The 57,671-nt window shown below is 70.0% G+C and carries 43 protein-coding genes (2 of these 43 cut by a window edge); 22 read left to right on the top strand and 21 right to left on the bottom strand.

Annotated elements, in window-relative coordinates; all coding sequences use genetic code 11:
- Together lnt and QC765_RS01055 are read left to right on the top strand one after the other, a co-directional pair.
- Window positions 1-652: the end of an apolipoprotein N-acyltransferase gene (lnt, locus tag QC765_RS01060; protein WP_278312772.1), read on the top strand. It extends 890 nt beyond the left edge of the window; the window shows 652 of its 1,542 coding nt (coding positions 891-1,542); its start codon lies off the left edge, out of view; its stop codon occupies window positions 650-652.
- A 117-nt stretch (window positions 653-769) separates the two neighbouring features.
- Complete coding sequence (locus QC765_RS01055; RefSeq protein WP_278312562.1) at window positions 770-1,585, top strand: polyprenol monophosphomannose synthase; 816 nt, start codon at window positions 770-772, stop codon at window positions 1,583-1,585.
- 72 nt (window positions 1,586-1,657) lie between these two features.
- Here the strand turns inward: QC765_RS01055 and QC765_RS01050 are convergent, their stop codons facing one another.
- Complete coding sequence (locus QC765_RS01050) at window positions 1,658-2,002, bottom strand: RNA polymerase-binding protein RbpA (RefSeq protein ID WP_278312561.1); 345 nt, start codon at window positions 2,000-2,002, stop codon at window positions 1,658-1,660.
- Between the two features lie 225 nt (window positions 2,003-2,227).
- On the opposite strand from QC765_RS01050, the gene QC765_RS01045 reads away from it, so the two are divergent.
- Window positions 2,228-2,590 carry a hypothetical protein gene (locus QC765_RS01045; RefSeq protein ID WP_278312560.1) on the top strand — a complete coding sequence of 121 codons (363 nt, stop codon included), beginning with the start codon at window positions 2,228-2,230 and terminating at the stop codon, window positions 2,588-2,590.
- Between the two features lie 28 nt (window positions 2,591-2,618).
- Here QC765_RS01045 and QC765_RS01040 read toward each other — a convergent pair whose 3' ends face one another.
- Window positions 2,619-3,953, bottom strand: coding sequence for a lysine N(6)-hydroxylase/L-ornithine N(5)-oxygenase family protein (locus QC765_RS01040; protein WP_278312559.1), 1,335 nt, complete (start codon window positions 3,951-3,953; stop codon window positions 2,619-2,621).
- Between the two features lie 327 nt (window positions 3,954-4,280).
- Window positions 4,281-21,002, bottom strand: a complete 16,722-nt coding sequence (locus QC765_RS01035; protein WP_278312558.1) for a non-ribosomal peptide synthetase — start codon at window positions 21,000-21,002, stop codon at window positions 4,281-4,283.
- A gap of 248 nt (window positions 21,003-21,250) precedes the next feature.
- Here QC765_RS01035 and QC765_RS01030 point away from each other — a divergent pair, with 248 nt between their 5' ends.
- Complete coding sequence (locus QC765_RS01030; protein WP_278312557.1) at window positions 21,251-22,195, top strand: methionyl-tRNA formyltransferase; 945 nt, start codon at window positions 21,251-21,253, stop codon at window positions 22,193-22,195.
- An 80-nt stretch (window positions 22,196-22,275) separates the two neighbouring features.
- Window positions 22,276-22,953, top strand: a complete 678-nt coding sequence (locus QC765_RS01025; protein WP_278312556.1) for a GAP family protein — start codon at window positions 22,276-22,278, stop codon at window positions 22,951-22,953.
- Window positions 22,954-22,964: 11 nt separating this feature from the next.
- On the opposite strand, the gene QC765_RS01020 is transcribed toward QC765_RS01025, so the two are convergent.
- Window positions 22,965-24,212 (bottom strand): amidohydrolase, encoded by a 1,248-nt coding sequence (locus QC765_RS01020; protein ID WP_278312555.1) that lies wholly within the window; start codon window positions 24,210-24,212, stop codon window positions 22,965-22,967.
- Between the two features lie 143 nt (window positions 24,213-24,355).
- Here QC765_RS01020 and QC765_RS01015 point away from each other — a divergent pair, with 143 nt between their 5' ends.
- Window positions 24,356-25,132 carry an SDR family oxidoreductase gene (locus QC765_RS01015; protein WP_278312554.1) on the top strand — a complete coding sequence of 259 codons (777 nt, stop codon included), beginning with the start codon at window positions 24,356-24,358 and terminating at the stop codon, window positions 25,130-25,132.
- A 21-nt stretch (window positions 25,133-25,153) separates the two neighbouring features.
- Here the strand turns inward: QC765_RS01015 and QC765_RS01010 are convergent, their stop codons facing one another.
- The 5 genes from QC765_RS01010 to QC765_RS00990 all read right to left on the bottom strand — a co-directional run bounded on the left by QC765_RS01010 (window position 25,154) and on the right by QC765_RS00990 (window position 29,142).
- The gene (locus tag QC765_RS01010; RefSeq protein ID WP_278312553.1) at window positions 25,154-25,603 is read right to left on the bottom strand and encodes an SRPBCC family protein; all 450 of its coding nucleotides are present in this window, start codon (window positions 25,601-25,603) and stop codon (window positions 25,154-25,156) included.
- 52 nt (window positions 25,604-25,655) lie between these two features.
- Window positions 25,656-27,632 (bottom strand): M48 family metallopeptidase, encoded by a 1,977-nt coding sequence (locus tag QC765_RS01005; protein ID WP_278312552.1) that lies wholly within the window; start codon window positions 27,630-27,632, stop codon window positions 25,656-25,658.
- Window positions 27,633-27,734: 102 nt separating this feature from the next.
- Window positions 27,735-28,349, bottom strand: coding sequence for a LemA family protein (locus tag QC765_RS01000; protein ID WP_278312551.1), 615 nt, complete (start codon window positions 28,347-28,349; stop codon window positions 27,735-27,737).
- 27 nt (window positions 28,350-28,376) lie between these two features.
- Window positions 28,377-28,694, bottom strand: coding sequence for a winged helix-turn-helix domain-containing protein (locus QC765_RS00995; protein WP_278312550.1), 318 nt, complete (start codon window positions 28,692-28,694; stop codon window positions 28,377-28,379).
- Window positions 28,687-29,142 (bottom strand): hypothetical protein, encoded by a 456-nt coding sequence (locus QC765_RS00990; protein ID WP_278312549.1) that lies wholly within the window; start codon window positions 29,140-29,142, stop codon window positions 28,687-28,689. Before QC765_RS00990 ends, QC765_RS00995 begins: the two co-directional genes overlap by 8 nt.
- Window positions 29,143-29,338: 196 nt before the next feature.
- On the opposite strand from QC765_RS00990, the gene QC765_RS00985 reads away from it, so the two are divergent.
- From QC765_RS00985 to thpD, 7 genes are all read left to right on the top strand, one after another.
- Entirely contained in the window at window positions 29,339-29,641 is a 303-nt protein-coding gene (locus tag QC765_RS00985) for an urease subunit gamma (RefSeq protein WP_278312548.1), read from the top strand.
- Window positions 29,642-29,651: 10 nt separating this feature from the next.
- Window positions 29,652-29,966 carry an urease subunit beta gene (locus QC765_RS00980; protein WP_278312547.1) on the top strand — a complete coding sequence of 105 codons (315 nt, stop codon included), beginning with the start codon at window positions 29,652-29,654 and terminating at the stop codon, window positions 29,964-29,966.
- Window positions 29,963-31,696 carry an urease subunit alpha gene (locus QC765_RS00975; RefSeq protein WP_278312546.1) on the top strand — a complete coding sequence of 578 codons (1,734 nt, stop codon included), beginning with the start codon at window positions 29,963-29,965 and terminating at the stop codon, window positions 31,694-31,696. Before QC765_RS00980 ends, QC765_RS00975 begins: the two co-directional genes overlap by 4 nt.
- Before the next feature lie 9 nt (window positions 31,697-31,705).
- Window positions 31,706-32,332 (top strand): urease accessory protein UreF, encoded by a 627-nt coding sequence (locus QC765_RS00970; RefSeq protein ID WP_278312545.1) that lies wholly within the window; start codon window positions 31,706-31,708, stop codon window positions 32,330-32,332.
- A gap of 68 nt (window positions 32,333-32,400) precedes the next feature.
- Window positions 32,401-33,093 carry an urease accessory protein UreG gene (gene ureG, locus QC765_RS00965; RefSeq protein WP_278312544.1) on the top strand — a complete coding sequence of 231 codons (693 nt, stop codon included), beginning with the start codon at window positions 32,401-32,403 and terminating at the stop codon, window positions 33,091-33,093.
- Window positions 33,083-33,772, top strand: a complete 690-nt coding sequence (locus QC765_RS00960; protein ID WP_278312543.1) for an urease accessory protein UreD — start codon at window positions 33,083-33,085, stop codon at window positions 33,770-33,772. Before ureG ends, QC765_RS00960 begins: the two co-directional genes overlap by 11 nt.
- 220 nt (window positions 33,773-33,992) lie before the next feature.
- Window positions 33,993-34,916: an ectoine hydroxylase gene (gene thpD, locus QC765_RS00955; protein WP_278312542.1), complete on the top strand. Its 924-nt coding sequence runs from the start codon at window positions 33,993-33,995 to the stop codon at window positions 34,914-34,916.
- Between the two features lie 91 nt (window positions 34,917-35,007).
- On the opposite strand, the gene QC765_RS00950 is transcribed toward thpD, so the two are convergent.
- The 5 genes from QC765_RS00950 to QC765_RS00930 form a co-directional block, all read right to left on the bottom strand.
- Window positions 35,008-35,745, bottom strand: a complete 738-nt coding sequence (locus QC765_RS00950) for an ABC transporter permease (protein WP_278312541.1) — start codon at window positions 35,743-35,745, stop codon at window positions 35,008-35,010.
- Window positions 35,667-36,356, bottom strand: coding sequence for an ABC transporter permease (locus tag QC765_RS00945; protein ID WP_278312540.1), 690 nt, complete (start codon window positions 36,354-36,356; stop codon window positions 35,667-35,669). The genes QC765_RS00950 and QC765_RS00945 overlap by 79 nt, the downstream gene beginning before the upstream one ends.
- Window positions 36,353-37,423 carry an ABC transporter ATP-binding protein gene (locus tag QC765_RS00940; protein ID WP_278312539.1) on the bottom strand — a complete coding sequence of 357 codons (1,071 nt, stop codon included), beginning with the start codon at window positions 37,421-37,423 and terminating at the stop codon, window positions 36,353-36,355. Before QC765_RS00940 ends, QC765_RS00945 begins: the two co-directional genes overlap by 4 nt.
- Window positions 37,420-38,355 carry an ABC transporter substrate-binding protein gene (locus tag QC765_RS00935; RefSeq protein ID WP_278312538.1) on the bottom strand — a complete coding sequence of 312 codons (936 nt, stop codon included), beginning with the start codon at window positions 38,353-38,355 and terminating at the stop codon, window positions 37,420-37,422. The genes QC765_RS00940 and QC765_RS00935 overlap by 4 nt, the downstream gene beginning before the upstream one ends.
- Before the next feature lie 128 nt (window positions 38,356-38,483).
- Window positions 38,484-39,698, bottom strand: coding sequence for an alpha/beta hydrolase family protein (locus QC765_RS00930; RefSeq protein WP_278312537.1), 1,215 nt, complete (start codon window positions 39,696-39,698; stop codon window positions 38,484-38,486).
- Window positions 39,699-39,921: 223 nt separating this feature from the next.
- Here QC765_RS00930 and QC765_RS00925 point away from each other — a divergent pair, with 223 nt between their 5' ends.
- Entirely contained in the window at window positions 39,922-40,548 is a 627-nt protein-coding gene (locus tag QC765_RS00925) for a hypothetical protein (protein WP_278312536.1), read from the top strand.
- Window positions 40,549-40,759: 211 nt separating this feature from the next.
- Here QC765_RS00925 and QC765_RS00920 read toward each other — a convergent pair whose 3' ends face one another.
- The 6 genes from QC765_RS00920 to QC765_RS00895 all read right to left on the bottom strand — a co-directional run bounded on the left by QC765_RS00920 (window position 40,760) and on the right by QC765_RS00895 (window position 46,574).
- Window positions 40,760-41,749: an alpha/beta hydrolase gene (locus QC765_RS00920; protein ID WP_278312535.1), complete on the bottom strand. Its 990-nt coding sequence runs from the start codon at window positions 41,747-41,749 to the stop codon at window positions 40,760-40,762.
- Window positions 41,750-41,864: 115 nt separating this feature from the next.
- Complete coding sequence (ehuA, locus tag QC765_RS00915) at window positions 41,865-42,626, bottom strand: ectoine/hydroxyectoine ABC transporter ATP-binding protein EhuA (protein WP_278312771.1); 762 nt, start codon at window positions 42,624-42,626, stop codon at window positions 41,865-41,867.
- Window positions 42,627-42,672: 46 nt separating this feature from the next.
- Window positions 42,673-43,320: an ectoine/hydroxyectoine ABC transporter permease subunit EhuD gene (gene ehuD / locus QC765_RS00910; protein ID WP_278312534.1), complete on the bottom strand. Its 648-nt coding sequence runs from the start codon at window positions 43,318-43,320 to the stop codon at window positions 42,673-42,675.
- Between the two features lie 9 nt (window positions 43,321-43,329).
- Window positions 43,330-44,052 carry an ectoine/hydroxyectoine ABC transporter permease subunit EhuC gene (ehuC, locus tag QC765_RS00905; protein WP_278312533.1) on the bottom strand — a complete coding sequence of 241 codons (723 nt, stop codon included), beginning with the start codon at window positions 44,050-44,052 and terminating at the stop codon, window positions 43,330-43,332.
- A 6-nt stretch (window positions 44,053-44,058) separates the two neighbouring features.
- Window positions 44,059-44,967, bottom strand: a complete 909-nt coding sequence (gene ehuB / locus QC765_RS00900) for an ectoine/hydroxyectoine ABC transporter substrate-binding protein EhuB (protein WP_373876625.1) — start codon at window positions 44,965-44,967, stop codon at window positions 44,059-44,061.
- Between the two features lie 158 nt (window positions 44,968-45,125).
- Entirely contained in the window at window positions 45,126-46,574 is a 1,449-nt protein-coding gene (locus QC765_RS00895; RefSeq protein WP_278312532.1) for a DHA2 family efflux MFS transporter permease subunit, read from the bottom strand.
- Window positions 46,575-46,633: 59 nt separating this feature from the next.
- Between QC765_RS00895 and QC765_RS00890 the strand changes: the two genes are divergently transcribed.
- Window positions 46,634-46,903, top strand: a complete 270-nt coding sequence (locus tag QC765_RS00890) for a hypothetical protein (RefSeq protein WP_278312531.1) — start codon at window positions 46,634-46,636, stop codon at window positions 46,901-46,903.
- Window positions 46,881-47,453 carry a hypothetical protein gene (locus QC765_RS00885; protein ID WP_278312530.1) on the top strand — a complete coding sequence of 191 codons (573 nt, stop codon included), beginning with the start codon at window positions 46,881-46,883 and terminating at the stop codon, window positions 47,451-47,453. Before QC765_RS00890 ends, QC765_RS00885 begins: the two co-directional genes overlap by 23 nt.
- Window positions 47,454-47,550: 97 nt before the next feature.
- On the opposite strand, the gene QC765_RS00880 is transcribed toward QC765_RS00885, so the two are convergent.
- On the bottom strand, window positions 47,551-48,195 hold the full coding sequence (locus tag QC765_RS00880) for a class I SAM-dependent methyltransferase (protein ID WP_278312529.1): 645 nt from the start codon (window positions 48,193-48,195) through the stop codon (window positions 47,551-47,553).
- Window positions 48,196-48,723: 528 nt separating this feature from the next.
- On the opposite strand from QC765_RS00880, the gene QC765_RS00875 reads away from it, so the two are divergent.
- From QC765_RS00875 to QC765_RS00850, 6 genes are all read left to right on the top strand, one after another.
- A complete protein-coding gene (locus QC765_RS00875; protein ID WP_278312769.1) occupies window positions 48,724-52,365 on the top strand; it encodes a nitrate reductase subunit alpha in 3,642 nt (1,213 codons plus the stop codon).
- 55 nt (window positions 52,366-52,420) lie between these two features.
- The gene (narH, locus tag QC765_RS00870) at window positions 52,421-54,040 is read left to right on the top strand and encodes a nitrate reductase subunit beta (protein WP_278312528.1); all 1,620 of its coding nucleotides are present in this window, start codon (window positions 52,421-52,423) and stop codon (window positions 54,038-54,040) included.
- Window positions 54,037-54,819 carry a nitrate reductase molybdenum cofactor assembly chaperone gene (gene narJ, locus QC765_RS00865; RefSeq protein WP_278312527.1) on the top strand — a complete coding sequence of 261 codons (783 nt, stop codon included), beginning with the start codon at window positions 54,037-54,039 and terminating at the stop codon, window positions 54,817-54,819. Before narH ends, narJ begins: the two co-directional genes overlap by 4 nt.
- A complete protein-coding gene (gene narI, locus QC765_RS00860; RefSeq protein ID WP_278312526.1) occupies window positions 54,816-55,547 on the top strand; it encodes a respiratory nitrate reductase subunit gamma in 732 nt (243 codons plus the stop codon). Before narJ ends, narI begins: the two co-directional genes overlap by 4 nt.
- 60 nt (window positions 55,548-55,607) lie before the next feature.
- Entirely contained in the window at window positions 55,608-57,065 is a 1,458-nt protein-coding gene (locus tag QC765_RS00855; protein WP_278312525.1) for a wax ester/triacylglycerol synthase domain-containing protein, read from the top strand.
- A gap of 62 nt (window positions 57,066-57,127) precedes the next feature.
- On the top strand, window positions 57,128-57,671 hold the 5' portion of the coding sequence (locus tag QC765_RS00850) for an SDR family oxidoreductase (RefSeq protein ID WP_278312524.1). The gene runs 248 nt beyond the window's last position; the window shows 544 of its 792 coding nt (coding positions 1-544); its start codon is at window positions 57,128-57,130; the stop codon falls past the right edge of the window.

Genomic DNA, 57,671 nt, shown 5'->3' with positions numbered 1-57,671 from the left:
GCTCTACAACGGGGATGGCACGTTCACCAATAGCGTCATCACGTGGGATCCGGTCGCGGGCCCGGTGGATCGGCATGACAAGTCGATCATCCAGCCGTTCGGCGAGTACATGCCGATGCGCGGCTTCTTCCGCCTGTTCTCCGACTACGTCGACCTCGCCGGCAATTTCGTGCCCGGGGACAGCGACTGGGTGATCAATGCCGGAGGCGTGCCGCTGGGCATCGCCACCTGCTACGAGGTGGCATTCGATCGCGCTCTCGCCACCGCGGTGCGCTCGGGCGCGCAGCTCCTCGCCGTGCCAACGAACAACGCGACGTTCACCACCCCCGATGAGCCAGACATGACCTACCAGCAGCTCGCCATGTCCCGGGTGCGGGCGGTCGAGCATGGCCGCGCGGTCGTTGTCGCCGCTACGAGCGGGGTGAGCGCCCTAGTGCTTCCCGACGGGTCAGTGATCGCCGAATCGGGGATCTTCGAGCGCGACGTGCTCATCGCGGAGCTGCCGCTGAGCACGGAGCTGACCGTGGCGACCCGCCTCGGCGCATGGACGGAGCGCGGGCTCGTCGCTGCTGCGGTCCTCGCGCTGCTCCTCGCGCTCGCCCGCGGCCGTGAGCAGGAACGACCGATGACCAGGGAGCCGGCCTCCACCTGATGCGTACACGCTAGGGGGCGTGGCGTTTTGGCCCAGCCGACCCCGTGCGGGACCCTTACGGGATAGATTCAGCGGGGAACACTCCACGCAAGGACCATGGCGGCAGGAAGGACGACAATGACGCCGGGCACATCCGGGGACAGCCCCGACACGAGGCCAAGCGCGCGCACGCTGGTGATCATTCCCACCTACAACGAGCGCGACAACCTCGGCATCATCATCGAGCGGCTGCACAATTCGCTTCCGCACGTGCACGCGCTCATCGTTGATGACGGCAGCCCCGACGGCACGGGCCAGCTCGCGGACGAGCTCGCCGCGGCGGACGAGCGGGGCCGCATCCACGTGATGCACCGCACGGAGAAGAACGGCCTCGGTGCCGCCTACATCGCTGGCTTCGGCTGGGGCCTCGAACGCGACTACGAGGTGCTCGTCGAGATGGATGCCGATGGCAGCCACGCGCCCGAGCAGCTGCATCGCCTGCTCGATCAGATCGACGGCGGCTACGACCTCGTTCTCGGCTCCCGCTACGTGCCCGGCGGCACCGTGGTGAACTGGCCCAAGCGTCGCGAATGGCTCTCGCGCGGCGGCAATATCTACTCGCGCCTCGCGCTCGGAGCGCCGCTGAAGGACATCACTGGTGGCTATCGCGCGTTCCGGCGCAGGGTCCTCGAGACGCTCAGCCTCGATGCGGTGGAGTCGCATGGCTACTGCTTCCAGGTCGATCTCGCGTGGCGGTCCATCCAGTCCGGTTTCAACGTCACGGAAGTGCCGATCACCTTCACCGAGCGCGAGCGCGGCGAGTCGAAGATGAGCGGAAACATCGTTCGCGAGGCGCTGATGAAGGTGACCCAGTGGGGGATCCGGTATCGCATCGAGAAGATCAAGCGGCTGCGCAAGTCCTATCAGGCCGACTCCGCGCGCGTGTCGCGCTAGCGAGGACGCGGAGACGACAGCGCCCCCTGCCGGCGCTCATCCGGCAGGGGGCGCTGTCACTGTGGCGCTGGATCAGGTGGTGATGCCGCGGCGCCGCTTCTTGAGCAGCTCGAGGCGCTCCTGGAGCAGCTCCTCGAGGTCCTTCTCGCTGCGCCGCTCGAGCAGCATGTCCCAGTGGGTGCGCGGCGGCTTGACCTTCTTGGCCTCGGCCGCGGTGCCCTCCATCAGCTCGCCCTCTTCGCCGTTCTTGCAGATCCACACTCCGGGGATCTCGGCCTCATCGGCGAACGGGATGTCGAACTCCTCGCCGCTGGGCGTGCGGTAGCGGGCGTAGCGGCGGGGAGCGAGGTCGTGGTCGCGGTCGGTCTCGTAGCTCACCGCACCGAGGCGGCTTCCTCGAAGTACGCGATCTGCCATGGCAATACCCTCTCCTCGTCGGACACAAAAGCTTGCTGGTCCGGTGGGTCCGCGATACGCGCCGCGGACCGTACACAATACTCAACGCCGTGGGCGGCGCAGAAGTTCCCGCGGCCCGGTCGCAATATCCTACTCCCTGGCCCGTGCTGGCGGTGGCCCGCCTGGGCCCGTTGCCATGCCGGCGCTGGGCTCCCGGTATGGGGCGCCCGGTGTGGGGCTGCCAGTATGGGCCGGTTGCCGCTAGTGTGTGCTCTCGTGGCAGCAGCAACTCGGCGACCGCACCCGTGCGCCTGGTGCGGTAGGGAAGTCATCGACACCGGCATGGGGCGACGGCGCCAGTACTGCCGGCAATCCTGTCGGCAACGCGCGTACGAGCATCGCAGCAGCCTGCGCGGGACCAGCATCCCGGAGAACGCTGTCGTGCTGTCCGCGGAAGAGGCCGCCGCCCTCTCGGACCGGGCTTTCGCGGTGCGCTGCGCCGCCGAGGACGTCGCGACCGCGCTCGACGAGGACGCGCCCCGGGCGGAGCTGCGCGAGCTCGTGTCCCGGCTCACCGATGTCGCGCGCGACGCCGAGCGCCTGCGGTAGCTCTGCAGGAAGGCCGTCGCGGTGAGCCTCAGGCGCTCGCGCGCTCGGGGGCCTGCTGCATCCATCCGGGCACGGTCACCGCGCGGTTGCGGACGATCGAGCGCAGGATGTCGCCGCTGCGCACCGCGACGTTCGACAACAGCGACGACGTCAGGCCGTGGCTGTGCTCGACACCGCCCTGGAAGTAGATGCCGCCCTGGATCGTGGGGGCGGTGACGGCGCGGTAATCGCGCGAGATCTGTCGGTCGCGCGGATCCGCGGGCACGATGTCGCCGAGGATGGGCGCGAGGGGAGCCGGGGCGAATCCGGTCGCGAGGACCACCGCATCGCACGCCAGGCGCTCCTCCTCGCCGGTGAGCTCGGAGCGGACCTGCACGTCGATGCCCGAGGCGTGCTCCTCGATGCCGGTGACGTGGCTGCCGCGGCGCATGAACAGCCTGCGCGGGCCGCGGACGCGCTCCTGGTACTCGGCGGCGTAGAGCTTATTGATCAGCTCGAGATCGACAACGGCATAGTTGGTGCTGCGGTGGATCTCGAGGAGCCGCTGCCGTGCCTCGGCGGGGGCACCGTGGAACTCGTCGACAGCGCTGGGGTCGAAGATGCGGTTGGCGTAGGGGGAGTCGTCGGCGGGGCTGTACCCGAAGCGGGAGAACACGTTATGCACCTCGGCGCCGGGAAAGTTGGCGTGGAGGTAATCGACGATCTCCGCGGCGCTCTGTCCGGCTCCGATCACCGCGAACCGCTGGTTGGTGGGCTCGGGCATGGCAGCGACGTGCTCGAGGAAGCGATGGTTATGGAAGCACCGTGATGATGCGGTGGCCCATTCGGGGTGCTTCTCGCGCAAGCCGACCGCGACGACGACGTTGTGGGCGCGGAACGTCGCGCCCGTGCTGGTGGTGACGATGAACCGGCGAGCGATGCCGTCGGTATCGGGATCGGGCTCGATGCTCGTGACGGTGGTGGAGTAGCGCACGTCGGCGGAGACGTTGTCGGCGGCCCACTCGAGGTAGTCGTGGAACTCGTGGCGGGTGGGGAAGAACGTCTGGTGATTGACGAAGTCGACGAGGCGTCCCTGTGCGTGCAGGTAGGACAGGAACGTGTAGGGGCTGCGCGGGTTGCGGAAGGTGACGAGATCCTTGGGGAACGCGATCTGCATGGTCGTGCCGTCGAGCAGCATGCCGCGATGCCAGCCGAAGCGGTCCTGCTTCTCGAGGAAAACCGCGGAGAGGGGCGCGGACTCGGCGTCAGCGTTGTGCTCCTCGAGCGCGATGGCGAGCGCGAGGTTTGAGGGGCCGAAACCGATGCCGATGACGTCGTGGACGTGTTCCGCCCCGTGGCCGATGGTGCTCGCCGACGCTGTCATGTTCTCCCCGTTCCGAAGTGGCGTTCAATGCGGTCGTGATAAGGATTGCCTCACCGACTCGCTTACTTTAGCTGAGGCTCGCCTTATTAGGAAAGGCGGGGATTGGTTAGGGTGCGGAAAAGGGGGTGGTCGGCGGCTGAGCTCGCGGTGGCGCTGGTGGCTGGCGCGGGTGGCGGAGCTGGACGCAGGGCTGGTGGGCGGCCGGGCCCGCAAGCGCGATAGAAGCTGCGAGAATCCCAGGTCGGCTTCTATCGCGTTTGACGGTTTCCGGTGCTTCTGCCGCCCACGCCCGTCTGCCGCCCACGCTAGCCCACGCCCGGCTACCGCCTACCGCGCGAGCCCGCCCGCGCCCAGCTGCCGGACCACGCCATCAACGAGCGCTCCGGCCCGGTCCTCGTCGGCCATCGCCCGATCAGCAGCCAGGATCAGCGTGATCGGCTCCCCAGGAGGGGTCTCGTAGATGCTGGCGACGAGGTCGCTGCGAGGCTCGCCCACCGGGATCGGCAGGAACTGCCCCAGCGCCTCCACCTCGGCATCGAGCGCGGCGCGCTGATGGTGCATGAGCAACACCGACGGCCAGCGCGACCCGTCCTGGCCCAGGGCATCCATCTGGTCGGCATACCCGAGCGTGGCGTGGGCAACGCGATCGAGCACGCTCGCCCCGTGCGCCCCGTCGAGGCGGATGACGTTGAACACGCAGCCCACGAGCGGCTCGAGGCTGGGCTCCTCGCGGCCCGCCACGATAGCGCCCATCGCCGCGCCGGCCGGAAGCTCCGTGGCCAGAACGTCGTGCACGAGCCCGAACACGCTGCTGCCGCTCGCCCGTACCCGCTCATCGAGCGCGCGCCGGTCGGCATCGGCGATCGTGCGGGCCACCACCACCGATCGCTCGCCGGTGCCAGTGCTGGGTAGCGGCATCGCGGGACCCAGCGCGGACCTCCAGAAGCCTTCCTCGCGCTCCCGCGTGCCCTCGGCGAGCCGTTGCTCGGTCCAGGCCACGAAGTCGGGATAGGCGACCGGCAACGGCTCCCAGCCCGCTTCGGAGCCCGCGAGGCGCGCCGTGTAGGCGATGAGCAGATCCCGGACGAGAGGCACCACGGACCATTCATCGATGCCCGTGTAGTGCATCACCAGCAGCAGGGCCTGCCGCCCGTCCGGCTGGTCGAGCAGGTGCACCCGCAGAGGTGGCTCGCGGTGCAGGTCGAACGGCTGCTGCGACAGCTCGAACGCGCGACGCCCTGCATCGGCGGCCTGCTCCGTGGTCACCGTTGGGTAGGTGCCGGGCAGCCATGATCCAGCCGAGGCGTCGAGAATGCTGCGCAGGGGCACATGCCGGTCCGCCACATCCCGCACCGCCTGCTCGAGCGCCGTCGTGTCGAGCGGCTCGGTCGGCCAGAACGACAACGCGTGACGGCTCGTGTCCCGGCCCGCGGCCTGCCCGCGCTGCCACTGCCGCACGTGCAGGCGCTGCACGCCAGCAACGGGATACGGCTCCCCCTTGCGGTAGGTAGCGACGAGGGGCACGGAATCATCCGGCGTGGCCGCGCCAGCACGGTCGGCGAGCGCAGCGACAGTGCCACCCTCGAGCACGTCGCGCACCTGCAGCCGCGTCCCGAGCACGGTGCGCAATCGTCCCACGAGCTGCATCGCGGCCATCGAGTGACCGCCAAGGTCGAGGAAGCGATCCGTTCGCCCGACCCTCGGCAGGCCCAGCACGTCGGCCATCTCGGTGGCGATGAGCTGCTCCACCTCGCCCTCGGGCTCGGCGCCGGTGGCGAGCTGCTCCCAGTCCGGAGCAGGCAGGGCAGCCCGGTCGAGCTTGCCGTTGGGCGTCAGCGGCAGTGGCCCGTCGAGCAGCATGATCACCGCGGGCACCATGTAGTCGGGCACCAGGCGCGCGACGGTGGACCGGACGTCCGCGGGATCAGGACGTGCCGCCAGGCCAGGCTCGGCAGCCACATAGCCCACCAGGCGCGTAGCTGCACCGGTGCCGTCCGCGATCACCGCGGCCTGGGCGATGCCCGGGTGCGTGGCGAGCGCGGCCACGATCTCGCCGGGCTCGATGCGGAACCCGCGCACCTTGATCTGATCATCGGAGCGTCCGAGGAAGTCGATGGTGCCATCGCGCAGCCAGCGGGCGCGGTCGCCACTGCGATACATGCGCGCCCCGGCCTCGTCCCACGGGCATGCCACGAACCGGCCGGCCGTCACCCCGGGCTTGCCGAGGTAGCCCTGGGCGAGCCCGCGGCCAGCGATGTAGAGATCCCCGGCCACCCCGATCGGCACCGGGCGCAGCAGGCCATCGAGGATGAGGATTGATTCGTTCGGATCGGGAATGCCGATGGGCAAGCGTTGCTGCCCGGTGGCGCGCGGATCGAAACCTGGCTCCACCTGCCACAGCGTGTTGTTGACCGTCGCCTCGGTCACCCCGTAGGCGACGAGGAGGTTGGCGCTGCGGGCGCTGCGCTCGATGACCTTCGGCGGCACCACCTCGGTGCCCACGAGCACGGTGCACCCCTCGGGAAGGTCGCATCCTGCGGGCAGCGCCGCGACAAGCGACGGCGGCAGGATCGCATGGGTGATGCGATGCGCGGCCAGGAAATCGGTGAGCTCCGGTCCCGCGGTGCGCGCCTCGTCGGGGCAGATCACCAGCTCGGAAGCGCTGCCCAGGGCCATGCACGCCTCGAAGACAGCCACATCGAAGCCGGGCGAGGCGAATGCCAGGACGCGCGACCCGGGCTCGAGGCGCATCCGTTCGGTGGCGGTGGCCAGCAGGCTCGCCAGCCCCTCATGTGTGGACACCACGCCCTTGGGCTTGCCGGTGGACCCGGAGGTGTAGATGACATAGGCGGGCGCATCGCGGTGCTGCGGGGCGAGCATCGCGGGCAGCGTGCATTCCTCGGCTGTGCCGGTGGGGGCGATCCGTGTCCAATCGACCAGCTGGGTCGCAGTACCACCAGCGTGATGCACCACTTCGGCGACGGTGGCGCCATCCTCGGGCTGGTGCACGACGAGGACGGGGCGCGCGTCGGCGATCATGTGACCGAGCCGCTCGGTGGGATGCGCGAGGTCCATCGGCATGTAGGCAGCGCCGAGCGCATGCACCGCGACGATCGAGGTGATCAGTGCTGCCGAGCGGCCCATTGCCAGGCCCACCACATCGCCGGGCCGAACTCCGAGCGCGGCCAGGTCGGCAGCGACGCGCGCGGCATCCAGCACCAGCCGCGCATGCGTCAGCACGGTGCTGCCATCGCGCACCGCGATGCCTCCGGGGTTGGCGCGGGCAGCGTCCCACGCCATCTCGGCGAGGGTGCGGTCAGCCACCTCGATCGCGGTGTCGTTGAATCCATGGAGCACGCGCGAGCGCTCACCGATGACCAGTACGTCGAGATCCGCGATGGTCGTTCCCGGGTGCCGTACCGCCTGGTCGATAAGGTGCGTCATCCGGTCAGCGAGCATGCTGGCGGTGTCGGTGTCGAACAGGTCGGCCGAGTACTCCAGCCGCAGCTCGAGGCCCTCGGGGGTGTCGGTGAAGTTGAAGACGAGGTCGAACTTCGCGGCAGTCTCGGTGGCCCGGACCGGCTCGATCCCCGGCACCGTCCACGTTGGCGGCTGCGCGTGATAGGCCACCATCACCTGGAACAGCGGATTGAGGGCGAGTGACCGCGCGGGCGCGATGCGCTCGACCACCCAGTCGAACGGCACATCCGCATGGGCGAAGGCCGCCACATCGGTTTTCCGCGCGAGGTCGATCAGTTCCGCGACGGTAGTGGCGCCGTCGACCTCGGTGCGCAGCACCACGGTGTTGACGAAGAACCCGATCAGATCAGCCATGGCTTCCTCGTCGCGCCCGGCGATCGGCGCGCCGAGCACGATGTCCCGGCCCGCGCCCAGCCGGTGCAGCAATGCCGCGGTGAGGGCGTGCACGACCATGAAGACACTGGCCTGCTGGTCCCGCGCGAGGCGTCGCAGCGCTGCATCGGAGCCCGGGTCGAGCGCGCGGTCGATGATGCCGCCGGTGAAGCTCGGAACCGCGGGCCGGGCGCGATCGGCGGGCAGCACTAGCTCGTCAGGAATGCCGTCGAGGGTGGTGGCCCAGTGGTCGAGCTGGGTCGCGGCGAGGCTGCCCGGGCTCGTGCGATCGCCGAGAAGCTCGGCCTGCCACAGCGTCACATCGGCATGCTGCACGGGTAGCGGTTCCCACTCCGGAGCACTGCCGCCGAGACGGGCCGCGTAGGCCGTCAGCAGATCGCGCAGGAACGGCCGGTCGGACCATTCGTCGGTCGCGATGTGATGCAGCACGATCACGAGCAGCGACTCGCTCCCGCAATGCACCACGCTGCCGCGAACGGGCAGGTCCCGCGCAAGGTCGAAAGGCGTCTCGATGGCCGAGCGCGCATGGCCCATGGCTTCCTCGGCCGTGGCGCAGGTAGCCATCCCGACCGCGCTGGCCCGCGACCGGGCCTCCTCCACGGGCAGCAGGCGCTGCACGATGGTGCCGCTTGCCTCGTCGATGACTGTTCGCAGGATCTCGTGGCGCTCGGCCACATCGGCCAGCGCGCTGCCAAGGACCGCTGCGTCGAGGAGGCTATCGGTGGCGCGCAGCACCAGCGGATAGTTGTAGGCCGCGGATCCCGGGTCGATCTGCTGGAGCAGCCAGAGCCGCCGCTGCGCTGCCGAGGCAGGCACGGACTCGGGCCGTTCCCGCGCCACGAGCGCAGGCCGGGACGCGCCGTGCCCGGGCTGGTCGTCCTGGGCCTCGAGGCGTGCGGCGAGCGCCGCGATGGTGGGAGCGTCGAAGACGTCGCGCAGCGAGAGCGTCGCGCCGCCCGAGCGCAGGCGGCTGACGAGCGTGGTGGCGAGCAGCGAATGCCCGCCGAGGTCGAAGAAGTCCGCCTCGATGCCGGGCGCCGATTCGAGACCAAGGATGTCGGCGAACAGGTCCGCGAGGCGTCGTTGCCACGGGCTGCTTGCCGGGGCGCCGGTGGCCGCCGCGCCCAGGTCAGGGCGGGGCAGCGCTCGCGCATCGAGCTTGCCATTGACGGTCATGGGCAGGTCATCGACCAGCATGATCGCGGCGGGGACCATGTAGCCGGGCAGGATGGCGCGCAGGTGCTCGCGTGCCGCCACGGGATCGACAGCCGAACCTTCCTCGGCAATCGCATAGCCGACGAGCTGCCGCGACCCCGCCACGTCCATCGGCACGACCGCGGCGCGATGCACGCCGGGCACACCGAGCAGGGCGGTGGCGATCTCCTGCGGCTCGACGCGATGGCCCCGGATCTTCACCTGGTCATCGGTGCGTCCGAGGTAGTCGAGCAACCCGTCCTCGCGCTGCCGCACCAGGTCGCCGGTGCGATACATGCGCGCCCCCGTGTCGCCCCACGGGCAGGCGACGAAACGGTCCGCGGTCTGCGCGGCACGGCCGAGGTAGCCGCGCGCGAGGCCCACTCCCTCGATGTACAGCTCGCCGGGGGTGCCGGGCGGCACGGTGCGCAGCCAGGGGTCGAGGATCCACGCGGTCGTGCTGCGGATGGGCGCGCCCACCGTCGGCGTGGCCGAGCCATTGGTGCCGCCGCCGAGGGTGTTGATCGTGTACTCGGTGGGCCCGTACAGGTTGTAGCCGAGCGTGCCAGGATGCTCGCGCAGACGGTCCCACACGGTGGCGGAGACGGCCTCTCCGCCGAGCAGCACGAGGCCCGGCACGTGGTCGCCCTCGAGCAGCCCGGCATCGAGCAGGTGCTCGGCATAGGTGGGGGTGACGTTGATGACGTCGATGCGCTCGCTGGCGATGTAGCCGGTCAGCGCGTGGGCATCGCGACGCAGTTCCTCGTCGCACACATGCACCTCGTGGCCCTCGACGAGCCACAGCAGCTCCTCCCACGACATATCGAACGCGAACGACACGGTGTGCGCGATGCGCAGGACGCCGGGATGGGCTGCCATGACCGGCTCGAAGATCTCCGTGCGGTGGTTGAGCTGCATGTTGGTCAGTCCCGCGTGCGGGGTGATGACGCCCTTGGGCTTGCCCGTGGATCCCGAGGTGTAGATCAGGTAGGCGGGGTGCCGCAGTCGGCCGGGCGTGCCAGGCGCGAACCGGCCCAGCTCCACGTCGGTGAGCGGGACATCGGGCAGGCCAGCGATGGCGGCGCGCTCGGCGGGCTCATCGAGCAGCACAGTCGTGCCGCTGGGGCAGCGCAGCGCGGTCGCGGAAGTGGTGAGCAGCACCGCGGGGCGGGCATCGTCGAGGATCGCCTCGAGCCGCGCGGCGGGCTGGTCGAGCTCGAGCGGCACATACGCCGCCCCGGTCCGCAGCACCGCGAACAGCGCGATCACCATCTCCGGCGTGCGGGGCAGGCCGAGCGCGATGGTGCGCTCGGGCCCGGCGCCGAGCTCCAGCAGGCGGCGGGCGAGCTGGTTGATGCGGGCATCGAGCGTGGCGTAATCGAGCACGACGTCGTCGCCGCCGGAGATGCCATTGCCGTTGCGGGCGACGAGGGCGGTGCGGCGGGGGTGCTGCCGCGCGGTCTCGGTGAGCATCTCCGCGATCGTCGTATCGGGTACCGCCCCGGCCTCGCCTTGCACCGGCTGCGGCTCGGGAGGCGCTAGCCGGGCGAGCACAACGTCGCCTGCCGTGCCCTCCAGCGCGCCAAGCACCGCATCAAGCCGGGCTAGGAGATCCCGTGCGGTCGAGGCGGCGACCAGCGCGGGGTGATGCTCCGCCTTGATGCGCAGCCGCGCGCCCGGGGTCGCTACCACGGTGATGGGGTAGTGGGTGTGGTCGATGCTGTCCTCGCCGGTGATGCCGTGCGCCTCGTGCAGCGCGGCACGGGAGCGGTCATCGACGAAGTTCTGCAGCACCAGTAGCACATCGAACAGGGCTCGGTGCGTGCTCTCGCGCTGGATCGCGGCGAGCCCGACGTGCTCGTGCTCGGACATCGCGAGGCGCTCGGCCTGCAGCTGCCCGAGGACATCGCCGATCGCCATCCCTGGGGCCAGCTGAGCGCGCACCGGCACGGTGTTGAGGAACATGCCGACCACGCCGTCGAGTCCATCGACCTCGGGCGGGCGGCCCGCGGTGGTGGCGCCGAGCACCACATCGGAGCTTCCCAGGATCTCGCTGAGCGCCAGCGAGAGCGCCGCGGTGAGCATGGTGTTCAGCGTGACCCCGAGGCTCGCAGCGCGACCGGTCAGCGCCCGGGTGCGGTGCTCGTCGAGCTCGAGGTCGCAGCGCTCGGGCAGGCCAAGCTCCTGTTGCGCCCCGTCGCGCCGCGTACCCGCGATCAGGGAGGGCTCGTCGATACCGTCGAGATAGTCGCGCCAGAAGCGCAGCGCGGCAGCCTCGTCGCGGTCAGCGACCCACGCGAGGTAGTCCACGAAGCGTCCAGCTCGCGGCGGCAGGGACGCGAAGCCCTGCCCAGCGACCGCGGCCTGGTAGAGCGCGAGCAGATCGGTGACAACGATGCCGTTGGACCAGCCATCCCACAGCAGGAACTCCCGATTGACCACGAGCCGGTCGATCTCGGGCAGCCGCACCAGGGTCAATCGCCACAGCGGCGGTGTGGTCAGGTCGAAGGGCGTGGCCCGGTCATCCGCAGCGATGTGCTCGGCCCGGGCGCGCGCCTCCTCGGCGGGAGAATCGCGAAGATCATGCACGGCGATGGGCACGCGCGGGTCCGCGGAGACCAGCTGGATCACCTGATCGCCGTCGCGGACGAACCCGGCTCGCAGCGTGGGGTGGCGGCGCTGCAGCTCGGCGACCGCGCTGGTGAGCGCATCGAGGTCGAGGCGCTGGCCGAAGTCGAGATGGAACTGCGCGGTGTAGATGTCCTGCTCGGCGATCTCGGCCTGGAAGTGCAGGCCCTCCTGCAGCGGGGAGAGCGGCCACAGTGCCTCCACGCCCCGGCCATGCTGGCGCTCGATTGCCGTGATGCGCTGCTGGTCGAGGTCGAGCAGCGGAACGTCGACGGGCGCGAGCAGCGGTGCGCCATCATGCGCGGCCCCGGTATCGGCAATCTCGACCAGGGCGTCGCGCAAAGCATCGGCGAGACCATCGGCGGCCTCGGCATCAAGGACGGTAGTGGGCCAGGACAGGTGCGCGACGAGCGTCGAGCCGCCGTCCGCGTCCTGCTCGGTCCAGGCGTTGATGATCACCGCGTACGGGCCCGAGAGGTCAGCATCGGGGGTGTTGCGCAGCGCGGCCGTCTCGGGGGCAGGCTGCCACGGTACGGTCGACGGCGCGGGCAGCGTGCCCAGGTAGTTGAGCAGCACCTGCGCGTTCTCGCCCTCGGCCAGGAGGGGCGCGGTGCGGGCGTCGAGGTAGCGCAGCACGCCATGCCCGGCGCCACCCGCGCGCGGACGGCGCATCGTGTCCTTCGCCGCGAGCAGGATCCCGGTCGCGGTGGTGGCGGGCGCAACCCGGACGGGTGTGACGGCGGTGAACCATCCGACCGTGCGGGAGGCATCCACGCCGGGGACGAGGTGATCGAGGATGTCGCGGCCGTGCCGCTCGAGGTCGATCAGCACATCGCGCGAGGATCCGGGCTCGGTGGTGGCGCGCCAGCGGTGCGCGGCGAGGGCGACGGCGGCCAGCAGCGTCTCGGTGATCGAGGTGCCGGCGATGCGCGAGGCGTGCTGGTGCAGCCGGGAGGCGTGCTCGTCAGCCAGCCGGATCATCGTGCTGGCACTGTCCCCGGCCCGGCCCCGTGGCTGGTGCGGCAGGAGTCCAGCGCCCGGCGCGGTGGTCGCGCGCCAATGGTCGAGCTCGTCGATCCAGGGGGAACTGTGCGCGGCGAGCAGGCTGGCGAATGGCTTGAGGCGGGTCGTGGCCGTGGGCAGCGTGGTGTGCCCGTGGAGGACGGCAGCGAGGTCCTCGAGCAGGATCGGCCAGGACACCCCGTCGACGGCGAGATGGTGGGCGACGATGAGCAGGCGCCCCGTGCCAGCATCAGGGCCAGGGTTGCCGGGATCGGCTGCCTGGAGCACGACGGACTCGATCATGCCGCCCTGCTCGGGGTCGAGCCGCCCGGTGGCCGCATCGGACTCGGCAGCAACCACGGCGTCGCGCTCGTCCGGCAGACCGGGCCAGGAGGCGGTGCGCACATGATCGGCGGCCTGCACGGAACCTGGCTCCTCGATGAGGAGGTCCCACACTCCGGGCGCGTGGATGGTGAGCCGCTGGCGCAGCGCGTCATGGTGGTCGATCACGATTTGCAGCGCATCCGTGACTGCCTCGGCCGTGATCCCGGCGGGCAGGTTGACGAGCGCGGCCTGGCTGAAGCGGCGGGTGCTGCCACCCCACTGCGCGAGGTGCTGCGCGACGGGCAGAGCTGGATACGCGCCGGTGTTGTCCGTCGGCTGCTCGGGGGCGTGTGGTGCTTGCTCGCGGGACGGCAGGGCAGTCGCCACGATGCGCGCGGCAGTCCGATGGTCGAACACCTGCGCGGGCGTGATCGCCCAGCCCGACCGGCGGGCGGCGTTGACGAGCCGGATCGCGAGGATGCTGTCGCCGCCGAGGGAGAAGAAGTCCTCGTCGACCCCGACCGTGCCCGTGCCCAGCACGGTGGCCATCAGCGCGGCGAGAGTGCTGGCGTCACCTGCCGGGACTGTTGCGGAGGATGATCGACCCTGCTCCTCGCCCGATGCGCGGTCGGGCAGGGGGAGGGCGCGCTCGTCGAGCTTGCCGCTCGGTGAGACCGGCAGCGCGTCGAGCACGATGACCGCAGCGGGACGCATCGCCTCGGTGAGACGGCCAGCGAGGACGTCGCGGACCGCGGCGGCCAGGTCATCGCGAGAAGCAGTGCCGTCGGTGGCCACGAGGTAGAGCAGGACGCGGGCGGCGGAGGCATCCACGATCGCAGCGGCCTGGGCGACGCCGGGAACCTCGCGCGCGGCGGCGGCGATCTCGCCGAGCTCGATGCGCTGCCCACGGATCTTCACCTGGCCATCCGCGCGGCCACGGTAGTGCAGCACGCCCCCGCGCCACACGGCGCGATCACCGGTGCGGTACATGCGCGCGCCCCCGGCGGAGGCGGGATCGGCGACGAAGCGCTCCGCGGACAGCCCGGGCCGCTGGTGGTAGCCGCGTGCTAGCTGGATCCCCGTGAGATACAGGTCGCCCTCCACGCCCTCGGGGACGGGCCGCAGGAAGCAATCAAGCACATGCAGCCCGGTATTCCACACCGCGCCGCCGAGCGGGATATCCGCGGGCAGCGAGGCGGCAGCGGAAGCAATCTCGACGCGCGGCGCGAACGTCACGTCCACTGCCGCCTCGGTGGGGCCGTAGAGGTTGTCGAGCCGCACGCCCGGCAGGCGCGAGCCGACGCTGGCAGCGACCGCGGGCGGCAGGGCTTCGCCGCTGCACACCAGCACGCGCAGCGAGCGCGCCACCGCGGCTGAACCCCCCGGACTGGTGGTGCCGAGGTAGCCGAGGAACGCATCAAGCATGGTGGGCACAAAATGCGCGACGGTGACGTGCTCATCGGCGATGAGGCGGGCGAGGTAGTCCGGGTCGCGGTGGCCGCCGGGGCGCGCCATCACCAGGCGTGCGCCGGCGATCAGGGGCAGGAAGAACTCCCACACCGACACATCGAAGCTCGCCGGGGTCTTCTGCACCACGGTGTCCGCCGCGGTGAGCTGGTACTCGTGCTGCATCCAGTGCAGGCGGTTAGCGATGGCCTCGTGGGGCACCAGCACGCCCTTGGGGCGCCCGGTGGAGCCGGAGGTGTAGAGCAGGTAGGCCGCGTCCATCGGCCGGGGAGCGGGAAGATCCATGGCAGCTGGCGGGCTCACGCACTCCGAGGAGGTGTCCACGACGGGAATGCCCAGCTCGGCGGCCTCGGCAGCGAGCACGCTCTCATTGGCTACGCTGCCGTCGGCCGCGTCACCGGTGGCCACGAGCAGCGCGGCGGGCCGGGCGTCGTCGAGCATCATCGACAGCCGCTGCGCCGGGTAGTCAGTATCGAGCGGCAGGTAGGCGGCGCCACAACGGATCACGGCCACGAGCGCGACCAGCAGCTCCACTGATCGGGGCACGTGGATCGCGACGATCGCGCCGGGCCCCGCGCCCTGCTCGCCGAGGCGGCGCGCGAGGTCGGCGGTGCGTGCATCGAGCTCGGCGAAGATCAGGCTCGCGCTGGCATCGAGCACCGCGACCCGCGAGGGATAGGCCCGCAGTGCTTCCTCGATCATCCCGGCCAGCGTGCGGGGCGCGAACCCGACCGGATCGGCTTGCCCACCCCGGTCCTCGGCGAGCGGGACCGCGGCGACTGGCGTGCGGGGCGCGCGAGCAAGCGCCTCAAGGACGCAAGCAAGACCGGTGGCGGTGGCGTCACGCACCATCGGATCGACCCCGGCCTGAGACTTGACCTCGAGCGACAGCGCCTCGCCGGGCATCGCGATCAGCGTCAGTGGGTAGGCAGGCTCCTCGTCGACACGGATGCCGGTGATGCGCATCGACCCCGTCGGATCAGTGATGGGGCCGTCGCCGAGCGGATAGTTCTCCACCACCACGAGGGACAGCGGCCCGGATTCCGGCATGATGCCGCGCAACCCCGTGACGCCCACATGATGGTGATCGAGCAGTGCTGATTGCTCCTGCTGCACGCGCGCCGCGAGCTCGATGAGCGGCTCGCCGGGGGCCACGGTGATGCGCGCGGGAACAGTATTGATGAACAGCCCCGCAACGGTGCCGAGCCCGGGCAGCTCGGGTATCGCGCGCCCGGACACGGTGGTGGCGAGTAGCAGGTCCGGGTTGCTGGTGGTCCGCGCCAGCACGACGCCCCAGGCGGCATGCACCAGCGTGCTCAGCGTCAACCCGTGCTGCCGCGCGGTGGCGTGCAGGTCCGCAGTGAGCTCGGCGCCGAGGTCGATGGTGCGGGATCCGGCGGGGGCCGCGGCGTCGGCGGGAAGCGCGGGCTGGTCGGGCAATCCGCCCAGTGCGTCGGCCCACGCCTCGCGCGCTGCCCCGGCATCCCGCTCCGCCAGCCAGTGCTGGTGGTCGCGCAGGATCGTAAGCTCCCGCGTGGCGTGCTCGGCGGGATCCTCATCGCGCGCGGTATCGAGGCCCTCGAGGATGTCCTGGATCATCAGCGGGATCGACCAGCCATCGGCGATCAGGTGATGGATTGATTGCACCAGTACGCTCGTGCCATCGGATCGGCGCGCGAGGGTGAAGCGCACCAGCGGCGCCTCGTGCAGATCGAGCGGCAACCGGTCGGCCGCGCACGCGCCTTCCAGGGCCGCGTCGTCCTGCACATCGATGACACGCACCGCGACCGGGCGCGGTGTGGTGATGGCCTGCACGGCCCGGCCATCGTCCAGCTCGGCGATGACGGCGCGCAGGGCGGGGCGGCGAGCGACCATGCGCTCCAGGCTGGCGCGCAGGCGCTCGACGTCGACAGTGCCGTCGAGGAAGAGTCGCTGCTGCACGACGTAGGGGTCCGAGCCGAGCTGCTCCTGCGCGAGCCGCGACTGGGCGTGGATGCCCTCTTGCAGCGGTGCGAGCGGCAGCAGGTCCTCGATCCCGCGCGCGCGGGCGATGATGCGTTCGAGCTCGCTGCCCGAGACCCCAGCGACGGTGATATCGGCGGGGTCGAGCGGGCGTGGCTCGGCGGCGAGCCCAGCGATCCGGGTTGCGGCGTCGGCGAGGGATGCGGCGAGGGCGTCGGCGTCCGTGGTCGCGACGAGCCGGGAGGCAGTCGTCAGGTGCAGGTCGAGGACCGGCCCCTCCGGGGTGGCGCGCTGCGCGATGTCGATCTCGATCGCGTGCAGCAGTGGCATGCCCGGTCCACGATCGGCATGGAACCCGGCCAGCGTCCACGGGCCTGCCTCGTCGCTCACGCCGCTGCTGCCGAGGTAGTTGACCAGCACCGGCGAGACCGGGGTGGCATCGAGGGCGGGGGAGAGGTGCCGCAGCGCGGCATACCCGACGGCGCTGCCCGGCGGGCGGCGGGTCGCGAGCTTGGCGCTAGTCAGTGCCTCGGCCGGGGAGCTGGCGCGGTCGGCGAGGATGGGGGCGATCGCGGTGAACCAGCCGACGCTGCGACTGAGATCGACGTTCTCACTGGCCCGCGCGAGGGCGGTCTCGTCGCGGCCATGGCTCTCGATGTTGATCAGGAACCGGCTGGAGCGGGGCCGCCACTGGCCGAGCGCGTCGATGACGATCGCGATCATGGCCTCGTGCGCGGTGCAGCGCAGCGCGGCGGGACCCTGCTCGAGCACCTCGCGCGCGGTGGCGGCGGGGATGGTGACGGTGCGGGTGGTGGCAGTGGCGAGGGTGTCGCGGACCGGATCGGGCGGCCCGCTGGTCACGCTCGTGCCGTCGAGGTCGGCCAGCGCACCCAGCCAGGCGTTGGCGTCGTCGCCAAACCCGTTGCCGCGCACAGTGTCCTGCATCAGCGTGGCCCAGCGGCGGAACGTGGTGGTTGGCATTGGCACTGGCTGGCCATGGAGGGCGGCCGCGAGATCCTCGAGGACGATGCGCCACGACACCGCGTCGATGACGAGGTGGTGGATGCACAGCAGCAGGTCCGGCCCGGACAGCAGTCCCGCGACCATCGCGCCGGAATCGGCATCCACGCGTGCCCGGACCGCTGCGAGGTCAGTGACGGAATCGCCCGTGCCACTGGTGATGAACGGTTTCCCAGGAAGTCCGGCGCCGGGAGGGGGAACCTCCAGGGACCAGGTGCCGGTGTCGCGCAGGAGCTGAGCGGTGAGGATCGGGTGCCGGGCAAGGACCTGGCGCAGGGCACCGTCGAGGTCAGCCGCGGTGGTCGACTCGGGCATGCGGACCCGCGCGGTATGGGTGAAACCGTCGATGTTCCCGCCGGAGCGGCGCAGCCATGCCATCAGTGGCGTCTCCGGGACGCGGCCAGCGGGCTCGTCCACCTCGAGCGTGACGGCGCCCGGTGCCTGCTCGACGGCCCGGGCGAGCGCGGCGGCGGTGCGGGCGCGGAACACCTCGCGTGCCCCGAACCGCAGGCCGAGCTGGCGGGCGCGGCCCACGAGCTGGATCGCGACGATGCTGTCGCCGCCGAGGTGGAAGAAGTCCTCGTCGGGGCCCACCTCGGGCAGGCCGAGGATCTCGGCGATGATGCCGCACAACTGCTCCTCGGCCGCGGAGCGGGGCGCCCGGCCTGGACCAGCGAGGTCCGCGCGGGCGAGGGCGGGCTCGGGCAGGGCGCGGCGATCAAGCTTGCCGTTCGCGGTCAGCGGGAAGGCGTCGAGCACCGTGATCGAGGCCGGCACCATGTACTCCGGCAGCGTCTCGTGCGCCCACTGCTGCACGGCGGCCGGATCGATGGTGGGGCCGGCGGGCACGACGTAGGCGGCGAGGCTCGCGGCGGTGCCGGGCCGGTGGTGCAGGATTACTGCGCTGTGCCGCACTTGAGGGTGGCGGGCGAGGGCGGCCTCGACATCCTCGAGCTCGAGGCGCATCCCACGGATCTTGACCTGGTTGTCGGCGCGGCCGAGGAACTCGAGCTCGCCGGAGGGGGCAAGGCGAGCGAGATCGCCTGTGCGATACAGCCGTTGCCCGGGCTCGCCCCAGGGGTCAGCGACGAACCGTGCTGCCGTCTGCGCGGGCGCATTGGCGTAACCACGCGCGAGCAGGAAACCAGCGGCATATAGCTCACCCGGCATGCCGATCGGCACCGGGCGCAGGCGCTGGTCCAGCACCCGCAGCACGGTGTTCGGATTCGGTCGGCCGATGCTCGTGGCGATGCGCTCCGCGGCATCCCGGTAGATGACGTGGGAGACACCGATGGTGGCCTCGGCGGGCCCGTAGCCGTGATAGAGCGTGGTGCCAAGCTGCTCGCGGAAGCGCCCGAACAGCGACGGGGTGAGCACCTCGCCGCCGCACCACACATGCTTGAGCCCGGCGAGCGATCCCCGCCCGGCATCGAGGCTGAGCAGCACATCGAGCATGGAGGAGACGAGGTAGACGAACGTGACGTTCTCGCTGGCGATGAGCCCGAGGAGATAGTCGGGCTCGCGCTCCCCACCGGGCTCGGCAACCACGAGGGTGCCGCCGGTGGCCAGCGGCAGGAAGATCTCGTTGAGCGAGATGTCGAACGCGAGCGGCGCCTTGAAGAGCGACGCATCGCCGGGGCCGAACCCGCCAAGGATCTCGCGGGCCTGCCAGTCAAGCCGCTCGCACAGGGCCTCGTGGCGGATGATCGCGCCCTTGGGGGTGCCGGTCGAGCCGGAGGTGAAGATGATGTACGCCGCCTGGCCCGGCAGCACCCGCGCTCCGGGTGCGAGAGTGGAGCGGTGGTCGTAGTCCCAGTCGTCGAGGTCGAGGGCGAGTCCCTGCTGCCCGCGCGCGGCGAGGACGAGCTTGGCGCCGGAGGCGGCGAGGACCTGCTCGCGGCGTTGCGCGGGCCATTCCGGATCGAGCGGCACGAACATGCCGCCGGCGGCGGTGATGCCGAGCAGCGCGACGATCATCTCGGCGGAGCGGGGGAGCGATACGGCCACCGGGGTCTCTGAGGTGACCCCCTCGGCAATGAGTTGGTGGGCGAGCTGGTGCGCGCGGTCGATCAGCTCGCGGTAGGAGTAGCGCACGGGCGTGCCCGCGATCGTGGTGGCGACGAGCGCCGGTGCGCCGGGCGCGCGGCGGGACTGCTCGGCGACGAGCCGGGGCAGCGTGGTCATGGGGTGTGGCCGCGCGGGACCGGTGGCGAACCGCTCGAGGTCCGCTAGCTCGGCCCGGGGCAGGATCGGCAGCGTGGCGAGCGGCTGGGCCGGATCATCGAGGATCGTCGCGAAGCAGGCGGCGAGGCGATCAGCATGCCGAGCGAGCTCGTCGCCCGTGCCGGAGGGGCCGCGCAGGACGAGGCGCAGTGGGTCGGTGCGCGTGCCACCGAGGACCACGAGCTCGAGGTCGTGGACGATGCCACTGACAGTGTGGAGGAGGCGTCCGGGTTGCTCGCCGAACGCGAGGTCAGCGCTGTCACCGTCGAACATCATGATGTTGATGCCGGGGCCGTGGACGCGCTGGTCCGGGTTGGCGGCGCGGATCATCCGGTGGAGCTGCTCGCCGCGGAAGCGCGAGTGCCGTAGCACCTGGCTGAGGGTTGCCTGGGTGGCGGCGAGCACGTCGGTGATGGTCGCCGCGGGGTCGAGGGCGAACTCGACGGGCAGGATATTGGTGGCCATGCACGGGGTCGATCGCAGCGCTCGGCCGAACCGCGCGGTGAACGGCATGGAGACGGTGACCGCATCGCGGCCAGTGAGGGCGTGGAGGTAGGCGAGCAGCGCGGCGAGGACGAGTGCTTGCGGGCGGGCCCCGAGCTCGGGGGCACGGTCGAGCAGGCGAGCGGTCTGCTCGGCTCCGAGCTCGAGGACGTGCTCGCTGTAGCCGTGGAGGGAGGCGTGCGAGGCGAGGATCTGGGGTGGCTCGGCGATGTGCTCGGCGCGGGCCGACCAGTAGTCGCGGTCGGTCCGCGAGCGTGGTGATTGCTGGTAGCTGGTGTCGGCATCGATGACGGTGCCCAGCGTCCACTTGGGCGGCTCGCGCTGCGGATCGGTGTGCAGGCGCGCGGCCTCCTGGACGATGAGGTACGCCCCGTAGCCGTCGAGGATGCTGTGGTGGGCGCGCTGGTGCCACCACAGCCGCTCGCCGGGCAGCAGGAGCAGGACGTGCCGGAACATCGGTGCGTCACTGGTGGGGCGGGTGGCGAGGTCGGCCTCGATGAGCGCGCGCGCCTCGCCCTCCGGATCAGTGCTCGCGCGCAGGTCGATCGTCTCGACGTGCCAGTCCCAGCGATGGATGGCCTGCGCGGGCTGGCCACCTGCGTGCTCGAGGCGCACGTGCAGGGGCTCGGCGGCGTCCACGGCGCGCTCGATGGCGCGGGCGACGGGCTCGGGATCGGTGATTCCCGGGAGCTCGATGACGGTGCAGATGTTGGCGGGCGGCGCGGTGTCGTCGAGCTGCTCGGCGATCCATACCTCGCGCTGCGCCGCAGTAAGAGGAACAGCAGCAAGAGGAACAGCAGTGGGGGGGACGGGCGTGCCGGGCTGGTGCGAGGTGTGGCCGCTGGATGACATCTGTGGTCCGATCCCTATCTGTGCTCGTGCTGGGTGGCCAGGCGAGGCGCTGCCCCGAGGAAACCTCGACTGAGGATAGGCTATCCAAGTACTAGCCGCGCAATCCGTGACGGCGCAGCTGGCAGGATTGCCATTCCCGATCGACAATGGTTAGCCTAAGCTCTGCAGCCGGGCGTGCCCAATCGCGCCACAGATCACCACCGCCCGCAGCGAACCAGACCCACACCAACCACGATCAGGGGAGCCACGTGCGCGTCGCCACGCTCGGATACCAGACCTGGGGGCACCGGACCCTCGAAGCCCTCATCAAGTCCGACCACGACGTCGTCCTCGCCATCACCCACCCCCAGTCCGACCACATCTACGAGACCATGTGGGCCGACTCCGTCGCCGATCTCGCCACCCAGAACGGCATCCCCGTCCACCTCGCCACCAAGCCCGACGCAGCGTTCCGCGACGCCCTCGCCGCCGCCCAGCCCGACATCATCGTGGCCAATAACTGGCGCACCTGGCTGCCCCCCGAGGTGTTCAACGGCCCCCGCCACGGCACCCTCAACATCCACGACTCGCTGCTGCCCAAGTACACCGGATTCTCGCCACTGATCTGGGCGGTCATCAACGGGGAGAAGGAAGTCGGCCTCACCGCGCACATGATGGACGACGAGCTCGACGCGGGCCCCATCGTCCTGCAGCGCGCCACCGCCGTCGGTCCCCGCGACACCGTCACCGACCTGTTCCACCGCACCGTCGACATGATCGGCCCCATCACCCTCGACGCCCTCGAGCGCATAGAGAACGGCACCGCCACCTACACCCCGCAGGACCGCTCGCAGGCCACCTTCTTCCACAAGCGCTCCATCGAGGACAGCCGCATCGACTGGAACTGGCCCGCCGAGGTCCTCGAGCGGCTCGTCCGCGCCCAGTCCGACCCCTACCCGAACGCCTTCACCTTCCACAAGGGAGAACGACTGCGCATCATCGAGGCAGCCGTATCCACCGGTCACTACGGCGGCACCCCCGGGCGCATCTTCATCCACGAGGGCGATGGCATGGTCATCGTCACCGGTCCCGAGCCCTGGAGCGGCCGCAACAACGGCCTCGTCATCAACCGCGTGCGGCTCGACGACGGCACCGAGCTGACCGGCCGCGAATGCTTCCCCCACGGTGGCGGATACCTCACCCGCCACCCCTGAGAGTGAACCCTGGCACGGCGCTCCACGTGGCCGACTAGGCTGGGCCGGGTGAGCATCCGCGACCCCCATCCGGCCCGGCGATGACGCCGCTGGTCCTCGCCCTTGCCGGGTTCGCGCTGCTCGACTCCCTCGACGTGCTGCTCGTCGGCGCGATCTCCGCGATCATCTACGACGCCCGCCTCGCCCGCCGCTCCCCGGTCCCTGGGGGCATCAGCTTCCTGCTAGGCGTGTTCGCCATGACCACCGCGTTCGGCCTGCTGACCGTGCTCGGGTTCAGCACGCTCGCCGATCGTGCCGGACTCACCATGACACCGGCACTGCGCTACTGGGGCGAGCTCGCGATCGGCGTGATCCTCATCGCCGTGGCCCTGATCCCCTCCTCCGATCGCCCGCCACCCTCCTGGGCGGTCCGCGTGCGCCGCAACCCGGCCCTGCTGCTCACCATCGGCGTGGCCATCGGCCTGGCGCAGGCACCCACCGCCGTGCCCTACCTCGCGGGCCTCGCCATGATCGCCGCCCACCAGCCCCTGCCGTTCTGGTGGCCGGTCATCGTGATCACCTACTGCCTCGTGGCGCTCATCCCGCCGATCATCGTGCTGGTCATGGGCACCCGCACCTCGTCCGCGGCACGGCGCCGCTACCTCACGGTGGCCCGGTTCATCACCCGGTATGGACCGCGAGCGGTGCGCATCATCTTCCTCGTCGCCGGAGCGCTCCTGATCCTTGACGCGCTCGTGCACCGCCAGCACCTGCTCTGAGCACGGGCACGCTACTCGCGCGCGAGGCGCCGGTCCCGCACCACGATCTCGCCATCGACCAGGACATCGCGCACATCGCCCGGCCGCGCCGAGTACACCAGCTCCGACCACGCATCCCCCAGGCCCGCGTGATGCGGCCCCGAGAGATCCACGATCTGCATCGTCGCGGAATGGCCCTCGGCGAGGACTCCGCCTCCTCGGATGCCGAGCGCCTCCGCGCCGTGACGAGTGGCCATCGCCAGCACCGCCCGCGCCCCGAGGGTCGCCGGATCATTCTCGCGGTTCTTGTGCAGCACCGCCGCGAGCCGCAGCGTGCTCCACATGTCCAGGCTGTTGCTGCTCACCGCGCCATCAGTGCCCAGGGCTACCCGCACCCCGGCGTCGAGCAGCGCGCGCACCGGCGCCACCCCGGATGCGAGCTTGAGGTTCGACCACGGGCAATGCGCGACCGTGGCGCCCGCCTCGGCGATCAGGGCGATATCGGTGGCCGTCAGGTGCACGGCGTGGGCGATGACGGTGCGGGAGGTGAGCAGGCCCGTCCGGGCGAGCACCTCGATCGGGGTGGCACCATGCTGCTCCCGCACGAGCTCGAGCTCCCCGGCGTTCTCCGCGGCGTGGACGTGGATGCGCGAACCGAGCTGCTCGGCGGTCCCGGCGATACGGCGCAGCTGCGCATCGTCGAGCGCGTACACGCTGTGCGGCATCAGCCAGGGCACCCGCTCCCCGGCGGCGGTGAGCGCGTCGAGCTTCTCCTCCACGGATCGCCGCTCGGGAGTGGGAAAGCCCGCGAAGGCCTCGCCGGTGTGCACGCGCAGCCCCAGATCGACGCCCGCCTTCACAGCACTATCCGGGAACCAATACATGTCGAGGGCATCGGTGGTGCCAGCGAGCAGGGACTCCCGGCACGCATCGGCCACGCCGTGATGGACCCGCTCGGGGGTGAGCGTGCGGGATTCCTCGCCCACCACGCGCTCGAGGAACGATTGCAGGTCCACATCGTCGGCAAGGCCCCGGAACAGTGTCATCGCGAGATGCGTGTGGGCATTGGCGAACCCGGGCAGGATCACGCAGCCGGAGGCGTCGATCACCGTATCGCCCGCCACGGGGGAGCCGTCGCCCTCGCTACCGATCGAGGCGATGCGGCCATCGCGCACCAGGATCGAGGAATCCTCGATCACCGTCGCGTCGTCATCCATCGTCAGCACGGTTCCACCGCGAACGACGATGCTGCCACTGCTCAGATTCTCGCCGGGGCTCACGCCAGCCAGTCTGCCAGCCACCGCATCCCCCGGTGCCAACTTGGCGCGGCACGATCAGCCCGGGCCCCGCGCCCGCCTTCCTTGGTGCACAATGAGCAGGAGCAACCGAGCGCAGCAGCAGTGGGTCACCAAGGAGAAACAGCATGATCCTCGTCACGGGCGGTACCGGGACACTAGGGGCGCACGTCGTCGATCAGCTGGTAGCGCGCGGGCACGCGGTCCGCGCCCTCAGCCGCAAGGCCCAGCCCGAGCGCGCAGGTGGCGCGGAATGGGCACTGGGTGATCTCGCGACGGGAGTGGGCATCGAGGCCGCTGTCACCGGAGTCGACACGATCATCCACTGCGCCTCCGCCACGGCCAAGCAAGGCACAAGCGACGCCAAGCAGGCCACCTGCCTGATCGAGGCGGCGCGGAAATCGGGCACGCCGCGGCTGATCTACATCTCCATCGTCGGGATCGATGAGGTGCCGATGCCGTACTACAAGCGCAAGGTGCTCGTCGAGCGGCTCATCGAGGGATCGCGGCTGCCGCACACCATCCTGCGAGCCACCCAGTTCCATGATCTGCCGACCATGCTGTTCCGGGCGCAGAAGCGCCTTCCGGTAGTAGTGGTCCCGGGCGCGCGGATCCAGCCGATCGAGGCGCGCGAGGTCGCCGCCCGGCTCGTCGAGCTCGCCGAGGACCCGGTGGACGGCAGGGCCGAGGATATGGGCGGACCCGAGGAGACCACGATCGAGCAGCTCGCCGAGCAGTACTTCGCGGCCCGGGCGAGCGACTCCGGAGCGGGCCAGGCCCGCCGCAAGAAGATCATCGTGGTGCCCGTCCCGGGCAGGATCGGCGCCGCGATCAATGAGGGCAAGCTGCTGTGCCCGGCCAACGCGGTAGGACAGGGAACCTACGCGGACTACCTCGCCCGGTAATCCGGCAGGGGCGCGGTGGGCCTAGCTGGAAACAGCCTGCGCCAACCGCTCCAGGGTTCGCGTGATGTTGGCCTCGGTGACGCCGGGGATCGAGCTCCGCTTGAGCAGGAAGCGCTGCTTGTCCTCGGAGATGTCCCACGTCTCGCGCACCAGCGTGCCCCCGTCGACGGGCTCGAGCTCATAGCGCCAGATACGGCCACCGACGAGCCCGCCGAATCCGGTGGTCTGCCAGGCGATGCGCTGCTGCGGCTCGAGCTCGATGACGGTGTTGACCGTCGAGTAGGCGACGCCCCACTTCATCGACATCCCGAACCGGGACCCCAGCTCGAGCGGCCTGGCGCCGCCGCGCGTGCCCTGCACGGTGCCTGAGCCATCGAATTCCGAATGCTTCGAGGCGTCGGCGAGCAACGCGAAGATGCGGGCGGGCTCGGCGTCGATGACACGCTCGACGGAGATCGTGTTGCCGTTCATGGGGTCCTTCCAACAAGGTTCGCGGGGGATGCGGCTCCCACGCTACCTGCGCTCAGGACATCGCGCCGAGCGGTGGGACGGGGCAGTGCAGCACCGCGCACACCGCGCGCACGAGCTCGCCCTCCTCGACGGTGAGGTGCTGGTCATGCAGCACAACGGTGACGAGCGCCTCGACGAGCCGGGCCTTGTCCTTTCCGCGCAGCCCATCAAGCACCGGCCACGCCTGCTCGAGCGCGATCACGCCCTCCGGGGGCAGCGAGAACGCGAGGCCCGTGCCGGGCAGGATCGTGGCCAGCCCGGAGTCGTAAGCCGCCTCGGCCTCGCCGGGATCCGGGTTGCCCACCCGCGCGAGGACGGCCAGCAGCATCGCGATCGCCGGGGCCGCCGACCGCAGGTCCTGCCGCTTGCCGCTCCAGGACGGCTTGTGGTGCATCGATTCGTGCAAGCCCGTGAACACCAGCGTGCCCAGGCTGTACTCGAACACGCTCACCTGCCCATCAGCGCCGATCAGCTCGCTGAGCACCGCCATGAGGCGCTCGAGCTCGTCGGGGGAGCGGTGGCGCAGCGCGGGGAAGGCGATCTCCACGACGGGGAGGCGCAGCCGGGGATCGAGGCTGGTGGTGGCCGTGCCACTGTGCCAGGCGGCATCCGCGAGACCGGGACCGAGCCGCTGGGCGAGGATCTGGTGCTGGGCGGCACGCACGCGCTGGTCTGCGGAGAGAAGCATCCCGCACACCAGGGCAATCACCCCCTCGGGGTCGTGTGCCTGCTCGACGAGCGGCTCGGGCAGCGCCCGGCGCAGCGCCTGGCCGTGCTCATAGGAGTCCGCGGTGGGGTCGCCGATGCGCTCGACGACCTGCTGGGCATCGACCTGCACGCGCCGAGGCGGAACCTGGCCCGCCTGCGCGCGGGTCGACGGAGGCGCTGCTTGTGGCTGGGCCTGGCGGGGGGATTGCGCGGGCATGCCGTCCTGCGGGGCCGCGAGGCCGAGGCGCTGGTCCTCCTCGAGCCCGTTGGGCGGGGCCGAGCGCCACTGGCTGCGCAGCGATTCGAGCCGCTGCTCGTCGAACCCGGGCTCGAGCAGCTTGATGCGCTCGACGAGCGGGGGATGGGTGGCGAACATCGACGAGAACCGCAGGCCCTCGCCGAACAGCATGTGGCTGACGTCCTCGGCCTTGGCGGAGCGCAGCCGCGAGCCCCCATCGAGGCCGCCGATCTTCTTCAGCGCGCCCGCGAGCCCCTCGGTCTGCCGGGTGAACTGCACCGCGGAGGCGTCGGCGAGGTGCTCGCGCTGCCGGGACACCGCCGCCTTGATGAGGCGCCCGAAGAACACGCCGATGTAGCCCGCCGCCATGACCACCAGGCCGACGAGGACGATGGGAACGGTATTGCTGTTCTTGCTCGAGCGGCCCGAGCCGCCCGCGTAGAAGGCGAGCCGCCCGACGATCGCGAGCGCGGTGATGCCGAACAGCACGCCGATGAGCCGGATGTTCAAGCGCATATCGCCGTTGACGACGTGGGCGAACTCGTGGGCGATGACGCCCTGCAGCTCATCGCGGTTGAGCCGCTCGAGCGCACCGGCGGTCACGGCGATGGCGGCATCGTTGGGGCTGTAGCCCGCGGCGAACGCATTGATGCCGCGCTCGTTGGGCATGATGAACAGCTCCGGCACCGGGGTGGAGGAGGCGATCGCGATCTCCTCGACGACGTTGCGGTAGCGGCGCAGGCGCGGATCAGTGGTGTTCTCCGGCACGGGGACCGCGCCAACGCTGCGGGCGACCGCGGGCCCTCCGCCATTGCGCAGCATGAGCGTGCGCACGAGCGAGACGCCGCCGATGATCGCGGCGGTGGCGATCGAGACCACCACAGCGAGCGTTGCCACCTCGGCGGGCGTTGCCCCGTTGGCGATCGACATGCCCCCGATCACGACGTTGATCACCACGATGATCGAGATCACCGCAAGGATGAACAGCAGCACGAGGCGCCGGGAGGACTTGCGGACCTCGATCTGGCGTTCGAAGAAGTTCATGGTTGACCCTCATCTGCGCGGGGTGGTGGGGCGGAACGTCCTGCTGGGGACGGACGCGGGGCGCCGCGCTGCCGGGCAGCGCGGCGCGAGCGCGCGTGTGGCCTAGAAGGAGATCTTCGGGACCTCGCGCGTCTCTGGGCCCTCGGCCTCGAGCAGCGCGGCGGGCTGGAAGTTGAACATCCCGGCGATAACGCTGCCCGGGAAGACCTCCCGCTTGATGTTGTAGGCGGTGACGGCATCGTTGAATGCCTGGCGGGCGAACGCGACCCGGTTCTCGGTGGAGGTGAGCTCCTCCGAGAGCTGCATCATGTTCTGGTTCGCCTTGAGGTCCGGGTAGGCCTCGGACAGGGCGAACATGCGCCCGAGCGACTGGGTCAGCTGGTTCTCCGCGCCCGAGAGCTCGCCCATCGCCTGCGGGTCGCCCGGCGCCTGGCGCGCGGAGTTCTGCGCGGTCACGGCACTGTTGCGGGCCTGGATGACGCCCTCGAGGGTCTCGCGCTCATGCTTGATGTAGCCCTTGGCGGTCTCCACGAGGTTCGGGATGAGATCGTGGCGGCGCGTGAGCTGCACGTCGATCTGGGCGAACGCGTTCTGGTAGCCATTGCGCCGGGTGACGAGCCCGTTGTAGATGCTCATGACCCAGAAGCCCAGGACGGCGATGACAATGACGACCAGCACGATGACTGCGATCAGGATTCCCACGGCAATCCCCTTCATGTACGGATTGGGTTCCGCACAATCGTCTCACGGCACGGGCCCTTCGGCGATGTCTTGCAGTGCCTGCAGGTGCTGGGCCCACTTCTCGTGGCCCTCTGGCGTGAGCGAGAGCCACGTGCGCGGCCGCTTTCCCACGTGTCCCTTCCTGATCCGCACCAGTCCTGCCTCCTCGAGCTGCGATGCCTGCTTGCTCAGCACGGAGTCGGAGACCTGCAGAAGGTCCCGGGCTTCGCGGAACTCCATCGAGTCGGCGTGCGCGAGCGCCGCGGCCAGCGAGAACCGGACGGGATGGTGGAGGAGATCGACGAGCCGGGCGCGCGGGTGCGGGGCGGGCGCGTCATCCACGGCGCGACTCCACGACCGCGCCAGCGATGCAGGCCAGGCCCACCGCGGTGGCAGCGATCGCCCAGTAGGCCAGGCTGCCGGCGAACCAGACGCTGCCGATGAGCAAGCCGACCATGTAGGTGGCGGCCCAGGCGGTGATGTAGAGGATCCAGCGGCGCCCGAACCCGCGCCTCGCCCCGCGTGCCCGGCCCATGGCAAACGCCATCAGCACGCCGACCCACGCGAGCATGCCAAGCACCACCGCGGTATTTCCGGCCGTGGGCGCATCGGGGCGGGTGGTCGTCCCGAAGGCCAGGAAGGCCATGGAAGTGGTAGCACCGAGGCCGAGCAGGAAGGCTATCCAGGGCCAGGCGGCGTCGTGGCTCGAGCGGGCGAGGAGGCGGGCCTCAGCGAGGAGCCGGTCGGCCTCGGTCGGGGAAGGTGGCACCCCACGGTTCATGTTGTCCATGGTTCGAGTATGGCAAGTACTTTCCAGAGTGGCAAGTGAAAAATTGGCGCCAACTGCTACCTCGCTGTTAACCCTGCGTAAATCCCTCCCGCGCAACCCCATCGAGGGCCCGGCTCGCCCCTTTCGGGTGCCGTCGAGGCTGCTAACGTCGTTGCCATCGCCTAGCCCGGCCGCAGCCCGGCATCGAGGAGGATCCATGCGCCTGACGCCGCACGAGCAGGAACGCCTGATGATCAGCTACGCCGCCGAGGTAGCGCGCCGCCGCCAGCAGCGCGGCCTTGTCCTGAACTACCCCGAGGCGATCGCGATCCTCACCGACCACGTGCTCGAGGGCGCTCGCGACGGTCGCACCGTCGCCGAGCTCATGGCATCGGGCCGGGAGGTCCTCGGCCGCGAGCAGGTAATGGAAGGCGTGCCCGAGATGATCCACGACGTACAGGTCGAGGCCACCTTCCCCGACGGCACCAAGCTAGTGACCGTCCACCACCCCATCTCCTGAGGAGCACCCCATGATTCCCGGAGAGATCCGCACCGCGCCCGGCGAGATCGAGCTCAGCCCCGGTGCGCCCCGCATCACCCTCGAGGTGACCAACGACGGCGATCGCCCCATCCAGGTCGGCAGCCACTTCCACTTCCCGCAGGCCAATGAGTCCCTGCGCTTCGATCGTGCTGCCGCCCACGGCTACCGCCTCGACGTCCCCGCCGGCACGGCCGTGCGCTTCGAGCCTGGCCTCGCCCACGCCGTGTCCCTCGTCGCCATCGGAGGAGCCCGCGAGGTGCACGGGCTCAGCCTCACCCCACCCGGAAAGCTGGACCGCTCATGACGTCGATCAGCCGCGCCCGCTACGCCGAGCTCTTTGGCCCGACAGCTGGCGACCAGGTCCGCCTCGCTGACACCAGCCTGTTCATCGAGATCACCGAGGACCGCAGCGGCGGCCCCGAGCGCGCAGGCGACGAGGCAGTCTTCGGCGGTGGCAAGGTCATCCGCGAGTCCATGGGCCAGGGTCGCGTCACCCGCGTGGACGGCGCTCCCGACACGGTTATCACCGGCGCGATCATCATCGACCACTGGGGCATCATCAAGGCCGACGTCGGCATCCGCGATGGTCGCATCAGCGGCATCGGCAAGGCGGGCAACCCCGACACCATGGACGGGGTCACTCCCTCGCTCGTCATCGGCCCGTCCACCGAGATCATCGCCGGAAACGGCAAGATCCTCACCGCGGGCGGCATCGACTGCCACGTCCACTTCATCTGCCCCCAGCTGCTCGAGGAAGGCATCAGCTCCGGGCTGACCACCATGATCGGAGGCGGCACCGGGCCCGCGGAGGGCTCCAAGGCCACCACCGTCACCCCCGGCGCCTGGCATCTCGCCCGCATGCTCGAGGCCCTCGATGCCTGGCCGATGAACATTGCCCTGCTCGGCCGCGGCAACACCGTCAGCGAGGATGCGATGTGGGAGCAGGTCCGCGCGGGCGCGTCCGGGCTCAAGCTCCACGAGGACTGGGGCTCCACGCCCGCCGCGATCGATGCCTGCCTGCGCGTCGCTGATGCATCCGGCATCCAGGTGGCGCTGCACTCCGACACCCTCAACGAGGCCGGGTACGTCGAGTCCACGCTCGGCGCCATCAAGGGCCGCAGCATCCATGCCTACCACACCGAGGGCGCGGGCGGCGGCCACGCGCCGGACATCATCACCGTCGCCGCGCACCCCAACGTGCTCCCGAGCTCCACCAACCCGACGCGGCCCTTCACCCGGAACACTGTCGACGAGCACCTCGACATGCTCATGGTCTGCCACCACCTCAGCCCGTCGATCCCCGAGGATCTCGCGTTCGCCGAGTCCCGCATCCGGCCCTCCACCATCGCCGCCGAGGACCTCCTCCACGACATTGGCGCCATCTCCATGATCGGCAGTGACTCGCAGGCCATGGGACGTGTCGGCGAGGTCATCTCCCGCACCTGGCAGTCCGCGCACATGATGAAGGTGCGCCGCGGCCCTCTACCCGGCGACGGGGGCGGCGACAACGCCGCGGACAACAATCGCGTGCGCCGCTACATCTCGAAGTACACGATCTGCCCCGCCATCGCCCATGGCCTCGACGGGGAGATCGGCTCCATCGAGAACGGCAAGCTCGCGGACCTCGTCCTGTGGGATCCGGCCTTCTTCGGCATCCGCCCCGATCTTGTCATCAAGGGCGGCGCCATTGCCTGGGCCGCGATGGGCGACGCCAATGCCTCGATCCCCACGCCGCAGCCCTACTTGCCCCGGCCCATGTTCGGCGCCTACCCCAAGGTCGCGGCAGGCACCTCGGTGCACTTCGTCGCGCCCGCCGCGCTCGACGCACACCTCTCGAGCCGCATCGCCTGCGACCGCCGCCTTGTCCCCGTCAGCAGCGCCCGCCAGATCGGCAAGGAGCACATGCCGCACAACAGCGCCATGCCGCGCATCGAGGTCAACCCCGATACCTTCGAGGTGCGCATCGACGGCGAGGTGTGGGAGGCCGAGCCCGCCACCGAGCTGCCGCTCGCCCAGCGCTACAACCTGTTCTAGGCCCGCGGCATGCTCACCGACCTGCTCGCGCTCGCCGACGCGCGCCTGCCCATCGGCGGCCACGTGCACTCCGGCGGCATCGAGGAAGCCATCACCAGCGGCATCGTCCACGACCTGCCCACTGTCGAGGCATTCCTCGCCCGCCGCATCCGCACCACCGGCCTGACCACCGCGTCGATCACCGCAGCGGTGGTCAACGGGCTGGAACCGGGCCTGGCGGATGCCGAGACCGATGCTCGCACCCCGTCCACTGCGGCCCGTGATGCCTCCAGGACCCAGGGGCGCGGCTTTGCCCGCCTCGCCCGCCGCGCCTGGCCCGGCCACGACTGGAGCAGCACCGGCCGCCGCCCCCACCTGCCCGTGATCACCGGCATCGTCGCGGGCCTGTGCCACCTCGATGCGCACCAGGCAGCCCTCGCGGTCATCTACACCACGATGACCAGCTCCGCCACCGCCGCGCAGCGGCTCCTCGCCCTCGACCCCGCCGACGCCGCCATCATCACCTTCGGGCTGTCGGGGCTGTGCGACGAGACTGCTCGCCAGGCCACCACTGGGCTGCACGCCCTCTCTGACCCCCTGCTCGACGTGCTCGCCGAGCGGCACATCCAGCGCGAGATGCCCTTGTTCGTCTCCTAGCGCCCCAGCTATCACCCCCGCCAGCCCTAGCACCACCGAGCCAGCACCAACGACGAAGGAGCGACCCCATGCCCCCGCACCTGATGGGCGGAGAACCCCACAGCCACGCCCCCGAGCGCGCCCGCCGCGAGCGCACCCCCGGCGAGCCCGTCCGCATCGGCATCGGCGGACCCGTGGGCTCCGGCAAGACCGCGCTCGTCGCCGCGCTCTGCCGCGAGCTGCGCGACGAGCTGTCCCTCGCCGTGCTCACCAACGACATCTACACCACCGAGGACGCGGACTTCCTGCGCCGCAACGCGGTCCTGCCCGACGAGCGCATCACCGCCGTCAAGACCGGTGGCTGCCCGCACACCGCGATCCGCGACGACATCACTGCGAACCTCGACGCCATCGACGACCTGATCGACGCGAACCCCCCGCTTGACCTGATCCTCGTCGAGTCCGGCGGCGACAATCTCACCGCCACGTTCTCGATGGGGCTGATCGATGTGCAGATCTTCGTCGTCGATGTTGCTGGCGGGGACAAGGTGCCCCGCAAGGGCGGGCCTGGTGTCACCTATTCGGACCTGCTGGTGATCAACAAGACCGATCTCGCCCCCATGGTCGGGGCCGATCTCGGCGTCATGGACCGCGACGCCAGCGCAGTCCGCGAGGGCAGGCCCACCGCGTTCACCTCCCTCACCGAGGATCCCGCGGCCACGCCGGTGCTGGAGTGGGTGCGCGCGCAGATCAGCAGGCTCACCGAGGTCCATGCGCACTGAGCTGATCATCGAGGCCAGCGCGGGCCGGGGCCCCCGGATTCATGCCCTAGGGGGCCTCGCCGTGCGCCAGACCGGGCCCGCCACGGTGCATCTCATCGGCACCGCCATCACACCGCTCGGTGGCGACCACATCGACATCACTCTCCGGCTCGGCCCCGGGACGCGCCTTGCCGTCCGTACCGTCGCGGCCACCGTGGCGCTGCCCGGCCGAGCGACGAGCAGGTCCACCTCCCGCTGGACCATCGAGCTCGGTGCTGGAGCGCACCTCGACCTCGTGCCCGAGCCCACCATCGTGGCCGGCACCGCAGTGCACGAGACCACCACGGCCATCACGGCCGCGCCCGATGCGACTGCCCGCATCAGCGAGCGCATCCAGATCGGCCGCACCGGCGAGACCGGGCAGGGCTCGTGGCAGGGCACCACCACCGCCCGCCTCGATGACGGAACCCCCGTGCTCGCCCACACACTGGTGCTCGGTGCCCGCGATGCGCTCGGCGCCGCCACCGCGCTCGATTCCGTGCTCGAGCTCGGCCGCCGCGCGCCCGAGCAGATCGAGCACAACACCGGGAGGAGCGTCCTCGACGGCGACCCCCGCGCGGCCCGCGCAGCGCTCGGCCTCCCGCATGGCGGAACGCTCACCACCTGGATCGGGGAGCGGCTGCCCCCACTGCGCGGCTGATCAATCGTTCAACGTTCCCGCAGCGCAAGGCCGGTTTCCTTGTCCTTGCGCCCGCGGACTTTCGTGGATCATGTTTAGACGAGCATTCCCGTGGAAATGCCTCTTGCATCAAGGCTAGCGCTTTGGCACGTGACATTGAATGCGTTATTGTGTGTCCTGTCAGGCTAGCCCTATGGCCGAAACGCCTCTCGGCCAACCATTTATTGGGAGGAGTTCAAGCATGACAACCGCACAGAATACAGTCGAAGATTTCTATCCCTCGCGCCTTGCCGCGCCGTCCGGGCCCGTGACGCGGCCGCATCCCACGGTGTGGGGCGAGCGCATGCCCGGCCCGTTCACCCCCGATGCCCTCGCGAGCTATGAATCCAAGGGATTCCACATCGAAGAGGGGCTCATCACCCCGGCACACGTGCAGAACTGCTGGTCCGAGGTGGAGCGGCTCGCGGCGGACCCCGAGCTGGCAAAGAGCGAGCTGATCGTGCGCGAACGCGGTTCCGACCGCGTGCGGTCGATCTTCTCGGTCCATGAGGTCAGCCCGCTGATCGACCAGCTCATCCGCACCCCCCGCATCCTCGACCGCGCCCGGCAGATCCTCGGCTCCGATGTCTATATTCATCAAAGCCGGATCAATTGCATGCCAGGATTCGCAGGAACCGGATTCTATTGGCATTCCGATTTCGAGACCTGGCACGCCGAGGACGGAATGCCATCCCCGCGCGCGGTAAGCATGTCCATTGCCTTGACCGACAATTTCGCATTCAATGGCGGTCTGATGCTCATGCCCGGCGCCCACCGCACATATGTGCCGTGCGCCGGAAAGACCCCGAAGGACAACTACAAGTCATCCCTCCAGGCCCAGCGCGTCGGCGTGCCCAGCGAGGAGGCCGTGACCAAGCTCGCCTACGAGTTCGGCATCGAGCAGTTCACCGGCCCCGCGGGCAGCGCCCTGTTCTTCGACTCGAACTCGATGCACGGATCGGCCAACAACATCACGCCCTATCCGCGCGCGAACATCTTCATCGTGTTCAACAGCGTCGAGAACACCCTGGAGGAGCCCTTCGCGGGGACACGTCCGCGCCCCGAGCACCTCGGCAGCCGCGACTTCACCCCGCTCGCCCCCAAGACCGGCACACCGTTCGAGTAAGCCCACCGAGCAGCGACCAGGGGCCGGGGCGCATCGCGCGTCCCTGGCCCCGGGAGCTCCTGTTCCTGCGGCTCGGTCAGCGCAGTCCCCATCAGCGCAGCCCCGGGGAGACGAGCACGCGCCGCGCCACCACGAACAGCCCGAGCACCAGGATCGACGCGGCCATCGCGAGCACGGCACCGCCGACCACGAGGGTGTAGTCACGGCGCGCCAGCCCGTCGATGATGTAGCGGCCGATGCCGCCGAAGCTCACCGCGGCCGCGATCGTCGCGGTCGCCACGACCTGCACGGCCGCGGTGCGCAATCCCACGAGCATCAGCGGCAGCGCCATCGGCAGCTCGACCTGCCACAGCACTTCCCGGCCCGTCATGCCCATGCCCCGCGCAGCGTCCGTGGTCGTCGGGGGCACCGCGCGCACGCCCTCATACGTATTGAGCAGGATCGGCGGCACCGCTAGGGCCACCAGCGGGATCAGCACTGGTCCGAGCCCGATGCCCAGCAGCACCACGAGCAGCACCAGCACGCCATAGGTGGGCAGCGCGCGCGCCGCGTTCGCCGTGGCACCCACGAGCAGCCCGGCGCGGCCACTGTGGCCCGTCCACAAGCCGATAGGCACCGCGATCCCCGCGGCGAGCAGCCAAGCGAGGATCGTGTACACCGCATGCTCGCCCACGCGTGCCGGGATGCCCGATGGGCCCGACCAGTTGCTGCTCGTGGAGAAGAAGTCCTGAAGCGAGAACCACAGCGACGTCACGCGCGCGCCCCCTGCTTGATCGTTGCCAGCGCCTTCCTCGGGCCCCACCGCCCGGCTGTGCCCGCCCGTGTCCACGGCGTCAGCATGCGCTGCGCGAGCACGAGTATCACGTCGATCACCAGAGCCATCCCGATGGTGGCGACGATCCCGATGACCGCGAGCTCTACCCGGTCGAGCTGTGCCGACGCGGTGAACAACGACCCGAACGCGCCCATCCCGATGAGGGCACCCACGCTGACCATGCTGATATTGGCCACCGTTGCCACGCGCAGCCCGGCCATCACCGCTGGAAGCGCGATCGGAAGGTCCACCGCGACCAGCCGCCGCGCCGGCCCCATGCCCATCGCGGTGGCGGACTGCCGCACCACTTCCGGCACCGACCGCAGCCCGTCCACGACATTGGGCACCAGCCCGGAGAGCGTGTAGAGGCCCAGCGGAATGATGACCGTGAGCGGCGCGATGCCGGTGAACGCGATGAGCAGCACGAAGAACGCCAGCGACGGCACTGCGTACAGGGCGCTCGCCACAGCAAGGACCGGGCCGTACAGCACTGGCCAGCGGATGCATGCCAGGCCCAGCGGCAGCGACAGCACCAGGCCGAGCAGCGAGGCCGAGAGCGCCATCAGCAGGTGCTCGCCCAGCAGCCCGGTGAAGGTACCGAGGTACGAAGGGATCTGCCAGCTCACCGGGCAGGCTCCAGGCTCGCGGCATGCACCGCGCGCACATGCTCGGCGATCGACTCCGCGCTCGCGGTGCCCAGGACGCGGCCCTCGTCGTCGAGCCCGATCGCGTGCCCGGCAGGGGAGAGCATCGCCGAGTCCAGCGCCGCCCGGAGGGTATCGGTGGCCGGGCGGAAGCCATGCCCGATAGGCAGCAGGGAGTCCCCGCCGCCCCGTCGCCAGCCCAGGGGGCGCGAGTCCGCATCGACGACAAGGCACCACGGTCCTGTCACGGCCTCGCCCTCCTTGATCACGTTCTCGCCCCGCAGCGGCAGTGCCCGGCCTGGATGGAACGACAGCAGCCGCACCCCGCGATCGACGCCGAGGAACTGCTCGACGAAGCGATCGGCGGGGCGCGCGAGCAACTCGGCGGGCGCGGCGTACTGCGCTAGCACACCACCGGGACGCAGCACCGCCACCCGATCACCGAGGGTGATGGCCTCATCGATGTCGTGAGTGACCAGCACGATCGTCTTGCGCAGCTCGGCCTGCAAGCGCAGCAGCTCGCGCTGCAGATCAGCGCGCACCACCGGATCCACCGCCGAGAATGGCTCGTCCATCAGCAGGATCGGCGGGTCGGCCGCGAGCGCCCGGGCCACCCCGACACGCTGCTGCTGCCCGCCAGAGAGCTGCGCCGGGTAGCGATCGCCCTGGCCGGCGGTGAGCCCCACGAGCTCGAGCAGCTCCCTCGCCCGCTTGCGCGCCACCGATCGCCGGTCCCCGAGCAGGCGAGGCACTGTCGCAACGTTGTCGAGCACCGTCCGGTGCGGGAACAGCCCGGCATTCTGGATCACGTAGCCGATGCCACGGCGCAGATCATGCGCGCGCCGCGTGGCGACATCGACGTCGTCGACGAGCACCCGGCCGTCGGTGGGCTCGACCATGCGGTTGATCATGCGCAGCGATGTCGTCTTGCCGCACCCCGAGGGCCCCACTAGCACCGTCAACGTGCCCGCGGGAACCTCGAGATCGAGGTGCTCGACGGCGGTCGTGCCATCGGGGTAGCGCTTGCCCACCCCCTCGAAGCGGATCACGCGAGCCCTTGCTCAGCGAGCCACTCGGCGGCGACCTCGTTGACATCACGCTGATCAGTGATGACCGACGCCAGCAGTCCGGCGAGGGTATCGGTGGTCAACTGCGCCGATACCTCGTTGGCGCGGTCCACCGCATCGTCGCCGAGCGCTCCCTTCGACACCAGGGGCGTGATGTTCTGCGCGCCGAACACGGACTCGGTGTCCTCGAGCACCACGAAAGGCCTGGACGACAGCGCCGGATCGGTCGAATAGATGTTGGCGACATCGATATCGCCGCGCGCGAGCGCGGAGATCGTCAGCGGCCCGGAGTTGTCGGTGGAAACGAACTCCCCGAACACCACCCCATACGTCTCCTCGATGCCCACGAGGCCCTGCTCGCGCGTCTCGAACTCCGGGGCCGCGCCCACGCGCATGTCCCCGGCCACGGGTGCGAGATCCGCGATGGTATCGAGATCGAACCGGTCCGCGGTGTCCTCGGTGACCACCAGCGCATCGACGTTCTGGGCAGAGGCAGAATCAAGGATCTCGAGCCCCTCCGGGAGCGCCTCGGCGAGCGCGGCATTGATCTCCTCGGTGCTCCGCGCCGTCGCGTCCTCCTCGAGGTAGGCGAGCAGCGCCCCGTTGTACTCGGGCATGAGGCTGATCGCGCCAGCCTCGACCTGGCCGTAGTAGATCTCGCGGCTACCGATGTTGTAGGTCCGCTCCACCTCGGCACCCGTCGCCTCGAGCGCCTGCGCATAGATCTCGGCGAGCAGCACGCTCTCGGGGAAGTTCGCCGAGCCCACCACGATATCCCCGCTGCCACCGCTGCCCTCGCCCTCGGTCAACGGATTGCCACCCTCCCCGACGCAGGCGCCCAGCGTCGCGCTGATCGCGAGAACCGCTGCGCCCGCGAATGATCGGGTGAGGAAACTGCGTCGGGCACCATGCATGGGCTTGCCTCCTAGCCTGTGAGCGGGCCGGATGCCCGCTACCCTCCACCGTTACCGACGAGGACGCGCGAAGTTGCCGCAATCGCCGAAATCGTTATCGACCGGGCACGTCGAGCGGCCGGGGCGCGCTAGCCACCGAGGCCGCTGCCCCGCAGGGCCTGCTCGGGCGCGGGGCCGAGAACGGCGTCGACGAACGACCGGGCATCCTGCGCGGAGGCCTCGAGAACGCCGCCATGGTCCACGCCCGGATAGGTGCGCAGCGTGACAGGACCACCGCTGGAATGGATCTGGTCGGCGAGGCCGATGGGCCCGCTCGGGGGCAGGGAGTCGTCAAGGCCCTGCGCCACGAGGATCCGCGTGACGTAGCCGGTGCTGCGCAGCCCGAGGTACTCGGTGGCGGCACCGACGAGCCCGGGCACCCCGCGCAGCGGGCGGGCGAGGATCTCATCGAGCCGAACGCCGTCGAGCCTGCCAGCGAGCTCGCCGCTGCATTGGTGCTCGGCGCTCGCGAGCAGTTGTCGCCCCTGCCCGGTCAGCGCATCCGCGATGGGCACCTGCGGATAGGTATCGGCGAGCCCCGCGAGGATATAGAGCAGGAACGCGGTCTCGTGCCCGGGCAGCGAGCGCGCCTCGGGCGTGCCGTTGTCGAGCAGCAGAGGCAGCGGGACCGCCGGGGCGAGCGCCACCACTCCCCGCAGGCCATCAGTGCTCGCTTCCGGTTGCCGCGCGAGCTCGATGACCGCGTGACCGCCCTGCGAGTGCCCGATCGCCACCCAGTCGCGGGACAATCGCAGGTTCAAGGACCGAGCAGCACGCACGGAGTCCGCGACGCTGCTCGCCGCCGAGCCTCCATGCAGATAGGGGTGGATGCCGGGCGTGCCCAGCCCGGCATAGTCGGTGGCCACGATCGCGAAGCCCTGCCGCAACCAGTACCCCGGATAGTCCCGGTCCGCTGCCGGATCAGTGGACGGCGCGCAGCCGTCGCCGATGCCGGTGGTGCCGTGCGCCCAAGCGATGACGGGCCAGCCGCCCGGCGGTGGCGTGCCCTCGGGCACTTGCACGGTGGCGTTGGACAAGGCGGCGTCCCCGCGCGCGCTCGTCGTGGCGTAGGTCATGCGGTACGCGTGCCCGGCGCCGGGGAGGCGGATCCCCGGGTCGAGCGCGGAGGACTCCACGATGCCGCCCGCGGCGGGCATCACCGCGGCGGGCCCGCGCGAATCGATCCCCGGTGGGGGCGCGGCAACCGCAGCGGGCGCGGCGGTCAGCATGACGGGCGCGCAGGCCGCTGCAATAGCGACCAGGGCAAGACCCGGCATGCGGCGGGCGCGGAGGCTCATGAGCATGGCGTCCACGCTAGGCGAGGATCACGGGAGGGCCTACCGCCACGGCGCGAGGAGACCGAGCTGTTGCACGAAAGATGAATGGGTGCAAGCCTTTTCACTCTGAGCGTGTGGGCCCGGTCACAGCGTGGCTGCCCGATGATCCATGTCACCCCGAGCGGCTACCATCACGGCGACCCATCAAGCGCCGGCGCTCGAGCAGCCACTAGATGCAAGGAGCAGCACCATGACAGCAACCGCCGTGAACCACGACACGGTGCATGACGACACGGTGCGCGCGCGCTACGTCCTCGGCAGCCTCGCGGTCGCCGCCATGCTTGTCCTCGCGGGGCTGCTGCTCAACTGGTTGATCGCGCCGGACGAGGATTTTGTGTTCGTCGAGGGAGTATCGGCGCTCGCGGTGCTCTACGTCATCGCGCAGGGCGTCGAGCGGATCAACGAGATGCTGGTCTCCGTACTCGACTTTGTGTTCGGGCGGTTCGGCGCGATGTTCCCGGAGTCGCGGAAGGTGGCGGCGGAGCGGGTGCTTCGCGAGCAGCGGGCGGCGGCACGGTCAGGCGTGGCCGGCGGGGGCGTCGATCCAGGCGCGGTCATCGCCGCCGAGTCCGCGGTGCGGGCGGCACGCCGGGAGCTGCGCATCCTCACCGCCGTGGTGGGCTTCGGGCTGAGCTTCCTCTTCCTTGCCGCGCTCGATACCGGGCTGTTCGAGGTGACGATCCGCTCGCCGCACGTTCCGATGGCCATCGACTGGGTGCTCTCCGCCGCGGTGCTGGTTGGCGGTGCCACCGCGCTGCATGACTTCATCAGCACGCTGCGTGGCTCGAAGGAGCGCAGCGAGTCCCTCGCGTCGTAGGGCCCGGGGCCGGGTATGAGGCGCCTCCCGGCCAGGTCCGAGCGCTCATCGGGCGAGGTCCGAGTGCGCGACGGCCAGGGCAACGCAAAAGCACCGGAAGTCGCATCAAACCCGAGACGATTTCTCTCGCGTTTGACAGCTTCCGGTGCTTTTGGGTCTTGAGGAGGGGCCAGCGCCTAGAGTTCTGGCCCCCGGCGCCGAGCGAGCGGCCCTATCCGCCGATGGCGGGGCCGAGCACGCGCCAGGAATCACGCATCTGGTGCTCGAACAAACCCCACGTGTGCGCGCCGGTGTCCTGCCGCGTGTAGGTGTGCGGGATCCCCATCTGGGTGAGCTGGTTGGCGAACGCTGCCGTGCATGCTCCGGTCGCGCCCTCGATGATTCCTGCGCCGAGGGCCTGCAGGCCGGGGTTGAGGCCGGTGGAGAAGTCCCGATCGCCAGGGATGCCGGATGCCGCGGCGAGATAGATCGCCTTGCCGCGGAGGCGATCGGCGTTGAGCGAGGGGTCATGCTCGTACCAGCCCGGTGCGGTGGGAGGCCCGTAGGCGTTGAACACGTTGCCGCCGCCGAACGCGACGACCGCGGCGTAGGTGGCGACGGATTCCGGCGAGCTGACGCGCGGGCAGCCGCTGTAGGAGGCGACGGCCTGGAAGCGGCCCGGCGCCTGGATCCCGAGATCAAGGGCGGAGGCACCGCTCAGCGACAGCCCGCCCACGGCGTTGCGGCCCGTGGAGGGGAACGTCGCGTCGATCACCGAGGGCAGCTCGTGGCTGAGGTAGGTGATCCACTTGTTGCGGCCGAGGATCGGGTCGTCGGTATTCCAGTCGGTGTAGAGGCTGTAGCGGCCGCCGATGGGGCTGACCACCTTGACGTGCTTGTTGGCGAAGAAGTCCTCGAGGTTGGTGGAGCGGAACCAGCTGTTGGCCTCCTGGCCGCCGTCGACACCGGGCAGCAAGTACAGCGAGGGGCTCGCCGCGCCACGGTTGGCGGGCAGGAACACCTCGTTGGGGATCACCTTGTTCATCGAGGGGGAGTACACGTGCACGATCGCGAACCGGTCGGTGACCCAGTCGATGCGGTCGACGCGGGGCGCGGCGGAGGCGGGGGCAGCGCCGAGCAAAGGCACGATGAGCGCGAGCAGGGCGATGACTATCCCGCCGATGCTCCGGCGCGACCGCCGTTGATGTGTAGCTGCCCGCATCCCTGACCTCCCAATATGATCCACGCCGCAATGGTGGCAGCGCTATGACGTGAGACAACTATAAAGGCAGCGCGCCGCCGACGTGGTGCGGGCAGCGGAATCCGATGCCGGAATGCTAGTGGCTGACCACTGCCTTGAGGAAGGAACGGGTGCGCTCGTGCGCGGGATCGGTGAAGATCTGCTCGGGCGGCCCGTCCTCGAGGACCCGGCCCTTGTCGAACATCATCACGCGATCGGAGACGTCGCGAGCGAACTGCATCTCATGGGTGACGATCAACATGGTGATGTCAGTGCTGTTGGCGATGTCGCGCAGCACGTTGAGCACACCGACCACCAGCTCGGGGTCGAGCGCGGAGGTCACCTCGTCGAGCAGCAGGATCTCGGGATCCATGGCGAGGGCCCGGGCGATCGCGACGCGCTGCTGCTGCCCGCCGGAGAGCTGGGTGGGGTGCGCGTTCTCCTTGTCGGCGAGCCCGACGAGATCGAGCAGCTCGCGCGCCCGGTCGCGCGCGGTGGCCTTGTCGCGGCCGAGGACATGCACGGGCGCCTCGGTGAGGTTCTCCATCACGGTCATGTTCGGGAACAGGTTGAAGTGCTGGAAGACCATGCCGATGCGGCGGCGCGCGACGCGCAGGTACTTCTCGCTGGCGGGCACGAGCTTGCCGCGGCGCTGCTCGTGGGAGAACGGCTGCCCGCCGACCCAGATCACGCCGTCGTTGAGGGTCTCGAGCGTCATCAGCAGCCGCAGGATGGTGGTCTTGCCCGAGCCGGAGGGGCCGATGAGGGTGACGCGCTCGCCCCGGTCGATGGCGAAATCAAGGTGGTCGAGCACGACGTTGTCACCGAAGCGCTTGAGCACGTTGTCGAACCGGATCATGGGTTCATCCCCGGTTCCGCGTGATCCGGGCTCGCTTGCTGCGGGGTCAGCCTGGCTTCTGGGCATAGCGATCCTCCAGTTTGCGGATGAAGTAGGCGGTGACGAGGCTCGCGACGAGGAAGATCACGCCGGCGAGAGTGATCGCCTCGACATAGCGGAACGTCTGCGCCCCGTACTGCTGCGCGCGCGTGACCATCTCGGCCACGAAGATGACGAACAGGAACGGGGTGTCCTTGAACATCGAGACGGCGTAGTTGCCGAGCGAGGGGATGATCCGGCGGATGGCCTGCGGCAGGATCACGGCCCGCCAGGTGCGCCCCGGCGGCAGCGACAGAGCGCGTGCGGCCTCCCACTGTCCCTTGGGCACGTCCTCGATGCCCGCGCGGTAGACCTCCGCCATGTAGGCCGAGTAGTGCACCCCGAGCACGATGATGCCGACCTGCAGGCCCGAGACGCTCGGGGGCACCGCGTAGAAGACGAACAACAGCTGCACCACCAGCGGCGTCAGGCGGATGAACTGCATGATCGCGGCCAGGGGGAAGCTAACCCATCCCGGCAGCGTGATCCGCAGAACCGCCACCACCAGGCCCAGCGCCGCGGCGATGCCGAAGCCGAGCACAGTGGCGAGCAAGGTGATGCGGAAGCCCTCGAGCAGCACGGGCAGCGCGTCCCAGGCGGTGTTCCAGTTCCACATGGCTGCTCCTCACCGTGCCTTCGCGGGGATGACGGTATCGGGGTCGAGCCGCAGGATCTCGCGCATCGAGGGGCCGCGGCCGAGCTTGTGCTTGGCCCGTGCCTCGACAAGATGGACGCCAAAGGTGAGGAGCAGCGCGATGATGAAGTAGACGATCAGGGCGAAGCCGAACGCGAAGAACGTGTCGCCAGTGGTCTCGCGCAGCCGGTCCACCTGGAACGTCAGGTCCTGCAAGGTGATGGTGGTGACCACGGCGGTGCCCTTGAGCAGGTGGATGAGCAGGTTGCCGAGCGCCGGGATCATCAGCACCCACGCCTGGGGGAAGATCACGCGGCGCATGCGCTGCACGGGGCCGAAGCCCATCGCGACGGTTGCTTCCCACTGCACGCGCGGCACCGCGTTGATCGAGCCGCGCACCACCTCGGCGCCGTACGCGCCATAGTTGAGGCCGAGCGCGAGGATGCCGACGACGATCGGCTCGAGGCGCACCCCGAAGGCAGGCAGCACGAAGAACAACCAGAACAACTGCACGAGCAGCGAGGTGCCACGGAAGACCTCGATGATGGAGCGGGCCGACCACCGCACGGGCCACTGGCGGGCCCGCGCGGACAGCCCGAGCACGATCGCCACGAGCAGCGCGAGCGCCGCCCCGCCGAGCGTCAACTGCACCGTGATGAGGATGCCGTCGATGATGCGGGGAGCGGCGTCGCGCAGCGCGTCGAAGTTGCTCATCGCGTGCTACTCGTCAGTGACCGGGACGCCCTCGCACAGGGCCTCGGTGGTCAGGTCCTCGGGGGGCAGCTCGTTGATGCTGAACCCGAAGGGCTCCATGAGCTCGAGCCAGCGCTGCTCGTCGGACTTGATCTCGGCGAGCTTCTCGTTGTAGGCGTCGCGCAGCTCCTCGTCGTCCTGGCGGAACACGGTGCCGCCCGCGCCGATCTGCGGCACGCCGTCGATGACCGCGACGAACGATTCAGTGACCTCGACCGGGGCATCGGGGCGCCCCTTGGCCATGTGATTCAGCGATACTCCGGTGAGCGCGAACGCATCGACCCGTCCGTTGATCACCGCGTCCATGCCATCGATCGGATCGCCCACCGGCGTGACGTCGATGCCAAGGGTGTTGGCGTAGTCGACCTCGATCGCGCCGGTCAGCGCGGCGATGCTTGCCCCGGAGTCCGCGAGGGATTGCATGTCCGACAGGTTCATCGGGTTGCCCTCGGGCACCATCAATGCGGTGGTGTACATGATCTCGGGCTCGCTGAACAGTGCTTGCTCGCAGCGGTCGGGCAGGATCGACATGCCCGCGCTCACCGCGTCGAACCGTCCGGCGTTGAGGCCCGGGATGAGCGATCCGAACTCGGTCTGCACGCCCGCGACCTCGTCGATGCCCAGCTCGCCGAAGATCTCCCGGTGCAGGGCGACGGTGCCGCCGGTGAGCTCGCCGTTCTCCTCATAGCTATACGGCGCCTCCCCGGCGAACCCGACGGTGACCACGCCCTCCTCGCGCAGATCGTCGACGCTCAGGGAGTCGCTCGAGCAGCCAGCAACGAGCAGGGCGAGGGAGGCGGGAACGGCGATCGCCGCGCCGCGCAGCGCCCGGCCAGGGCGAGGGGATGAGGCAGGACTCGGGGTCGGTGCGGCCACGGTGTGGGCTCCTTACTCGTTCGGTTGCAGGCACGAGTGCCGGGAAGGTTCCTCGGGCCGACCCTGCCACGGCACGCCGATCACTGCAGGGCCCTGCGCCCTGCCCCCGCCAAGCGTGACTGAGTTGTAACACCTCGGTGCTACGCGGTAGCCCCGCGCTACTGCCCGGGCACGCGATCGTGGCCCGGCCGCAGGAACATCGCGGCGACCGCGCCCCCGGCCACCGCGAGCGCCGGCAGCAGCAACGATTGACCCATCGCCACGCTGAACGCACCGGGATCCCCCGCCGCCGCGAGCGAGCGCAGCCGGACCTCCATGAGCGCGGCGATGCCCGCCGATCCGAGCACCGCACCGGTCTGCCGGGTGGTGTTGTAGACCCCGGCGCCCGCGCCCGCCACCTCAGCGGCGAGGCCGCGCGTGGCGGTCGTCGACAGCGGCGACCAGATCCCGGCGTTGGCCAGGCCGATCAGGGCCAGCGGCACCAGCATCAGGTCGAGCGAGGCATCAACGGCCATGAGCCATCCCAGCCCCGCCGTGGCGCCAGCGAGCAGCAGCAGGCTCGGCACGGCCACGAGCCGGGCGTCGATGCGATCAATAACGCGCCCCACGACCGGCGCAAGCACCCCGGACAGCACCGCCACCGGCACGATGAGCAGGGAGGCGCCCATCGCATCGAGGCCCCGGCCGTCCTGCAGGTACACCATGAGCGGCAGGAACATGCTGGTCATCGCCAGCCCCATCGTCGAGATCGCTATCGCGGCCAGCGTGAAGTTGCGCTGCGCGAACAGCGACAGCGGCATCAGCGCGCCGCCGGCGAGGCGACGCTGGCGGACGACGAACACCACGAGCAGCACCACGCCCGCGGCGAGCATCCCCGGCACGGTCACCAGTCCGATGATCCGGCCCCAGTCGTAGCGCTGGCCCTCCTGGATGGCGAACACCACCAGGAACATTGCCGCGGCAGAGAGCAGCACGCTCGGCAGATCGAGGCGGCGCGCGGTGCGCGGCAGGTCCGGCACCAGCCGCCAGGCCAGCGCCAGCGCGAGGAACCCCAGCGGCACATTGACGAAGAAGATCCACTGCCAGCCGAGCGTGCCGACCAGCAGGCCACCGAGCAGCGGCCCGGCCAGCGTCGCGGCCCCGGCGACCGCGCCCCACATTCCCAGCGCTGCCCCGCGGCGCCGCGCGGGGAACAGCCGCGTGATGATCGCCATCGTCTGCGGATTCATCAGCGAGGCGCCGAGCCCCTGCACGACACGGGCCGCGATGAGCATCCCGATGGTCCCCGCGAGACCGCACGCCAGCGAGGAAAGGGTGAACACTACTAGTCCGGCCATGTAGACCCGCTTGGGCCCGAGGCTGTCGCCGAGCCTGCCGGTGATGAGCAAGGGGACCGCGAACGCGAGGAGGTACGCGCTCGATGCCCACACGGTGGTGGCGATGTCGGTGCCCAGTCCCGCCATGATCGACGGCACCGCCACGGCGACGATCGTGGAATCGACCAGCACCATGAAGAAGCCGAGGCACAGTGCCCACAGCGCGGGCCAGGCCCCCGGGGGAGCCGCGCCGGGCTGGCTGCGCGCGGCGGTCGGCTGGGGAGGTGGCATGGCTCCATCGTGCCGGTCGGAGGTCGCGCTCGCGCGCGGGGGCCCGGGAGTAGGATCCGGTGCATGAGGATCCGTCGCGCCATCATGCCCGTGCTCCTGCCTGCCAGCCTGATGCTGCTCGTGGCTTGCACCGACGATCCTGCGGAGCCAGGGATCGGCGCGACCGCGACGTCCAGCGCTTCGGCGGAACCGGCGACCACAACGGCAGCGCCTACGAGCACCACGCCCGCGGCGTCAGCAACCACGACGTCAACCACGACGTCAGCACCCAGCTCGACCGCGACCGGCCTACCGGGGGAGCCCGCCATGCGGGGCCCCGCGAGCGGTGACGAGCTCGCAGTGATCGGGGTGGCGCACGATGAAGCAGCCATCGTCCGTTCCGTGCCGGGGGAGGAGAGCAGCACGGTCACCGCCCTCGCGCCGGACGCGATGGGCCTGGTCGCCACCGGCGAGGCCCGGTTGCTCGACGACGGCACGACCTGGTTCGAGGTCGAGGCACCGGGCGGCACGGGCTGGATCTCCGCACGGGAGGTCGCCTACCTCGGCAGCACCGATGACACCACCGCCGCGGTGATCGATCGCATCGGTCGTGTCTCGGGCGGGTCGGTGACCGAGGTAGCACGAGCGGTCGGCGATGATCTGGCCTCGGAGGAGCCGCCGAGCCGCATCGTGCAGTCCGGGCCGGAGGTGAGCGGCGACCTTCACGAGGTGCAGATCGATGTGATCGGGCTGGGTGACGACTCGGTGCTCGGGTATCGCATCCGCGTGTTCGGCATGGACGACGAGGGCCCGGACGCATCGGGAGAGGTCGTGCTGCGCACCGTCGAGCAGACCACGATCTGTGCTCGAGGGGTCACCGGCGACGGGCTGTGCGTCTAGCACCCGGCCCATCGCGAGGGCTCCGATAGTGAAGACCGGGCCACGCCCGAGGTGGCTGGATCTACACGATCGGCACCGGCTGGATCAGCGTCCGGGATCAGCGGCGGCGGATCGCTCGGACGACGACGTCGTGGAGCGTTCTTGCCCCGCAGTGGCTGGCCACGGTGCGATGGAACTCCTCGGCCGTCGCGACCTCCCACTCCGCTGGGTCGAGGCGGGCCGTGATGCCCGCTGCGGTCACCAACGTCTCAGTGCTCGGCCCAGCATCACCATGCCACTGGTCGTGGTCGAGGTGCCCGGCGATCAGCAGGGTGCCGCCCGGGGAGACCCAGGAGGAGACCCGGTGATAGAACTCCAGCTGTGGCATCGCGGCGTGCGCGTAGTGCGTGGTGACGAGGTCGTAGGTCGTAGATGGCGCCCACATGGTCAGGTCAGCGTTGACCCATTGCACCCGGTCGGCCACCCCCGTCGCGTTGGCGCGTTCCGCTGCGCGCGCAAGCGCCTCGGCAGCGATATCCACGCCGGTCACCTGCCAGCCGCGCGCCGCGAGCCAGAGGGCCTCGGCTCCCGCGCCGCAGCCGGCCTCGAGGGCCGTGCCAGGTCGCAGGTCGTCGATCTCCCGCACGAGATGCGGATTGGGCGGGCCGCCGGGCATGGCGGCCGGGGCGCCAGATGGGTCGCCTCGCCAATGCTGGTCCCAGTAGCTCTTGTCGAATGCCTGCCGGTCGCTTGATTCCCGCATGCCTCGATGGTGCGCACTGCCCGGCGAAGTAGCAAGGAAAGTTGCTGGCCCAGCAAAATGCGGGAAAGTCTCGGTGCATCGTGGCGACACCGATCGTGAGGATGGGGCCACGCCCGAGGTGGCTGGATCTTCACGATCCGCACGGGCGGGGCCAGCGGCAGCCGATCGCTCGGATACCGCGCCCCAGCGGGCAGCGAGGAAGCGTGGCTCGATCGTAAATTTTGTGTTCCCCGGCTGGGTGGGGCCCGGGAGAGCCACATCACACAGGATGGCCTAACCCCGCAGGTGGAAGGGGGATGCCGCGACGTCGGGGGACCGCTGCTGTAACCGGTGTGTTGCGCTGCCCGCACGCCTGCCCGAAGTGTCCGGTGCGATGCTTCCAGCGCATTGAACCGCAGGTCACAGCGTCTATACAGTTCGGTCCACCAGGACAGCCTGCCGCAGCTCGAGAGGACCGACGTGACCGACATAGCCGACCCGCCCGCCCCGCGCGGCAGCACCACGGACATCGCCGATTCACTGCTCCGCATGGGCCGCCACTTCCAGCGCGGCGAGGCCTCCGAGGACCTGCGCACCCTCCACAAGACCGGCGGCCGCGATGCCGACGCTTTCTACCGCGACCGGATGTCCTATGACAAGGTCGTCCGCTCCACCCACGGCGTGAACTGCACGGGCTCGTGCTCCTGGAAGATCTACGTCAAGGACGGGATCATCACCTGGGAGGCCCAGCAGACCGACTATCCCTCCATCGGCCCTGACAAGCCCGAGTACGAGCCACGCGGCTGCCCCCGCGGCGCCTCGTTCTCCTGGTACACCTACTCCCCGGCGCGGGTGCGCTACCCATACGTCCGTGGCGCGCTGCTCGAGATGTACCGCGCGGCCAAGGAGCGACTGAAGGATCCCGTTCTCGCCTGGGCCGATGTGGCCGAGGACCCGGAGAAATCGGCCCGCTACAAGGCCGCCCGCGGCAAGGGTGGGTTCGTGCGCGCCGAGTGGTGGGAGGCCGCCGAGATGGTCGCCGCCGCGCACGTGCACACCATCAAGAAGTACGGGCCCGACCGGGTCGCCGGGTTCTCCCCGATCCCAGCGATGTCGATGGTCTCCCACGCGATCGGCGCGAGGTTCATCTCGCTGATCGGCGGGGCGATGCTGTCGTTCTACGACTGGTATGCCGACCTGCCGGAGGCCTCGCCGCAGGTATTCGGCGACCAGACCGATGTGCCGGAGTCCGCGGACTGGTTCGACGCCGGCTACCTCATCATGTGGGGCTCCAACGTGCCCGTCACCCGCACCCCGGACGCGCACTACATGACCGAGGCGCGCTACCGGGGCCAGAAGGTCATCGTCGTCTCGCCCGACTACGCCGACAACACCAAGTTCGCCGATCAGTGGCTGCCCGCGCGCCCCGGCACCGACGGCGCCCTGGCCATGTCGATGGGCCATGTGATCCTCAAGGAGTTCTTCGTCGACCGGTCCACCGCCCGGTTCAACGACTACGTCCGCCAGTACACCGACCTGCCGTTCCTCGTCACCATCGCCGAGCGCGAGGACGGCACCCTGGTGCCCGGCAAGTTCCTCACCGCCGCGGACCTTGGTGATACCACCGAGGGCGCCAACTTCAAGACCGTCCTGCTCGACGACGCCACCGGCGAGCCGTTCGTCCCCGGCGGCTCCCTCGGCCATCGCTTCACCGAGGCCGGCAAGGGCAACTGGAACCTCAAGCTCGACGGCATCACCCCGACCCTCACCCTGCACGAGGCGGGAACGGGCAGCGATGCCGCGGAGCTGCTGCTGCCCCGCTACGACACCAGCACCCCCGAGCTGCTGCACCGCGGCGTGCCCACCCGCATCGTCGCTGGCAAGCGCGTCACCACCGTGCTCGACCTGATGCTCGCCCAGTACGGCGTGCACCGCGACGGGCTGCCCGGCACCTGGCCCACCGGCTACGACGACCCGTCCGAGCCCTACACCCCGGCCTGGCAGGAAGGCATCACCGGCGTCAAGGCCGCCGATGCGATCAAGGTGGCCCGCGAGTTCGCCGACAACGCCGAGCGCTCCGGCGGGCGCTCGATGATCCTCATGGGCGCGGGCACGAACCACTGGTTCCACTCCGACCAGATCTACCGCTCCTTCCTCGCGCTGACCCTGCTCACCGGCTGCCAGGGCGTCAACGGCGGCGGCTGGGCGCACTACGTCGGCCAGGAGAAGTGCCGCCCGCTGACCGGCTGGGGCACCCTCGCCTTCGGCCTGGACTGGACGCGCCCCGCACGCCAGATGCAGGGCACCATCTTCTGGTACCTGTCGACCGACCAATGGCGCTACGACCCCTTCACCTCCGAGGTGATGGCGTCCCCGCTGGCCAAGGGAGCGTTCGCCGGGCGCACCGCCGCCGACAACATCGCGCTGGCCTCCCGGCTCGGCTGGATGCCCACCTACCCGTCGTTCAACCGCAACCCCCTCGACCTCGTCGATGAGGCAGAACGCCTCGGCAAGGACCCCATCGATCACGTCGTCGATGGGCTGAAGTCCGGGCACTTGCAGTTCGCGTGCGAGGACCCCGACGCGCCCGAGAACTTCCCCCGCGTGCTCACGGTGTGGCGATCGAACCTGCTCGGATCCTCGGCGAAGGGCAACGAGTACTTCCTCAAGCACCTGCTCGGCGCGGACACCAACCTGCGCGCCGACGACGCCACCGGCATCCGCCCCCAGGAGCTCAAGTGGCATGACGACGCCCCAGCGGGCAAGCTCGACCTGCTGCTGTCGCTGGACTTCCGCATGACCTCGACGACGTTGTTCTCCGACATCGTGCTGCCCGCCGCCACCTGGTACGAGAAGCATGACCTGTCGAGCACCGACATGCACCCGTTCGTGCACGCGTTCTCCCCGGCGATCTCCCCGCCCTGGGAGGCCAAGACCGACTTCGAGGCGTTCCACCGCATCGCGCGCGGCTTCGGCTGGCTCGCCGAGAAGCACCTCGGCACCCGCAAGGACATCGTCGCCACCCCGCTGATGCATGACACCGCCGACGCCACCGCCCAGCCCGGCGGCATCGTGCGGGACTGGAAGGCAGGGGAGTGCGAGCCCATCCCCGGGGTGACCATGCCGAAGCTACAGGTCGTGGAGCGTGACTTCGCCGCGGTCGCCGAGAAGATGGCCGCACTCGGCCCGCTCGTCGAGCAGATCGGCCTGACCGTCAAGGGCGTCACCACCTTCCCGGACGAGGAGGTCGAGCACCTCAAGGCCACCAACGGTGTCGTGCCGAGCGGTCCCGCGGCCGGGCGCCCCATGCTCAAGAAGGACACCCACGCCGCCGAGGCCGTCCTGGCGCTGTCCGGAACCACCAATGGGCGGCTGGCCACCGAGGGGTTCCAGAGCCTCGAGACCCGCACCGGCACCCAGCTCGCGGACCTCGCCGCCGAGCACGAGGGCAAGCGCATCACCTTCGCCGACACCCAGGCCCGCCCCGTGCCCGTCATCACCTCGCCGGAGTGGTCGGGCTCGGAGTCCGGGGGACGCCGCTACAGCCCGTTCACCATCAACACCGAGCGGCTCAAGCCCTGGCACACCCTCACCGGCCGGCAGCACTTCTACCTCGACCACGACTGGATGGCCGAGCTCGGCGAGCAGCTCCCGGTGTTCCGGCCGCCACTGGACATGACCGCCCTGTTCTCCGAGCCCACCATCGGCAACGTCGGCGACCGCGAGGGCACCCCAGCGATCACCGTGCGGTACCTCACCCCGCACTCCAAGTGGTCCATCCACTCCGCCTACCAGGACAACCTGCACATGCTGACCCTCTCGCGAGGTGGCCAGGGCATCTGGATGTCCGCGGTCGACGCCGCCCGGATCGGGGTGGCCGACAACGACTGGATCGAGGCGACCAACCGCAACGGCGTCGTTGTCGCCCGCGCCATCGTCTCCCACCGCATGCCCGAGGGGACGGTGTTCATGTACCACGCGCAGGACCGGGCGGTGGACGTGCCGCGCATCGAGCGCACCGGCAAGCGCGGGGGCATCCACAACGCGCTCACCCGCATCATGATCAAGCCCTCGCACCTCATCGGCGGCTACGCCCAGCAGTCCTTCGCCATCAACTACCACGGGCCCACCGGCAACCAGCGCGACGAGGTCACCACCATCCGGCGCCGCGACCAGGACGTGCAGTACTGATGCCCGCCCCGACCAGCCCGCCCGCGAACCCCCGGCCCACGCGAGGAGCAGATCAATGAGACCAATGGCCCAGATCGCCATGGTGATGAACCTGGACAAGTGCATCGGATGCCACACCTGCTCGGTGACATGCAAGCAGGCATGGACCAACCGGCCCGGCGTCGAGTACGCCTGGTTCAACAACGTCGAGACCCGCCCCGGCCAGGGCTATCCGCGCCAGTACCAGGACCAGGAGCGGTGGAAGGGCGGCTGGACGCGCACCAAGCGCGGCACCGTCACCCTCAAGTCCGGCTCGCGGCTCAAGCGGCTCGCCAACATCTTCGCCAATCCCGACCTGCCCACGATCAGCGACTACTACGAGCCGTGGACCTACGACTACAGCTCCATCCTCGGCTCCGGGCCGATGGACACCTCCCCGGTGGCCCGGCCGAAGTCCGCGATCACCGGTGATGACACCAAGATCACCTGGGGCGCGAACTGGGACGACGACCTCGGATCCGGTCCCGAGGCCATCGCGCAGGACCCGATCCTCAAGCAGGTCGGCGCCAAGATCAAGCTTGAGTTCGAGCAGACGTTCATGTTCTACCTGCCGCGGATCTGCGAGCACTGCCTCAACCCCTCCTGCGCGGCATCGTGCCCCTCCGGCGCGATCTACAAGCGCTCCGAGGACGGCATCGTGCTCGTCGACCAGGACAAGTGCCGCGGCTGGCGCCAGTGCGTCACCGGCTGCCCCTACAAGAAGATCTACTTCAACCACAAGACCGGCAAGGCCGAGAAGTGCACGTTCTGCTACCCGCGCGTGGAGGTGGGCATCCCCACCATCTGCTCGGAGACGTGCGTCGGCAGGCTCCGCTACATCGGCGTGATGCTCTATGACGCCGACGCCGTCAAGCAGGCATGCGAGGTGCCCGACGACAAGGACCTCTACCCGGCGCAGCTCAACGTCTTCCTCAACCCGCACGATCCTCGCGTCGTGGATGCCTGCGAGAAGGCTGGCATCTCGCCCGAGTGGATCGACGCCGCCCAGAACTCGCCTGTCTACAAGCTCATCGCCGACTACCAGGTCGCGCTGCCCCTGCACCCGGAGTACCGCACCATGCCGATGGTCTGGTACGTCCCGCCGCTGTCGCCGGTAGTGGACGCGGTCACCGAGTCCGGCGGGGACGGGGAGGACGGTGACAACCTCTTCGGCGCGATCGATGCGCTGCGTATCCCCATCGAGTACCTCGCCGAGCTCTTCACCGCCGGTGATCCTGGTCCCGTGCGGGCGGCGCTGCAGCGGCTCGCCGCGATGCGCTCGCACATGCGCCAGATCAACCTCGGCGAGGAGATCGATCCCACGATCGCTGAATCCGTGCGGCTGACCAGCTATGAGGTCGAGGCCATGTACCGGCTGCTCGCCATCGCCAAGTACGACGAGCGCTACGTCATCCCCACCGGCGCCACCTCCGACGCCCACAAGCTCGAGGCGATCGCCACCTCGTGCAGCCTCGACACCGACGGCGGGCCCGGCATGAACCCGGCCGGGATGACGGCCTTCGACGCGATGGCCGAGAAGTTCCACCTCCTCGATGACACGAACACGGCAGCACCCGAGGACAAGTCGGGCCGGGTCAACCTGCTGAACTGGGACGGCGGCGCCACCGACGGCATCGTGCCGGAGCGTGTGTCATGAGCCTGCGCGGGATGCTGCGGCGCACCGGCAACGCCGAGGAGGCCTACAGCGACCGGGAGAAGCGGCTCGTGTGGCGCCTCGCCGCGCTGCTGCTCGACTACCCATCGCCCAACACCCTCGTCATGCTCGGCGACCTGTGCGACGCCACCTACCAGATCAGCGATCCGGCAGCAGAATCGCTGCGCGCCTTCATCACCCACGCCGAGCGCACCCCGCAGCTCGCCCTCGCGCAGGCCTACGTCGAGACCTTCGACATGCGGCGGCGGTCGAGCCTGCATCTCACCTACTACGCCTACGGCGATACCCGCAAGCGCGGCACCGCCCTGCTGATGATGAAGCAGGCCTACCGCCGCGGCGGGGTCGACATCGGCGAGCAGGAGCTGCCCGACTACCTGCCCGCGGTCCTCGAGTTCGCCGCCACCACCGATCCCATCGGCGGGGAGCGGATCCTTGCCCGGCACCGGGCCGTGCTCGAGCTGCTGCGGCTCTCCCTGCACGACAGTGGCTCCCCGTACGCCAGCGTCCTCGACGCCCTCTGCGGCACGCTGCGACCCTTGACCACCGTCGATAGGGCCGAGATCAACGTCCTCGCGGCAGAGGGGCCGCCCGAGGAGGAGGTCGGCCTCGACCCCTACGCCATCGACCCCACCCTCGCCGAGCATCCCCTCGCCCAGCGCGCCCGGCCCCAGGGCGGTGGCGCGAGCGCTTGCGGCAGCAGCTCCGTGCCCGAGTTGCTCGGCCAGCCCGCCTTCCCCCAGACTCCCGGAGGACCCCAGTGAATACCCTGCTCTGGCAGATCCTTCCCTACATCGCGCTCATGTCGTTCGCCCTCGGGCACCTCTGGCGCTACCGCCACGACCAGTTCGGCTGGACCACCCGCTCCTCCCAGATCTACGAGACCCGCCTGCTGCGGCTCGGCAGCCCCCTGTTCCACCTCGGGCTGCTCGCCGTCATCGGCGGCCACGTCGGTGGCCTCGCGATCCCCAAGTCCTGGACCCAGGCCGCGGGCATCTCCGACCACGCCTACCACTACCTCGCCGTCATCCCGGGCACCCTCGCGGGCATCGCGGTCGTCGCAGGCCTCGCGATCCTGCTCTACCGGCGCATCACTGTCCCCGCCGTCCGCAAGGCCACCACCCGCGGCGACATCGCCATGTACACGGTGCTCGTGCTGACCATCATCACTGGAATGGTCAACACCGTGTGGGAGAACATCGTCGCCGGGGGCTACGACTACCGCGAAACGGTTTCGCCGTGGTTCCGCTCGATCTTCTACCTCGGGCCCGACCCCACCCTCATGGAGGGGATCCCGCTGAGCTTCCAGCTGCACGCCCTCGCCGCGCTCGCGCTGTTCACGATGTGGCCCTACACCCGGCTCGTGCACGTCTTCAGCGCCCCTGTCGGCTACCTCTTCCGCCCCTACGTCGTCTACCGCAGCAAGGACCTCGCCAAGAAGGGCCGCACCCCCTACGACCGGGCCTGGGAGACCGCCAACAGCCGTCGCTAGGCCCGCGCGCGGGCGCGGTCCGACATGCCGGGTGGCGGCGCCGCTGCTAACGTCGGCCTTATGGCCTACATCGACGATACGAGCTCGCTCATCTGGCACATGTCCCGCAAGCTGTTTCGTCGAAACATGGCCAGCCTGAACCTCATCGAGCTCGACGGCAGCCAGTCGGCGCCCCGGACCGCCGAGCAGCTCCAGGCCTACGTGGCCGCGATGCTCAAGGACCATCCCCTCTATGCCGCGGTGCCGAGGCCCGCGCCACTCGGCATCGGCCGCACGATGCTCGAGCCCGCCGTCGAGCCCGACCTCGCTCGCCACGTCGAGGTCAGGCCGGTATCGGGCGAACGGAAGTGGTCCGACGCCTGCCGGGACCTCGTCGATATCGCCGAGGAATCGCTCGACGAGGATCGGCCACCATGGAGGATCATCCTCCTCACCGGCCTCATCGACCCGCCCATGCCCATGAAGGACGCCGCGGCGCTCATCATCACCGCCGACCACGCGGTGCTCGATGGCGCGGCGATCGTCCAGTTCGCGCGCCAGCTGCTTCCCTCCGAGCCCAGCGCCGAACTTTCCAGCGCCGAACTGCCCAGCGCCGAGCTGTCCCGCCAGGCGGGCGCCATCGCGCCCCCGCGGCCGCGCCCCGCTGCATCCCTCCCCGCCGCGCTCGCCGACATCCCGCGCCGGGCCCGCACCATCGCGAGCTCGCTGCTCGAGGCGCAGCGCGCGGCCAGGCACGCGCGATCCAGCCTCGCCGCGCTCGATCCCCGCCCCCAAACGATCCTCGACGCGTCCGGGTTCACCCACCGCGTCTATGACGGCTTCCCCATGCCGCTCGCGCACCTCACGACGATCCGGCAGCTCGCGCCCGGCGCCACGATCAACGATGTCGCCCTGTCGGTCATCGCCGGTGCCCAGCGCCGCTACCTCGAGCGGTTTAGCACCATCCCCGAGCGACCCATCCACTGCGCCATCACCGTCGCGCTCCAGAAGCATGGCCACGACCGCGCTACCGGCACCTCGGAGCTGCTCGGCAACGAGATCACCGGCGCGATCATCCCCCTCGACCTGCAGGCCAGCGACCCGCGCGAGCGGCTCGCCGCGATCGCGCGCGAATCACGAGCGCGCAAGCAAGCAATCCGCGACGGCGCGCGCGTGCCCATCGAGCGGGCGATCCGCACCCTGCCACCAGGCTTGCTCACTGCAGCCAGCCGCCTCGCGCCACGATCGAACGGATCACCGGTCAACACGAGCCTGGCCAACGTGCCCCGCGGGCCCGAGCCCATGTATTTCGCTGATGCTCCCGTCCGGGTGTCGTTCGGGCTTCCGCTGCTCAACCCCGGAGCGCACATGTCGCATCATCTCACCTCGCTCGGCGATATCGCCGCGCTCGGATTCATTGCCGACGCGACCTCCCTTGCCCACCCGCGCGACTACCTCGCCATGCTGCGCGACTCGCTCGACGAGCACTACCGGCTCGCCGCAGGAGAGCAGGCAGCCAGCCGGGACCGGGGGCGCTAGGCTGGCAGCATGTCCGTCGGCATCATGGGCCAAGCCCAATGCGAGGAAGGGGGCCCGAGCCCGTGCCTGCCACCCGCCCCACAGTCCTGATCACTGGTGCCGCTGCCGGGATCGGCCGTGCCACCGCGCTTGCCTTCGCCCGGTCCGGCTACCTCGTCGGCGCATATGACATCGACGAGGCCGGAACCGACCGTCTCGCCCGCAGCGCGCCCGGCGACAGCATCGTCCCCGGCTATCTCGACGTCACCGACCCCGGCTCCTGGACCGCTGCGCTCGATGCGTTCATGGATCGCACTAGCGGGCGCCTGGATGTGCTCGTCAACAATGCCGGCATCCTCCGGGCCGGTCCCTTCGTCGACATTCCCCTCGACTCGCAGCACCAGATCACCCGCGTCAACGTCGATGGCGTGCTCAACGGCTGCTACCTCGCGCATCCCTACCTCAAGGCCACGCCCGGCGCGCACGTCATCAACCTGTGCTCCGCCTCTGCCATCTATGGGCAGGCCGAGCTCGCCGCCTACTCCGCCAGCAAGTTCGCCGTGCGAGGCCTGACCGAGGCCCTCGACCTCGAATGGCGCCGCGACGATATCCGCGTCACCGCCATCT

The sequence above is a fragment of the Hoyosella levis genome, assembly GCF_026008515.1.
GTDB lineage: Bacteria > Actinomycetota > Actinomycetes > Mycobacteriales > Mycobacteriaceae > Lolliginicoccus > Lolliginicoccus levis.
The sequence above is the reverse complement of the archived record's forward strand: the minus strand, read 5'-3'. Positions and strand labels throughout refer to the sequence as shown.

Excerpts from the sequence above, each read along its gene's own strand:
- QC765_RS00925 (WP_278312536.1), top strand. The coding sequence starts at position 39,922 with ATGACAGCAACCGCCGTGAACCACGACACGGTGCATGACGACACGGTG.
- QC765_RS00985 (WP_278312548.1), top strand. The coding sequence starts at position 29,339 with ATGCGCCTGACGCCGCACGAGCAGGAACGCCTGATGATCAGCTACGCC.
- QC765_RS00880 (WP_278312529.1), bottom strand. The coding sequence starts at position 48,195 with ATGCGGGAATCAAGCGACCGGCAGGCATTCGACAAGAGCTACTGGGAC.
- QC765_RS00920 (WP_278312535.1), bottom strand. The coding sequence starts at position 41,749 with ATGCGGGCAGCTACACATCAACGGCGGTCGCGCCGGAGCATCGGCGGG.
- QC765_RS01025 (WP_278312556.1), top strand. The coding sequence starts at position 22,276 with ATGACGCCGCTGGTCCTCGCCCTTGCCGGGTTCGCGCTGCTCGACTCC.
- narH (WP_278312528.1), top strand. The coding sequence starts at position 52,421 with ATGAGACCAATGGCCCAGATCGCCATGGTGATGAACCTGGACAAGTGC.
- ehuC (WP_278312533.1), bottom strand. The coding sequence starts at position 44,052 with ATGAGCAACTTCGACGCGCTGCGCGACGCCGCTCCCCGCATCATCGAC.
- QC765_RS00930 (WP_278312537.1), bottom strand. The coding sequence starts at position 39,698 with ATGCTCATGAGCCTCCGCGCCCGCCGCATGCCGGGTCTTGCCCTGGTC.
- QC765_RS00975 (WP_278312546.1), top strand. The coding sequence starts at position 29,963 with ATGACGTCGATCAGCCGCGCCCGCTACGCCGAGCTCTTTGGCCCGACA.
- QC765_RS01050 (WP_278312561.1), bottom strand. The coding sequence starts at position 2,002 with ATGGCAGATCGCGTACTTCGAGGAAGCCGCCTCGGTGCGGTGAGCTAC.
- QC765_RS01015 (WP_278312554.1), top strand. The coding sequence starts at position 24,356 with ATGATCCTCGTCACGGGCGGTACCGGGACACTAGGGGCGCACGTCGTC.
- QC765_RS00875 (WP_278312769.1), top strand. The coding sequence starts at position 48,724 with ATGGGCCGCCACTTCCAGCGCGGCGAGGCCTCCGAGGACCTGCGCACC.
- narJ (WP_278312527.1), top strand. The coding sequence starts at position 54,037 with ATGAGCCTGCGCGGGATGCTGCGGCGCACCGGCAACGCCGAGGAGGCC.
- QC765_RS01045 (WP_278312560.1), top strand. The coding sequence starts at position 2,228 with ATGGGCCGGTTGCCGCTAGTGTGTGCTCTCGTGGCAGCAGCAACTCGG.
- QC765_RS01040 (WP_278312559.1), bottom strand. The coding sequence starts at position 3,953 with ATGACAGCGTCGGCGAGCACCATCGGCCACGGGGCGGAACACGTCCAC.
- QC765_RS00895 (WP_278312532.1), bottom strand. The coding sequence starts at position 46,574 with ATGCCACCTCCCCAGCCGACCGCCGCGCGCAGCCAGCCCGGCGCGGCT.
- QC765_RS00885 (WP_278312530.1), top strand. The coding sequence starts at position 46,881 with ATGCGGGGCCCCGCGAGCGGTGACGAGCTCGCAGTGATCGGGGTGGCG.
- thpD (WP_278312542.1), top strand. The coding sequence starts at position 33,993 with ATGACAACCGCACAGAATACAGTCGAAGATTTCTATCCCTCGCGCCTT.
- ehuA (WP_278312771.1), bottom strand. The coding sequence starts at position 42,626 with ATGATCCGGTTCGACAACGTGCTCAAGCGCTTCGGTGACAACGTCGTG.
- QC765_RS01010 (WP_278312553.1), bottom strand. The coding sequence starts at position 25,603 with ATGAACGGCAACACGATCTCCGTCGAGCGTGTCATCGACGCCGAGCCC.
- QC765_RS00935 (WP_278312538.1), bottom strand. The coding sequence starts at position 38,355 with ATGCATGGTGCCCGACGCAGTTTCCTCACCCGATCATTCGCGGGCGCA.
- ehuD (WP_278312534.1), bottom strand. The coding sequence starts at position 43,320 with ATGTGGAACTGGAACACCGCCTGGGACGCGCTGCCCGTGCTGCTCGAG.
- QC765_RS00855 (WP_278312525.1), top strand. The coding sequence starts at position 55,608 with ATGGCCTACATCGACGATACGAGCTCGCTCATCTGGCACATGTCCCGC.
- QC765_RS01055 (WP_278312562.1), top strand. The coding sequence starts at position 770 with ATGACGCCGGGCACATCCGGGGACAGCCCCGACACGAGGCCAAGCGCG.
- QC765_RS00960 (WP_278312543.1), top strand. The coding sequence starts at position 33,083 with ATGCGCACTGAGCTGATCATCGAGGCCAGCGCGGGCCGGGGCCCCCGG.
- ureG (WP_278312544.1), top strand. The coding sequence starts at position 32,401 with ATGCCCCCGCACCTGATGGGCGGAGAACCCCACAGCCACGCCCCCGAG.
- QC765_RS00990 (WP_278312549.1), bottom strand. The coding sequence starts at position 29,142 with ATGGACAACATGAACCGTGGGGTGCCACCTTCCCCGACCGAGGCCGAC.
- QC765_RS01005 (WP_278312552.1), bottom strand. The coding sequence starts at position 27,632 with ATGAACTTCTTCGAACGCCAGATCGAGGTCCGCAAGTCCTCCCGGCGC.
- QC765_RS00980 (WP_278312547.1), top strand. The coding sequence starts at position 29,652 with ATGATTCCCGGAGAGATCCGCACCGCGCCCGGCGAGATCGAGCTCAGC.
- QC765_RS01035 (WP_278312558.1), bottom strand. The coding sequence starts at position 21,002 with ATGTCATCCAGCGGCCACACCTCGCACCAGCCCGGCACGCCCGTCCCC.
- QC765_RS00970 (WP_278312545.1), top strand. The coding sequence starts at position 31,706 with ATGCTCACCGACCTGCTCGCGCTCGCCGACGCGCGCCTGCCCATCGGC.
- QC765_RS01000 (WP_278312551.1), bottom strand. The coding sequence starts at position 28,349 with ATGAAGGGGATTGCCGTGGGAATCCTGATCGCAGTCATCGTGCTGGTC.